General features: G+C 70.5%; 48 protein-coding genes (1 of these 48 running past the window's edge). 18 read left to right on the top strand and 30 right to left on the bottom strand.

The annotated features are described in order from the left end of the window. Window positions 1-1210 carry the 5' portion of a CaiB/BaiF CoA transferase family protein gene (locus J8J14_RS13415; protein WP_209380035.1) on the bottom strand. The gene continues 11 nt to the left of window position 1, outside the view, so 1210 of the gene's 1221 nt are visible here — the first part of the coding sequence; its start codon is at window positions 1208-1210; its stop codon lies beyond the left edge, outside the window. Next, on the bottom strand, window positions 1207-2634 hold the full coding sequence (locus J8J14_RS13410; RefSeq protein WP_209380034.1) for a malonyl-CoA decarboxylase: 1428 nt from the start codon (window positions 2632-2634) through the stop codon (window positions 1207-1209). The genes J8J14_RS13415 and J8J14_RS13410 overlap by 4 nt, the downstream gene beginning before the upstream one ends. Window positions 2635-2846: 212 nt before the next feature. Here J8J14_RS13410 and J8J14_RS13405 point away from each other — a divergent pair, with 212 nt between their 5' ends. Further along, the gene (locus tag J8J14_RS13405) at window positions 2847-4358 is read left to right on the top strand and encodes an aldehyde dehydrogenase family protein (RefSeq protein ID WP_209380033.1); all 1512 of its coding nucleotides are present in this window, start codon (window positions 2847-2849) and stop codon (window positions 4356-4358) included. 3 nt (window positions 4359-4361) lie between these two features. Continuing rightward, on the top strand, window positions 4362-5144 hold the full coding sequence (locus J8J14_RS13400; RefSeq protein WP_209380032.1) for an enoyl-CoA hydratase/isomerase family protein: 783 nt from the start codon (window positions 4362-4364) through the stop codon (window positions 5142-5144). A 1-nt stretch (window position 5145) separates the two neighbouring features. Here J8J14_RS13400 and J8J14_RS13395 read toward each other — a convergent pair whose 3' ends face one another. From J8J14_RS13395 to J8J14_RS13365, 7 genes are all read right to left on the bottom strand, one after another. Beyond that, on the bottom strand, window positions 5146-6330 hold the full coding sequence (locus tag J8J14_RS13395) for an MFS transporter (RefSeq protein WP_209380031.1): 1185 nt from the start codon (window positions 6328-6330) through the stop codon (window positions 5146-5148). Next, window positions 6323-7084 (bottom strand): ABC transporter permease, encoded by a 762-nt coding sequence (locus J8J14_RS13390; RefSeq protein WP_209380030.1) that lies wholly within the window; start codon window positions 7082-7084, stop codon window positions 6323-6325. The genes J8J14_RS13395 and J8J14_RS13390 overlap by 8 nt, the downstream gene beginning before the upstream one ends. Before the next feature lie 218 nt (window positions 7085-7302). Beyond that, window positions 7303-8271, bottom strand: a complete 969-nt coding sequence (locus J8J14_RS13385; protein ID WP_209380029.1) for an ABC transporter substrate-binding protein — start codon at window positions 8269-8271, stop codon at window positions 7303-7305. 32 nt (window positions 8272-8303) lie between these two features. Continuing rightward, window positions 8304-9068, bottom strand: a complete 765-nt coding sequence (locus tag J8J14_RS13380) for an ABC transporter permease (protein WP_209380028.1) — start codon at window positions 9066-9068, stop codon at window positions 8304-8306. Next, window positions 9058-9843, bottom strand: coding sequence for an ABC transporter ATP-binding protein (locus tag J8J14_RS13375; RefSeq protein ID WP_209380027.1), 786 nt, complete (start codon window positions 9841-9843; stop codon window positions 9058-9060). Before J8J14_RS13375 ends, J8J14_RS13380 begins: the two co-directional genes overlap by 11 nt. Before the next feature lie 41 nt (window positions 9844-9884). Beyond that, window positions 9885-11318 carry a glutamine synthetase family protein gene (locus tag J8J14_RS13370; RefSeq protein WP_209380026.1) on the bottom strand — a complete coding sequence of 478 codons (1434 nt, stop codon included), beginning with the start codon at window positions 11316-11318 and terminating at the stop codon, window positions 9885-9887. Next, window positions 11315-12640 carry an aromatic ring-hydroxylating dioxygenase subunit alpha gene (locus J8J14_RS13365; RefSeq protein ID WP_209380025.1) on the bottom strand — a complete coding sequence of 442 codons (1326 nt, stop codon included), beginning with the start codon at window positions 12638-12640 and terminating at the stop codon, window positions 11315-11317. Before J8J14_RS13365 ends, J8J14_RS13370 begins: the two co-directional genes overlap by 4 nt. 116 nt (window positions 12641-12756) lie before the next feature. On the opposite strand from J8J14_RS13365, the gene J8J14_RS13360 reads away from it, so the two are divergent. The 4 genes from J8J14_RS13360 (at window position 12757) to J8J14_RS13345 (ending at window position 18858) form a co-directional block, all read left to right on the top strand. Then, window positions 12757-13557, top strand: a complete 801-nt coding sequence (locus J8J14_RS13360) for an IclR family transcriptional regulator domain-containing protein (RefSeq protein WP_209380024.1) — start codon at window positions 12757-12759, stop codon at window positions 13555-13557. A gap of 92 nt (window positions 13558-13649) precedes the next feature. Beyond that, window positions 13650-15572, top strand: coding sequence for an ATP-binding protein (locus tag J8J14_RS13355; protein ID WP_209380023.1), 1923 nt, complete (start codon window positions 13650-13652; stop codon window positions 15570-15572). 54 nt (window positions 15573-15626) lie between these two features. Then, window positions 15627-17987 (top strand): penicillin acylase family protein, encoded by a 2361-nt coding sequence (locus J8J14_RS13350; RefSeq protein WP_209380022.1) that lies wholly within the window; start codon window positions 15627-15629, stop codon window positions 17985-17987. Window positions 17988-18093: 106 nt separating this feature from the next. Continuing rightward, window positions 18094-18858 (top strand): arginyltransferase, encoded by a 765-nt coding sequence (locus J8J14_RS13345; protein WP_209380021.1) that lies wholly within the window; start codon window positions 18094-18096, stop codon window positions 18856-18858. Window positions 18859-18979: 121 nt separating this feature from the next. Here J8J14_RS13345 and parC read toward each other — a convergent pair whose 3' ends face one another. Beyond that, the gene (parC, locus tag J8J14_RS13340) at window positions 18980-21214 is read right to left on the bottom strand and encodes a DNA topoisomerase IV subunit A (protein WP_209380020.1); all 2235 of its coding nucleotides are present in this window, start codon (window positions 21212-21214) and stop codon (window positions 18980-18982) included. Window positions 21215-21356: 142 nt separating this feature from the next. Here parC and J8J14_RS13335 point away from each other — a divergent pair, with 142 nt between their 5' ends. Continuing rightward, window positions 21357-22946, top strand: coding sequence for a hypothetical protein (locus J8J14_RS13335; RefSeq protein WP_209380019.1), 1590 nt, complete (start codon window positions 21357-21359; stop codon window positions 22944-22946). 283 nt (window positions 22947-23229) lie between these two features. Here J8J14_RS13335 and recO read toward each other — a convergent pair whose 3' ends face one another. The 9 genes from recO to J8J14_RS13290 all read right to left on the bottom strand — a co-directional run bounded on the left by recO (window position 23230) and on the right by J8J14_RS13290 (window position 31054). After that, window positions 23230-23979 (bottom strand): DNA repair protein RecO, encoded by a 750-nt coding sequence (recO, locus tag J8J14_RS13330; RefSeq protein ID WP_209380018.1) that lies wholly within the window; start codon window positions 23977-23979, stop codon window positions 23230-23232. 32 nt (window positions 23980-24011) lie between these two features. Then, on the bottom strand, window positions 24012-24923 hold the full coding sequence (gene era / locus J8J14_RS13325; RefSeq protein WP_209380056.1) for a GTPase Era: 912 nt from the start codon (window positions 24921-24923) through the stop codon (window positions 24012-24014). Window positions 24924-24945: 22 nt separating this feature from the next. Then, entirely contained in the window at window positions 24946-25629 is a 684-nt protein-coding gene (rnc, locus tag J8J14_RS13320) for a ribonuclease III (protein WP_209380017.1), read from the bottom strand. 31 nt (window positions 25630-25660) lie between these two features. Then, window positions 25661-26413: a signal peptidase I gene (gene lepB, locus J8J14_RS13315; protein ID WP_209380016.1), complete on the bottom strand. Its 753-nt coding sequence runs from the start codon at window positions 26411-26413 to the stop codon at window positions 25661-25663. A 111-nt stretch (window positions 26414-26524) separates the two neighbouring features. Continuing rightward, complete coding sequence (acpS, locus tag J8J14_RS13310) at window positions 26525-26944, bottom strand: holo-ACP synthase (protein WP_209380015.1); 420 nt, start codon at window positions 26942-26944, stop codon at window positions 26525-26527. After that, window positions 26941-29301, bottom strand: a complete 2361-nt coding sequence (locus J8J14_RS13305) for a RelA/SpoT family protein (RefSeq protein WP_209380014.1) — start codon at window positions 29299-29301, stop codon at window positions 26941-26943. Before J8J14_RS13305 ends, acpS begins: the two co-directional genes overlap by 4 nt. 19 nt (window positions 29302-29320) lie before the next feature. After that, complete coding sequence (gene rpoZ / locus J8J14_RS13300) at window positions 29321-29719, bottom strand: DNA-directed RNA polymerase subunit omega (protein WP_209380013.1); 399 nt, start codon at window positions 29717-29719, stop codon at window positions 29321-29323. Between the two features lie 86 nt (window positions 29720-29805). Further along, window positions 29806-30336, bottom strand: a complete 531-nt coding sequence (gene folK, locus J8J14_RS13295) for a 2-amino-4-hydroxy-6-hydroxymethyldihydropteridine diphosphokinase (RefSeq protein ID WP_245215744.1) — start codon at window positions 30334-30336, stop codon at window positions 29806-29808. A gap of 4 nt (window positions 30337-30340) precedes the next feature. Then, window positions 30341-31054 carry a sulfite oxidase-like oxidoreductase gene (locus tag J8J14_RS13290; RefSeq protein ID WP_456307518.1) on the bottom strand — a complete coding sequence of 238 codons (714 nt, stop codon included), beginning with the start codon at window positions 31052-31054 and terminating at the stop codon, window positions 30341-30343. A gap of 249 nt (window positions 31055-31303) precedes the next feature. Between J8J14_RS13290 and J8J14_RS13285 the strand changes: the two genes are divergently transcribed. From J8J14_RS13285 to J8J14_RS13265, 5 genes are all read left to right on the top strand, one after another. After that, on the top strand, window positions 31304-32731 hold the full coding sequence (locus tag J8J14_RS13285; protein ID WP_209380012.1) for an efflux transporter outer membrane subunit: 1428 nt from the start codon (window positions 31304-31306) through the stop codon (window positions 32729-32731). Further along, window positions 32728-34023, top strand: a complete 1296-nt coding sequence (locus J8J14_RS13280; RefSeq protein WP_209380011.1) for an efflux RND transporter periplasmic adaptor subunit — start codon at window positions 32728-32730, stop codon at window positions 34021-34023. Before J8J14_RS13285 ends, J8J14_RS13280 begins: the two co-directional genes overlap by 4 nt. Further along, window positions 34020-37130 (top strand): efflux RND transporter permease subunit, encoded by a 3111-nt coding sequence (locus J8J14_RS13275; protein ID WP_209380010.1) that lies wholly within the window; start codon window positions 34020-34022, stop codon window positions 37128-37130. The genes J8J14_RS13280 and J8J14_RS13275 overlap by 4 nt, the downstream gene beginning before the upstream one ends. Continuing rightward, window positions 37127-40219 carry an efflux RND transporter permease subunit gene (locus J8J14_RS13270; RefSeq protein WP_209380009.1) on the top strand — a complete coding sequence of 1031 codons (3093 nt, stop codon included), beginning with the start codon at window positions 37127-37129 and terminating at the stop codon, window positions 40217-40219. The genes J8J14_RS13275 and J8J14_RS13270 overlap by 4 nt, the downstream gene beginning before the upstream one ends. Window positions 40220-40283: 64 nt before the next feature. Beyond that, window positions 40284-41042 (top strand): hypothetical protein, encoded by a 759-nt coding sequence (locus tag J8J14_RS13265; RefSeq protein ID WP_209380008.1) that lies wholly within the window; start codon window positions 40284-40286, stop codon window positions 41040-41042. Between the two features lie 48 nt (window positions 41043-41090). On the opposite strand, the gene smpB is transcribed toward J8J14_RS13265, so the two are convergent. Beyond that, window positions 41091-41576 (bottom strand): SsrA-binding protein SmpB, encoded by a 486-nt coding sequence (gene smpB, locus J8J14_RS13260; RefSeq protein WP_209380007.1) that lies wholly within the window; start codon window positions 41574-41576, stop codon window positions 41091-41093. Window positions 41577-41592: 16 nt separating this feature from the next. After that, window positions 41593-42471, bottom strand: a complete 879-nt coding sequence (gene dapA, locus J8J14_RS13255) for a 4-hydroxy-tetrahydrodipicolinate synthase (protein WP_209380006.1) — start codon at window positions 42469-42471, stop codon at window positions 41593-41595. Between the two features lie 180 nt (window positions 42472-42651). Here dapA and J8J14_RS13250 point away from each other — a divergent pair, with 180 nt between their 5' ends. The 6 genes from J8J14_RS13250 (at window position 42652) to J8J14_RS13225 (ending at window position 47540) form a co-directional block, all read left to right on the top strand. Beyond that, the gene (locus J8J14_RS13250; RefSeq protein ID WP_209380005.1) at window positions 42652-42936 is read left to right on the top strand and encodes a hypothetical protein; all 285 of its coding nucleotides are present in this window, start codon (window positions 42652-42654) and stop codon (window positions 42934-42936) included. Between the two features lie 107 nt (window positions 42937-43043). Then, window positions 43044-45035 (top strand): lytic transglycosylase domain-containing protein, encoded by a 1992-nt coding sequence (locus tag J8J14_RS13245; protein ID WP_245215743.1) that lies wholly within the window; start codon window positions 43044-43046, stop codon window positions 45033-45035. Beyond that, on the top strand, window positions 45032-45877 hold the full coding sequence (locus J8J14_RS13240; protein ID WP_209380004.1) for an alpha/beta fold hydrolase: 846 nt from the start codon (window positions 45032-45034) through the stop codon (window positions 45875-45877). The genes J8J14_RS13245 and J8J14_RS13240 overlap by 4 nt, the downstream gene beginning before the upstream one ends. Continuing rightward, the gene (locus J8J14_RS13235) at window positions 45877-46317 is read left to right on the top strand and encodes a phosphatidylglycerophosphatase A family protein (RefSeq protein ID WP_209380003.1); all 441 of its coding nucleotides are present in this window, start codon (window positions 45877-45879) and stop codon (window positions 46315-46317) included. Before J8J14_RS13240 ends, J8J14_RS13235 begins: the two co-directional genes overlap by 1 nt. Next, on the top strand, window positions 46317-46823 hold the full coding sequence (locus J8J14_RS13230) for a CinA family protein (protein WP_209380002.1): 507 nt from the start codon (window positions 46317-46319) through the stop codon (window positions 46821-46823). The genes J8J14_RS13235 and J8J14_RS13230 overlap by 1 nt, the downstream gene beginning before the upstream one ends. Before the next feature lie 192 nt (window positions 46824-47015). Beyond that, entirely contained in the window at window positions 47016-47540 is a 525-nt protein-coding gene (locus J8J14_RS13225; protein ID WP_209380001.1) for a GNAT family N-acetyltransferase, read from the top strand. Here J8J14_RS13225 and J8J14_RS13220 read toward each other — a convergent pair. From J8J14_RS13220 to J8J14_RS13180, 9 genes are all read right to left on the bottom strand, one after another. Next, window positions 47515-48579 (bottom strand): threonine aldolase family protein, encoded by a 1065-nt coding sequence (locus J8J14_RS13220; RefSeq protein ID WP_209380000.1) that lies wholly within the window; start codon window positions 48577-48579, stop codon window positions 47515-47517. The two genes, J8J14_RS13225 and J8J14_RS13220, sit on opposite strands and share 26 nt — an antisense overlap. A 61-nt stretch (window positions 48580-48640) precedes the next feature. After that, window positions 48641-49120: a type II toxin-antitoxin system RatA family toxin gene (locus tag J8J14_RS13215; RefSeq protein ID WP_209379999.1), complete on the bottom strand. Its 480-nt coding sequence runs from the start codon at window positions 49118-49120 to the stop codon at window positions 48641-48643. A gap of 10 nt (window positions 49121-49130) precedes the next feature. Further along, window positions 49131-50213 carry a lipoyl synthase gene (lipA, locus tag J8J14_RS13210; RefSeq protein ID WP_209379998.1) on the bottom strand — a complete coding sequence of 361 codons (1083 nt, stop codon included), beginning with the start codon at window positions 50211-50213 and terminating at the stop codon, window positions 49131-49133. A gap of 68 nt (window positions 50214-50281) precedes the next feature. Then, the gene (gene lpdA / locus J8J14_RS13205; RefSeq protein WP_209379997.1) at window positions 50282-51676 is read right to left on the bottom strand and encodes a dihydrolipoyl dehydrogenase; all 1395 of its coding nucleotides are present in this window, start codon (window positions 51674-51676) and stop codon (window positions 50282-50284) included. A gap of 82 nt (window positions 51677-51758) precedes the next feature. Then, window positions 51759-52247: a GNAT family N-acetyltransferase gene (locus J8J14_RS13200; RefSeq protein WP_209379996.1), complete on the bottom strand. Its 489-nt coding sequence runs from the start codon at window positions 52245-52247 to the stop codon at window positions 51759-51761. A gap of 10 nt (window positions 52248-52257) precedes the next feature. After that, window positions 52258-53646 (bottom strand): pyruvate dehydrogenase complex dihydrolipoamide acetyltransferase, encoded by a 1389-nt coding sequence (locus J8J14_RS13195; protein ID WP_209379995.1) that lies wholly within the window; start codon window positions 53644-53646, stop codon window positions 52258-52260. 12 nt (window positions 53647-53658) lie between these two features. After that, window positions 53659-55113 (bottom strand): pyruvate dehydrogenase complex E1 component subunit beta, encoded by a 1455-nt coding sequence (locus tag J8J14_RS13190; RefSeq protein WP_209379994.1) that lies wholly within the window; start codon window positions 55111-55113, stop codon window positions 53659-53661. Between the two features lies 1 nt (window position 55114). Next, window positions 55115-56149, bottom strand: coding sequence for a pyruvate dehydrogenase (acetyl-transferring) E1 component subunit alpha (gene pdhA / locus J8J14_RS13185; RefSeq protein ID WP_209379993.1), 1035 nt, complete (start codon window positions 56147-56149; stop codon window positions 55115-55117). A 312-nt stretch (window positions 56150-56461) separates the two neighbouring features. Beyond that, window positions 56462-56773 carry an FtsB family cell division protein gene (locus J8J14_RS13180; protein ID WP_342452443.1) on the bottom strand — a complete coding sequence of 104 codons (312 nt, stop codon included), beginning with the start codon at window positions 56771-56773 and terminating at the stop codon, window positions 56462-56464. Window positions 56774-56879 lie beyond the last annotated feature (106 nt).

Raw genomic sequence — 56879 nt, 5'->3', positions numbered from 1 at the left:
CACCCTCGCGCAGCTTCGCCACCTCGTCGGCGCCCAGGCCCAGTTGCCCCAGCACCTCCTCCGTATGCTGGCCAAGGATGGGGGCCGCGCTGCGATAGCTCGGCGGCGTCGCGGAAAGCCGGACGGGGTTGGCGATGACCTGCACGCGCTCGCCGCTCGCATGGTCCATGTCCACGATCACTTCGCGGGCCTTCACATGCGGGTCCTCGAACACGTCCTTCAGCGTGTTGATCGGGCCGCAGCCGATCTTCGCCGCCTCCAGCGCCGCCACCCATTCCTTGGTGGTGCGGCTCCGCATCACCGGGGTCAGCGTGTCGGTGACGAGCTGGCGGTTCTGCACGCGCGCGGCATTGGTGGCGAAGCGCTCATCCTGCAGCAGCGCCTCCTGGCCGGTCAGCTTGCAGAAGCGCTCGAAGGTCGGGTCATTGCCGACGGAGAGCACGATGTAGCCGTCCTTGCTCGGGAAGACCTGGTAGGGGACGATGTTCGGGTGCTGGTTGCCGAGGCGCGGCGGGTTCTCGCCGGTGGCGATGAAGTTGGAGGCCTGGTTGGCCAGCCAGGCGACGCTGGTGTCCAGCATGCCGATATCGATGCGCTGCCCCTGCCCCGTCGCGTGGCGATGGTTCACCGCCGCCAGCACGCCGATACAGCCATAGAGGCCGGAGAAGAGATCCGCGACGGGAACGCCCACCTTCTGCGGCTCGCCCTCGATCTCGCCGGTCAGCGACATCACGCCACCCATGGCCTGGATCAGCGCGTCATAGCCCGGGCGCGGCGCATAGGGGCCGGTCTGCCCGAAGCCGGTGATGGAGCAGTAGATCAGCCGCGGGTACCGGTCCTTCAGGTCGTCCCAGCCCAGCCCGTACTTGGCCAGGGCGCCGACCTTGAAGTTCTCCACCAGGATGTCGCACTCGCCGAGCAGCCTGTGGATGATCGCCTGCCCCTCGGGCTTGGCGATGTCCAGCGTCACCGACTTCTTGTTGCGGTTCACGCCGACGAAATAGGCGCTCTCCCGCGTGTTCGGCACATAGGGCGGCGCGAAGCCGCGCGTGTCGTCGCCGGCGCCCGGGCGCTCGATCTTAATCACCTCGGCACCGAGATCACCGAGCATCTGCGTGCAGGTGGGACCAGCAAGGACGCGGGTGAGGTCGAGCACCTTCAGCCCGTTCAGCGCGCCCGCGGGAAGGGCGCCGGCAAGGGTCGCGCTCATGCGCCGGTGCCCTTCGTGCTGGCGCGCGGCTTCCTGCCCGGAGCGCCCTTCGGCGGGGTGAGCAGCGCGTCCACCGCGCCGGAGCGCACGACCGTGCCGCCACGCGCGAAGGCCTCGTGGTTCCGCTCGATCTCTTCGCGTTCGTACAGATAGTTGACCATCAGACCGTAGGATTCCTGCATGCCGCGGGGCGCGGTATTGCCCAGCCAGTTGATCCGCTCCAGCCGCGCGCCATTGCCCAGGTGGAAGCGCGCCACCGGATCCATCCGGTCGCCGGGATTGGTAAGGAATTCGGCGCAGAGTCGCAGCAGCGGCGTGCGTAGCGCGTCCGCCAGCGCGGGATCCTGCCACCAGTCCGGCCCGGAGAGCTGGGAGGCGAGCTCAGCCTCCGGCGAACCCTCCACGGCCATGCGCTTCTCCAGCCAGCGGCGGAAGCCGGGAATGGGCGAGAGGGTGGAGAAGCGGGTGAGCTGCGGCAGCTCCGCCTTCAGGTCCTCCACCACCTGCTTGATGAGGAAGTTGCCGAAGGAGATGCCGCGCAACCCATCCTGGCAGTTGGAGATGGAGTAGAAGATGGCCGTGTCGGCCTCGGCGGCGCGCTGCTCGGCGCCGGCCTCGTGCTCCGTGTCCAGCAATGGCTGGACCGAGGCGGCAAGGCCCGGCACCAGCGCCACCTCCACGAAGATCAGCGGCTCGTCCGGGAGGGCGGGGTGGAAGAAGCCGTAGCAGCGGCGGTCGGCGGCCAGGCGGCGCCGCAGGTCGTGCCAGCCGGCGATTTCATGCACCGCCTCGTAGCGGATGATCTTCTCCAGGACGGCGGCCGGGGTCTGCCAGTCGATGCGCCGCAGCTGGAGGAAGCCACGGTTGAACCAGGAGACGAAGAGATGGTGGAGGTCCGCCTCAAGCGGCTTCAGCGCCGGCTCGTCGCGCATCTCGTGCAGGAGCTGGCGGCGCAGCTCCACCAGCGCGGCCGTGCCGCCCGGCGACATGTTCATGCGCCGCAGCAGCTCCTGCCGCGGCGGCTCCGCGGCGCGGGCCAGGCGGGTGGCGTTCTTCGGGCTGGGATCGGCCAGATAGGCCTCGGCCGCCTCGCGCAGCGGCTCCGGCTTCGCGTCGAAGCTCGTGGCGAGGAAGAGGTGGAAGGCGGCCCGGTCCGCCGGGGCGAGGTCCCGCAGCGCCAACATCACCTCCCGCGCGACGGCGGCGCCGGAGGCCTCCCCGCGCTCGGTGAGCAGGGCCTCGGTGAGGCTCTTGGCGCGCTCCAGCGGCGGCGCGGAATCATTGGGGACCGAGGCGAAGAGGCGCCCGCGATCGGCGATGGACGACCAGAGGCGTTCGATCCAGGAGCGTGCGGCGGCCGGGGCGGGCTCCCGGGTCTCCTGATCCTCGGGGGTACGCTCGATGGTCGTCGCAGCCTCGGACATACAGTCCTCCGTTGGGCGCTGCCGGGCGCCAGGGGGGGCCGGCGCAAAGGCGCGCCGGGATGGCTCGGGCGCTCACGGGCGCCGGGGCTGCCAGATTGGCTTCCCGGCCCCGCGCGGGCAAGGCACGCTTCCGCCAGGACAGGCCCGCCTTGCGGCAAATCCCCGGCGGGGGCACTTTCCCGCCTTCCGCCGGAACGGATGAGGAAACTCCAATGCTCGACCGCCCCCACCCCACCCCCGAGGCGCCGACGACCGACCCCTTCGTCCTGGCCAAGGCCCTCTCGGGCCAGCATTTCATCGGGGGCCGCTACGTGCCCGCGCGCTCGGGCAAGAGCTTCGCCGTGGTGAACCCCGCGACCGGCGAGGAGGTGGCGCGCGCCGCCGAGGGTGACGCCGCCGATGTGGACGCCGCGGTGGAGGACGCCGCCCGTGCCCAGAAGGAATGGGCCCGGATGCCGGCGCGCAAGCGCGGTGCGCTGGTGGCCCAGTGCGCCGCCCTGATGCGCGCCCATGTGGAGGAGCTCGGCCGCCTGATCGCGCTGGAGACGGGCAAGGCGCTGCGGACGGAAAGCCGGGTGGAGGCGAACACCGTCGCCGACATCCTGGAATTCTTCGGCGGGCTGGGCGGCGAGCTGAAGGGCGAGACCGTGCCCTTCGCGCCGGATGTCCTGTCCGTGACGGTGCGCGAGCCGCTGGGCGTGGTGGGGGCCATCATCCCCTGGAACGTGCCCATGCTGCTGATGGCGCTGAAGGTGGCGCCCGCGCTGGTGGCCGGCAACGCGGTGGTGGTGAAGAGCGCGGAGGAGGCGCCGCTGGCGGTGCTGCGCATCTGCGAGCTGATGAACCGCATCCTGCCGGCGGGCGTGTTCAACATGGTTTCCGGCTTCGGCCCGGAATGCGGCGCGCCGCTGGTGGCGCACCCCAAGGTGCGAAAGGTGACCTTCACCGGTTCGGTCGAGACCGGGAAGATCGTGTACCGGACCGCGGCCGAGAAGTTGATCCCGGTGACGCTGGAACTGGGCGGCAAGTCCCCCATGATCGTCTTCGCGGATTGCGACTTCGACAAGACGCTGGCCGGCGCCCTCACCTCCATGCGCTTCACGCGCCAGGGCCAGAGCTGCACGGCGGCGAGCCGCATCTATGTCGAGCGCCCGATCTTCCAGAAGTTCGTGGATGCCATGGCCGAGCGCGTGGACCAGATGGTCATGGGCGACCCGCTGGACGAGAAGACGGATATCGGCACCATCATCTCGGACGGCCAGTTCGAGAAGGTCCGCGGCTTCATCGAGGAAGGCAGGGCGACGGCCGGCGCCAATGGCCGCGCCTGCTCCGCCATGCCTTCCGATCCCGCGCTGAGGAAGGGCCTGTTCATCCAGCCGCATATCTTCACCGGCCTGGGCAAGGACAGCCGCCTGGTGCGCGAGGAGATCTTTGGCCCGGTCACCTGCATCTTCCCCTTCGACGACCCCGAGGCGGTGCTGGAGGAGGCGAATGACAGCGAGTACGGGCTGGCCGCGAGCCTCTGGACCAATAACCTCAAGGTCGGGCTCAACCTGGCGCACAAGCTCGAGGCCGGGCTGGTGCAGATCAACCAGAACCTCGTCGTGCAGGCCAACCTCTCCTACGGCGGCGTGAAGTCCTCCGGCCTGGGGAAGGAGGCGTCGCTCGAGGCCATGCTGGAGCACTTCACCCATAAGAAGACCATCATGGTGAACATGGGCTGAGCGATGAGGGACGAGGTGGAGGCGACGGTGCCGGGGATTCCGACCCTCTCGATCGAGGGCATGGTCGCCACCATCCGGCTGAACCGGCCGGCGGTGCATAACCGCATCGAGCCGGACGACATCGTGGCGCTGGAAGGGCTGCTGGAAGCGATCGCGGCCGAGCCCTCGCTCCGCGTGGCGGTCCTCACGGCCACCGGGCGCTCCTTCAGCTCGGGCTTCCATATCGGCGAGCTCGGCTCCTCCGGCAGGCAGGATGAGTCGAGCTTCGGCAGGCTGGTGGACCGGCTGGAGAATCTGCGCGTCCCGACGATCTGCGCCCTGCAGGGCGGGGTCTATGGTGGCTCGACGGATCTCGCCCTGGCCTGCGACTTCCGGATCGGGGTCACGGGCATGGCGATGTTCATGCCGGCGGCGCGGCTGGGGCTGCACTACTATCCCAGCGGCATGCAGCGCTATGTCAGCCGCCTCGGCCTGAACGCCGCCAAGCGCCTTTTCCTCACGGCGGAGCGGCTGGAGGCTGAGGAGATGCTGCGCATCGGCTTCCTCACGGAACTGGTGGCGCCCGAGGCACTTCAGGACAGGGTTGCCGGGCTGGCCGCGGTCCTTGCGGCCAACGCCCCCCTGGCCGTGCAGGGAATGAAGCGGTCGCTGAACGACATCGCGCGCGGGAATCCCGATCTGGATGCGATCCTCACCACCATGCGGCAGGTGCGGGCATCCGAGGACTTGACCGAAGGCCGCACCGCCTGGATGGAGAAGCGCCCGCCCCGTTTCAGCGGGCGCTAGCTCACCCGATCCGCCGGAGCGGGCGGGCCAGAAGCAGAAGCGCGGCCCCGGCCGCCAGCAGCGGCAGCGCTGCCAGGGCCCAGTCGATCCGCGCCATGCTGGCGATGGCGAGCGGCGCCAGGACCGAGCCGATATTGTTGCACTGGACCACCAGCCCCAGCGCCGGGCCGGTCAACGCCGGGTCCGCCACGCTGCGCGGCGCCAGGGAGAAGAGCGAGGCCGGGATCACGCCCCCGATGCCCGAAGCCAGCAGCGCCGCCGCGACGGTGAGCGGCAGCGAGAAGGGCAAGGTGAAGGTTCCGGCCGAAAGCAAGGTCATGGCCGCCCCTGCCGCCATGACCAGGGCCGGAGCCTGCCAGCCACGCCGGAGCAATCGGCCCGCGGCAAGGTTCCCGGCGATGTTGAACAGCGCCGCCGCCGCGCCGGCCAGCCCGGCGAGCGGCAGGGAAAGCCCGAAGCCCTCGACCAGCCGCGCCGGAAGGAAGCCGGCGATGCCGAAATACACGACCGCATAGCCGGCAAAGGCCGTGGCCACGAAGAAGGGCAACCGCGCGCGCCAGAGGGCCGCCACGCGGACGCGGACCCCCGCCCCTCCCTCCGCCGGGCGGCCGGCGGAGGGGGGCAGCAGCACCCCAGCTGCCAGGGCGGCGGCCCAGGGCAGCAGTGCCATCACGGCCCAGGCGGCTCGCCAACCCAGCCCTTCCACCAGCGGCGCCATCAACATGCCCAGGGCGATCCCGCTGGGCATGAAGGCGCTCCACCAGGTCATGGCGAGCGAACGATCCGCCGCGGCGGCCCGCGCCGCCACCAGCGTCGGAGCCGAGACCACCACGGCGAGGAAGGCGGCACCTTCGGCGACACGGCAGGCATAGAGCAGCACCGGCCCGGGCGCGGCGGCGGCGGCGAGCCCAGCGGCGCCGAGGACCCACAGCCCGGCCAGCAGCACGCGGCGCACGCCGGCCCGCGCCGCCACGAGCCCGGCCGGCAGCCCGAACCCCGCCGCCATGAGCGCGAAGACGGAAAGCAGCCCCGCCGCGCCGCCCAGGCCGATGCCAAGATCCGCGCCGATCGCAAGGAGTGAGGGCGCGACCTTACCGAACTGAAGCGCCGCCGCCACCCCCGCCGCCACCAGCGCGCCGATCTCCGCCCAACGCGTCACCGCAGGCGGGATGGCCCGCTCAGCCATCCCGGCCCGTGGCGAAGAACCAGCCAATCAGTCGCCGCTCCAGCCAGAGGAAGCCGCGATTCAGCGCATAGCCCAGCAGGGCCAGCACCAGCACGGCCGCGTACATCTCCTCCGCCCGCCCGGCGAACTGCATCAGGACGAGGTAATGGCCCACGCCCTGCTCGCCCGCGATCATCTCGGCCACCACGGTGGTGACGAGCGCCAAAGCCAGCGCCACCCGCAGCCCGGCCATGACATAGGGCAGGATCGCCGGAAGGGTGACGAGGAAGAGGCGCCGCCAGGCCGGCACGCCGAAGGTGCGGGCCATGGCCAGCTGGTCTGCCTCAACCGCCCGCAGCCCCTGCGCCGTGTTGGTCAGCACGGGAAAGAAGGCGGTCACGGCGGCGATCGTGATCTTCATCCCGTTGTCGAGGCCGAGGAAGAGCACGAGCGGCGGGATGATGGCCGGAATCGGGATGGGGCGAACCAGTTCAACCGTCGGCCCGAGCACGCGCGTCGCCAGGCGGCTGGCCCCGAAGAGCAGCCCGACCGCCACGCCCACCACCGTACCCGCGGCCAGCCCCGCGAACATGCGTGCGAGTGTGGAGCCCACCAGAAGCGGGATCTCGCCCGAGAGCGTGTCCCGCGCCAGGGCGGCCAGCACCTGGGAGAAGGGTGGCCAGTTCGGACTGTCCACCATCCCCGTGCGGGCCGAAACCTCCCAGAGGAGGAAGAGCGCCAGGACAAGCCAGAAGCCAGAGGTCGGACGGCGCATCACACCCGTGCTGTTCGATCAATCGGCCCCGCGCCGGCCGGAGAGCGGCCGGTGAGCCCGTGGCGCAGCATGGCTCCGCGCGAAGCGGGGCAAGCTTTGGGGCGGGTCATGCGCAGGGTCTCCCGCACCGATGCGGCGGCGCCGGCAGCCCCGCCCGGTCCAGGAACGGGCCCGCCGGTGCGTGCATCCATGAGGAAAGACCGCGCGATCCCAATCCCTCAGGCCTTGGCGGTGCGGAAGATCAGCTGGTCGGGCGCAGGATAGCGCCCGCCCAGGCCAAATTTCGTCATGGTGGCGATCACCTCCGCGATCTCGGCCTCGGTGATCTGCTTCACATAGACGGTGAAGGCGCAATCTTTCAGCCGCGCCACCGGCACGCGGGAGAAACCGGAGATCAGCTCCAGCAACTCCGGCTGGCCCAGCCGCGCATTCACCCAGTCCGTGCCCTTCGCCAGGGCGCGGGCGAAGCGCTCGAAGATCTCCGGGTTGCGCTCGGCATCCTCCTTCATCGCCACGTAATGCGCGACGGAGGAGTTGGGCGCGGTTTCCTGGATGAACCAGCCGATGCGCTCCAGCTTGTCGCCATGGGTCTGCAGCGCGGCCGTGACGAAGGGCTCGCTGAACAGCCCGGCATCGATCTGCCCGCCCGCTAGCGCATCGGCCATCTGCGGGAAGGGCACCTCCACCGCGTTCACCTTCCTCCAGTCGCCACCGGTCTTCTCGATCCAGGCCATGCCGCGCAGCCAGACGATGTTGTTGCGCGTGTTGGAGGCCACGCGCTTGCCCTCCAGCCCCTTGCCGTTGGTGATGCCCGAACCCTTGCGGACAAGGATCGCCATCGTGTCCGGCGGGTTGGGCTGGGAGCGCACGGCGGCCGCGACGAAGCGGAAATCCAACCCCTCGCGCACGCCCAGAAGCGCGGAAACCGTGTTGGTGAAGGCGATACGGAACTGCCCTGCAACCACGCCGGGCAGGCCGGTCGCGCCGCCCGCCGTCGTGGAGGTGTCGATCTCCAGCCCTTCCTCGCGGAAATAGCCCTGGGCGATGGCCGCATGCAGCGGCGCCACGTCCAGCACGGGGATGACGCTGACACGCAGCCGGGTGAGGCCCTGCGCCTTCAGCGCCGGCGCGGCGAGCGGAAGGGCGAGGGTGGCGCCGAGCGCGGCGCGGCGGGTGATCTCGTTCATTCTCTCGATTTCCTCTCTTTCATGTTTCTGGTTCAGCCCCGCCGCTGCCAGTGCAGCGCCCTGCCCTCGGCCCAGGCGAAAACCGCGTTCAGCGCCAGCCCCACCAGCGCAAGGATGACCAGCCACGCATACATCTGCCGGATCAGGAAGCTGCGCTGCATGTCCAGGATCAGGAAGCCCAGCCCCCCCTGCCCCGTCAGCATCTCGGACAACACGGTGATGATGAGGGCGAGTCCGAGGCTGGTCTTCATCCCGGCCAGGATGAAGGGCAGCGCCGCGGGCAGCACCACATGGCGCAGCACGCGCGCCGTGCCCCATCCATGGGTGCGGGCGGAATCCAGCAGCACCCGGTCCACCCCCCGCACGCCCTGCAGCGTGTTCACCAGCACGGGAAAGGTGACGGCGAGCGAAACCGAGGTGATCTTCATCGTGTCGCCGAGGCCGAGGAACAGCATCAGCGGCGGAACCAGCGCGGCCTTCGGGATGGGCCGCAGCATTTCCACCAGCGGCTCCAGCAGCCGGTAGGCGGCGCCCCACCAGCCCATGGCCGTGCCAAGGGCGATTCCCACCGCCGAACCGATGGCAAAGCCGATGAAGACGAGGCGTAGCGTGGCGAAAAGCGGACCCAGCACCTCGCCGGAGGCGATGAGGTCGGACAGCACCTCCCATATGGCCGTGGGCGGCGGCATCAGGGCGCGGCGGACCAGCCCCGCATTCACGGCCCATTCCAGCCCGGCCAGCAGCAGCGCCAGGAAGCCGAGACCGGGAAGGAGAGCGGTCAGGCGCTCAATGCGCATGCCCACCCCGCGTCAGTAGGGCATCCAACAATTCATGCCGCAATTCGAGGAAGCGGGCGGTCTCGCGCACCTCCACGGCATCGCGCGGGCGGGGCAGCCCGGTCTCCACCACGCGGGCGATGGTGGAAGGACGCTTGGTGAGCAGCGCCACGCGGTCCGACAGCGCGACCGCCTCCTCCACGTCATGCGTCACCAGCACCACGGTCAGGCCGCGCTTCTCCCACAGTTCCAGCATCAGCCGATGCAGGTCCAGGCGCGTCAGCGCATCCACGGCGCTGAAGGGCTCGTCCATCAGCAGGATCTTCGGCTCGGCCGCCAATGCGCGCGCCAGGGCCACGCGCTGCTGCATGCCGCCCGAGAGCTGCCAGGGGAAATGGTCGCCGAATCCGGTCAGCCCCACGGAGGCCAGCTGCAGATCCGCCGTCTCGCGCGCCCGGGCGCGGGACATGCCGGGCCGGTGCTCCACGGCGAAGGCCACGTTGTCCCGCACGCTGCGCCAGGGCAGCAGGGAACGGCCATATTGCTGGAAGACATAGACCGCCTCGGGCGGCGGCCCCGTCACCGCCCGCCCGGCCACGCGCACCGTGCCGGCGGAAGGCGCCATCAGCCCGGCGGCGATCTGGAGGAGAGTGGACTTGCCGCAGCCAGAGGGGCCGAGGATGGAGAGGAACTCGCCTTCCCGCACGGAAAGGGAGATCCTGTCCATGGCCAGGGTCGGCGGGCCGCTCCGCGCGGGAAAGGATTTCTCCACCGCCTCCAGCTCCAGGATCGCCATCCAGCCCCCTCGCCTCGATATCCGCGCGGCCGGGCCGCGCTTCAGAACAGCTCGAAGTACTCCCGCTGCTCCCATTCCGAGACCTCCGCCTCGAAGCGGGCGATTTCGGCGCGCTTGATGCGCAGGAACCAGTCGATGAATCCTCCGCCGAAAGCCTCGCGCGCCGTTTCGTTCCTGTCCAGCGCATCCAGCGCCTCGCCGAGGTTGCGGGGCAGCGGCGTGGCCTCGGTTTCATAGGGCGTGTCGGCCGGCGGGCCGGGGTTCCGGCCCCGCTCGATCCCGTCCAGCCCGAAATGCAGCTGGGACGCCATGTAGAGATAGGGGTTGGCCGCGGGCTCCCCGACCCGGTTCTCCAGCCGGGTGGCGCGATCCCCGGGCTGGCCCAGGGCGCGCACCATCACCCCGCGATTGTCGATGCCCCAGACCGCCCGGTCCGGCGCCAGGGAAAGCGGCCGGTAGCGGCGATAGCCGTTGATCGTGGGCGTGGAGAAGGCCGCCGCCGCCCGCGCATGGTGCAGCAGCCCGCCGAGGAAATGCAGCGCCGTGCCCGAGAGCAGCGCGCCGCCTTCCCCGATGAAGGCGTTGCGGCCGGTGCCGCGCTCCGTCAGCGACTGGTGCAGGTGCCAGCCGGAGGACATGACATTCGGGATTCGCGGCCGGCACATGAAGGTCGCGTGGTAGCCATGCCGCCGCGCCACCTGCTTGACCGCGGAACGGAACAGGATGGCGGTATCGGCCGAGGCCATGGCGCCCTGAGCGTCGAAGGTGAACTCCACCTGGCTCGGGCCGTATTCCACCTCCATGGAGCGCAGCGGCAGGTCCAGGGACTCCACCGCGTGGCGCAGGGTTTCCAGCACGGGATCCAGCGCGTCGTAGCGGCTTTCCGTCAGGTAGTTGTAGCCCTGGGTCAGCAGCGCGACCTCGGGCGGCGTTCCCGGCTGGCCCGCATCCCCGGGCGCCAGCTTCGGATCCAGCAGGCGGAAGAGATGGAATTCCAGCTCGATCCCCGTGGTGTAGCCGAAGCCCATCCCCGCGGCCCGGTCCAGCGCCTGTCGCAGCTGCTGGCGCGGCGAGAGGGGAACGGGGCGCCCGTCCTGGAAATACGCGTCGCAGAGCAGCCAGCCCGTATGCGGCGCCCAGGGCAGCACGCGGAAGCTGGCCGGATCGGGCAGCAGCAGGAAATCGGCCGCGCCCTGCATCTCCTTCATCCCGATCCCGCCACCGGCGGTGAAGACGGGCCAGGCCGTGCGATGCGCGCTGTCCTTCAGCAGCATCGTCGTCGTCATGGCGATGCCGTCGCGCAGCGCGCGGGCGGCATCGGCGGCCACCACGGTCTTGCCGCGGAGGATGCCGTGCTGGTCGGGCCAGGAAAGGCGGAGCACACCGATCCCTTCGGCCTCAATCCGGCGCAGCAGCTCGGCCGCGCGTTCCCGGGCGGCGGCGTCCTGCAGCCCGTGCCGCTCGATGAAGCTCATTCGGCGGCGAGCGCCGGCGCGGACCATGGGGCGGCGGCGCGGCGGCGGGCCACGGCGGCGCGCCAATGCTCCTGCCAGCTTCCGGCGGGCGCCATGCCGTCGATGGTGGCAGGGCCGGTCATGCCGGCGGCCTGGTCGGGATCCAGGGCCATCAGCGGCGCCCTCCCCTCCTCCACCGCGGCCATGGCGCGCATCAGCAGGCGGCGGTTCGCGGCGATCGCCTTGTCGGTGGAGGCGAGGTGCTCGCGCGTGCGGTCCTGGATGGCGCCCTGGCTCTCCACGGCCCATTGGTCATGCGTGTTGATGTCGTGGCCCATGCCCGTATAGGTCTCGCTCGCCTGCTCGGCGGGGTCGTACCCGTATTCGTTCCGCGCGTTGCGGCGCGGCGTGTAGTCCGGCGGCGCATAGGTCTCCAGGCGCTGCGCACGCATGGTGGCATGGTCCACCGGGCCCGCGAAGCTGGTGAAGATCGCGATCCAGTAGCAGCGCGTGTCATCCACCGGCATGTGCCACTGGGTGATCGTCATGTCGGCGCTCATCGGAATGACGAAGGCCTGGGGGAAGTACAGGTTCGTCACGCGCACATGCGTGGTCTGGTCGTTGATCTTGCGAAGCGCGGTGACGCGCAGGCCGTAATCTGTGTTGTCCACCTCGATCTGCGGGCGCGGGAACTCGCGCAGCACATAGGTCATCGGCAGGTCCGAACCGTCCGAGGCGCCGCGGAACTGCTTGCCGTAGCTCTCCTTCGCGTCGCCATCCTCGAAGAAGCGGTGCAGGAAGGAGGCATGGGCGGGGTCGATCCCCACCTCCAGCGCCTGCAGCCAGTTGCACTCGATCAGCCCCTTGAAGGCGAAGGTGTGCGTCTCCGGCGCGACGAAGCAGTCGAAGGCGGGCAGCGCGGGCGCCTCGCCTTCCCCGAGGAAGGCGAAGACGATGCCGGAGCGCACCTGCACCGGATAGGAACGGGTGCGGATGCGCTGGCAGAGCGTGTTGCCCTCCGGCTCCGCCGGCGTCTCCAGGCAGCGTCCGTCGGTTGCGAAAAGCCACCCATGGAAGGGGCAGCGCAGCCCGCCATCCTCAAGTCGCCCATAGGCCAGGTCCACGCCGCGATGCGGGCAATCCCGGTCGATGAGGCCGATCTTCCCGGCCTCGTCCCGGAAGAGCACGAAATTCTGTCCCAGCGCGCGCACCGGCCGCACGGGGCGTGGCCCCTCCAGCTCATCCAGCAGGGCCACTGGCTGCCAGTACCGCCGGAGCAATGCCCCGCCGGGGGTTCCCGGCCCGACCTGCGTGAGACGCCGGTTCTGTTCCGCACTCATCATGGCCGAGCACTCCAGCAGATGTCCGATGACCGAACGCTTGTGCGATTGTAGAACCGCGTTTCCGGCGCATGCAACGGGCGCGTGCGACCACCGATCACGACAGGGCGGGAGAGAACATGCCGAAGCTCGGCGCCGAGGCGTCAAGGCAGCGGGCCGATGCGGCACTGGGGCCGGACCATTCCGAGGCACTCGCGCGCGGCATCGCCATCCTCTCCGCCTTCGGGCCGGACCGGCGGCAGATGACCCTCGCGGAAGCGGCGCGCGCGGTGGACCTGCCCCGCGCGACGGCACGGCGCGCCTTGCTCACCCTGACCCATCTCGGCTTCCTGGAAGTGGATGGGCGGCTGTTCCGGCTGACCCCGAAGGTGTTGCAGCTGGCCTCGGGCTATCTCGGCGCGAATGGTGTCTCGGCCCTGCTGCAGCCCCGTTGCGAGCGGATCGCGGCCACCACGGGCGCGGCCTGCTCGGTGGCCATGCTGGATGGGGCGGAGATCGTCTTCGTGGCCTATGGCCAGGCCTCGCGCCTCATGCCGGTGAACACCATGATCGGCGCGCGGCTCCCGGCGCATTGCACCGCGCTCGGCCGCGTTCTGCTTGCCGCCCTGCCGGATGCGGAACTGGAGGACATCCTTCGGGCACTCCGGCCGGAAGCCGTGACCCCGCGCACGGAGACGGACCCGGGTCGGATCCGGAAGGCGATCCTCGCGGCGCGCCAGGCCGGCCATGCACTGGTGGAAGAGGAGATGGAGCCGGGCTTCCGCTCCCTGGCCCTGCCCCTGCGCCGCTATGACGGGCGCGTGGTGGCGGCGCTGAACATCGGGGCGCCGATCGCGCAGCATCCGCCGGAGGCCATGCGGGATTATTTCCTTCCCTTGCTCCGCATGGAGGCCGAGGCGCTGGCCGCTGAGCTTGTCTGACGGTTCGTCGCGAACCTCTCCCCGCCTGGATCGTTTCTAACATACGTAAACGGGACGGAGGGGTTGTGGAGGGGCACGGGGCGACAGGGCGGATGCGCCTGCGGCCGGCGGCACCCAGCGGAACGGCCGAGGTCGAGTCGCTTCGTGCGGCCCTTGCCGAGGCGCGCGCGGAGTCCGGAAGCCTTTCGCGCCGCCTGCAGGAATCCGAGCGGCAGCTCGGTGCCTGGCGCGCCCTGGTTGGCGCGCGGCGCCGTGCCCTGGACGAGGATGATCCCGTCTTCGGCGCCGCCTTCGAGGATCTGTGGGCCGTGGCCGCCGAGCTGGAGGAGGCCAACGCCGCCTTCGGGCGGGAGGTGGCCCAGCGCCGCGCCGAACTGGCCGCGATCGATGCCGCCTTGCGGGAGAGCGAGGAGAGGGTGCGCCTGGCGCACCGCTATGCCGGCGCCGGGTCCTGGGAATGGATGGTTCCCGACGATTCCCTCAGCTGGTCGGAGGAATACCGGGACCTGCTCGGCATCCCGCCGCATGCCGCACCCTCCCGCGAAGCCTGGCTGGCGGGGATCCTGCCCGATGACCGGCCGGCGGCGGAGCGCGCGCTGCAAACCGTCCTCCAGCATGGCCATCCGGAATTCGAGGTGGAGTACCGCGTGCGCCATCCACAGCGCGGTATCCTCTGGCTTGCCTGTCGGGGTCGCCTGCAACGGGACCCGCAGGACCTTCCCTGGCGGCTGACCGGCCTCTGCATCGACATCACGGCCCGGAAAAGGGCCGAAATCGCCTTGCGTGACGCGAACGAGAACCTGCGCCGCGAGGTGGAGCGGGAGGTGGCGGCGCGCGAGGTCACCCAGTCCCAGGTCACACAGATGCTGAAGCTGGAGGCGCTGGGGCAGCTCACGGGCGGCGTGGCGCATGACTTCAACAATCTTCTCGCCGTCGTCTCGGCCGGCGCATCCCTGCTCGCCCGCACCGAGGACCCCGCGCGGCGCGAGCGGCTGATCTCCAGCATCGCCCAGGCGGCCAGCCGGGGCGCCGACCTCACCCGCCGCCTCCTCACTTTCGCCCGTCGCCAGGCCCTTCGGCCCGAACGCATCCCGCTCGTCCCGTGGATGGCGGATCTCGGCGTGCTGCTCTCCCGTTCCCTGCGCGCCGACATCGCCCTGCGCATCGAGGTGCCGGAGGATGTCTGGCCGGTCTTCGCCGACACATCCGAGATGGAGCTGGCCCTTACCAATCTCGCCCTGAACGCCCAGGACGCGATGCCCCGCGGCGGCACCCTCGCGATCCGCGCCGGGAATGCGCAGCTACAGGGCAAGGGAGACCCGGACGGGCTCCGTGGCGCCTTCATCCGGATCGAGGTGGAGGATAGCGGCATGGGCATGGCACCGGAGGTGCTGGCGCGCGCCTTCGAGCCGTTCTTCTCGACCAAGCCGGGCAGCGGCACGGGGCTGGGATTGGCACAGGTCTATGGCTTCGCACGGCAGAGCGGGGGAACCGCACGCGTGAGCAGCCGCACCGGGCATGGCACCTGCGTCACCCTGCTCCTTCCCCGCGCGGGCGCGGAGGAGCAGGCCCGGGCGGATCCGTCGGCCGCGCCACCGGCTGGGCGTGATGCAGGCGACCATGCGGGCGACCATGAGGGCAGCCATGCGGGGGAGCGCGCGCTGCGGATCCTGGTGGTGGAGGATGACGACGCCCTGGCCAGCCTTGTCCTCGACATGATGCGGCATCTCGGCCACGACGCCCGGCGTGCCACCGGCCCCAATGACGCGCTGGGCCAGCTGGAGGCGGGGCTCGAGGTGGACCTCATCTTCACCGATGTTCTCATGCCCGGCGGCATGGACGGGCTGGACCTGGCCTATGCGCTGCGCCAGTCCCGCCCCGGACTGCCGGTGCTGCTGACCAGCGGCTATGGCGGGGCGCCCGCCCGGGTGGCGGAAGCGGGGCTTCCCCTGCTCCGCAAGCCCTATGGCCTCCCCGAGTTACGGGAAGCCCTGGCCGCCGCCATCCGGGGCTGAGCTGTCACGCGCCGGCGCTTGGCCGGCATGAGCCGGCCGGGCCATATGGTGTGCATGCCTGTCACTCCCCGCCGCGCCCGTCCCGCCAGCCGCTCCCCCGGCCGCAGCGCCTGGCGCTGGGCGCGCCGGGCCCTGGTTCTCCTCGTCGCCCTGCCGCTCCTCCTGCTCGGCGTGCTGGCCGGGGCGGCGTGGTGGACGTTGCCGGGCGAGAAGGAGGCGCTTCGCCTCGCCGGGCTTTCCGCCCCGGTGGAGATCGGGTTTGACGACCGGGGCATCCCGCGCATCCGCGCCGCCAATGATCGGGACGCGGCCATGGCCATGGGCGTGATCCATGCGCGGGACCGCATGTTCCAGATGGAGATGACCCGGCGCGGCGGCGCGGGGCGGCTGAGCGAGCTGGCCGGCGCCTCCACCCTGCGCCTGGACCGCTTCGTCCGGACCCTCGGCCTTCGCCAGCGGGCCGAGACAGACCTTGCCACCCTGCCCGCGGATGCCCGCGACATGCTGGAAGCCTATGCCGCCGGCGTGAATGCCTGGATCCGGGCGCGCGGCCGCTTCGTGGCCCCCGAGTTCATCCTGCTCGGCGAGCCGGAGCCCTGGCACCCCTCGGACAGCCTGCTCTGGGGCAAGGTGATGGGCCTGTGGCTCTCCGGGAACTGGCGCATCGAGACGGAGCGGGCCCGCCTGGCCCGGGTGCTGTCGCCCGAGAGGATGGAGCAGCTCTGGCCATCCGATGACAGCCTCGGGCGTGCCGAGCTCGCCGCCCTGCCCGAACCCCGGCGACTGGCCGCGCTGCTGGGCGCGACCCCGCGCTGGGGTGAGGATGCGCCCCTGCCGCCCTCAGCCTCGAATGCCTGGGCGGTCGTGCCCGCCCGTTCCGCCACCGGGGGCGCCCTGCTGGCCTCGGACCCGCATCTTGCGTTGCAGGCGCCGGTCCTCTGGTATCTCGCGCGAATCGAGCTGCCCGGCGGACGCTTCCTGGCAGGCGCCACGGCACCGGGCGTGCCGCTGGTCGTGATCGGGCGGAACGAGCGGCTGGCCTGGGGTTTCACCACCACCCATTCCGACACGCAGGATGTCTTCGTCGAGCGCCTCTCCGGCCTCGACACCTATGAGACGCCGGAGGGGCCCCGGCCCTTCGAGACACGCGATGAGCGTATCCTGGTGCGCGGCCGGCCCGATGAGGTCCTGCGCGTTCGCGAAACACGGCATGGCCCGGTGATTTCCGACCTGGACGAGGAGCCGCCCGGGGACCGGGTGCTGGCGGTCGCCATGGCGAACCTCGCCCCGCGGGACACCCAGGCGGCGGGGCTCCTCGCCCTGAACCGCGCCCGCTCCATCGCCGAGGCGCGGGCGGCCGCCGCGCTCATCTCAAGCCCCGCGCAGAACCTGATGGTGGCGGATGCGGCGGGCGGCATCGCCATGTTCCTGACCGGCCGCACGCCCGTTCGTGCAGCGGGCGACGGCACCCTGCCCGCCCCGGGCTGGGATGGCTCGCATGACTGGACGGGCTGGGTGCCCTTCGATGCCATGCCGCATGTGGTCGCGCCGCCTTCGGGCGTGATCGCCAACGCCAACAACCGCGTCCAGCCCCTGGGCAGCCCGGTTTTCCTCGGCCGCGACTGGTATGGGGACTGGCGCTTCCGGCGGATCGGCGACCTGCTTCGGCAGCGCGAGCGCCACGGCCCCGGCGACTTCGCGGCCATGCAGGCGGATTCTGTCAGCCTGCTCGCGCAGGAGATGCTGCCGCTCCTTCTCTCCCCGCCCCGCCCGGCCGGCCTTGCCGGGGAAGCGCGCGACCTCCTTATCGGCTGGAACGGGGCCATGGAGCCGGGCCTGCCGCAGCCCCTGATCTTCAATGCCTGGATGCGCGAGATGGGGCGGCTCGCCCTGGAGGCCGGCGGGGTGCCGGAGGGCGCCTGGTCCGCCGGCCCCGAGTTCATCCGGCTTCTCGGCACGGCCGAAGGGGCCGCTTGGTGCGGGCCGGAGGGCTGCGGCCCCATGGCGATGCGGGCGCTGGAGGCCGCCGTGGCCTCGCTTCTTCCCGGCTTCGGGCCAGATCCCGCTGCCTGGCGCTGGGGAGAGGCGCATCGCGTGCGGCTGGAACACCCGCTTCTTCGCTTCGTCCCGCTGCTTGGGAACCTGATCCGCATTGAGGCGCCCACTCCCGGCGATGGGCAGACCGTGAACCGCGGCGGCATGGCGCGCGACTTCAGCCATGCCCATGGGCCGGGGCTGCGGATCGTGATGGACCTTGCCTCCCCCGACGGGGTGCTGGCCGCGATCGCCACGGGGCAGTCCGGCAACCCCTTCTCCCGCCACTGGGGCGACCGGAATGCCGGCTGGGCGGCGGGGAAGGTGGAGGCGCTACCGGCGCAGGCCCCCGCAAAAGCCCGGCTGCGGCTTGACCCTTGAAGAAGCATGCCACCGCGGGCCGCTGCCCTGCGTTGTGGCGATGGGGCGGCCCTCCTGCACGGAGACCATGGACGAAAGGGCCCGTTCCGCCGAAAATGGAGCCCTGATGCTGCACCGTGCCCAACGCCGACCGCAGTTCTTCTACACCACCGCTCCCTTGCCATGCCCTTACCTGGCCGGGCGGACGGAACGGAAGGTCGTGACCGAGCTCTCCGGGCCGGAGGGCGAGGCGCTGCATGACCGCCTCTCCCGTGCCGGCTTCCGGCGCAGCCACAACATCGCCTATGCGCCGGTCTGCCCGGGATGCCAGTCCTGCATCCCGATCCGCATCGTGGTGGAGGATTTCGCACCGGGCCGGACGCATCGGCGGATCCTGCGCAACAACGCGGAGGTGGTGGCGCAGGAGGTGCCGGCGCGCGCCACGGCCGAGCAATTCGCCCTGTTCCAGCGCTACCAGCGCGCCCGCCACCGGGACGGCGACATGGCGGCCATGGGCTTCTACGACTACCGCGCCATGGTGGAGGACACGCCGATCACCACCATGCTGATCGAGTTCCGCGAGGCGCCGGACCGGCTGATCGGCGCCTGCCTGACCGATTGGCTGAAGGACGGGCTCTCCGCCGTCTATTCCTTCTTCGAGCCCGAACATGCGGGCCGCTCGCTCGGCACCCTCTCCATCCTGCATCTGGTGGACCGGGCGCGCGCCCTGGGCCTGCCCTATGTCTATCTTGGCTACTGGGTGCCGCAGAGTGCCAAGATGGCCTACAAGGCGGGCTTCAGGCCGAGCGAGATCCTGACCAACGGCGCCTGGCACCCGCTGCGCGACAGCCTGCCGCCAGTCACGGCGCTGGTTCCGGAAAGCGCGGTGTAGCACCGCCCGAACCCGGACCGCGCGGCCTGAGCCGGATAACACCCGCTCCTGCCGCGAGGGACCGATGGCTTGCCGGACATCCGGCCCGGAGGCCGGGGCCGGGATATCCGGGCAGGCCGCCTCAGCCGTCGAAGCGGTTCGACTTCGGGAAGCCGTTCGGCGGCATCTTGCCCGCGCCACCGCGATTGCCGCGCCAGGGAGCCAGCGCCGTCTCGGTCCGGGTGCGGTCGCCCAGGCGCCAGGTCAGGCCTTCCCGGCGCGCATCGAACACCTTCACGTCGGACAGCCCGCCATCGCGATAGCCCTGCAGCGCCACGCCGCGGCCGCGCGTCATCTCCGGCACCTGCTCCATCGGGAAGACGAGGAGCTTCCGGTTCTCGCCGATCACCGCCACCGTGTCGCCCTCGGCCGGCACGCAGACGGCGAGCGTATCGGGCGCATCCACCACCAGCACCTGCTTGCCCGTGCGCTTCTCGGCTAGCAGATCCTCGCTCTTCACCACGAACCCGCGCCCCGCGCTGGAGGCGACGAGGAATTTCAGCCCCTCCTTCCACACAAAGGCGGTGAGGATGTTCTCCTCATTCCCGAGTTCCACCATCAGCCGCACCGGCTGGCCGTCGCCGCGCCCACGCGGCACGGCATCGGCCTTGATCGTGTAGGCGCGGCCATTGGAGGCAATGAGGCCGATCCGGTCCGTCGTCTCCGCATGGAGCATCAGGGCAAGGCTGTCGCCTTCCTTGAAGCGCAGCTCGGCGGTGGGCTCGAGATGCCCCTTCTGCGCGCGCAGCCAGCCCTTCTCGGAAAGGATGACGGTGATCGCCTCCTTCTCCACGAACTGGCTCTCGTCGAACGTCACCACCGCGGCCTCGGTCTGCACCGTGCGGCGGTCGCCCAGCGCGCCAGAGCCGAACTTGTCCCGCGCGGCCTCGATCTCCTCGCCGATCCGGGTCCACTGCGCCTTCTCGCTGGAGAGCAGCTTCTGCAGCCCCTTCAGCTCCTTCGTCAGGCGCTGGTGCTCGCGGCGGATCTCCATCTCCTCCAGCTTGCGGAGTGCCCGCAGCCGCATGTTGAGGACGGCCTCGGCCTGGTTGTCCGTCAGCTCGAAGGTCCGCATCAGGGCCTCCTTCGGGTGGTCCTCCTCACGGACGATGCGGATCACCTCGTCGAGGTTGAGATAGACGATGAGGTAGCCGTCGAGGATCTCCAGCCGCCGCTCGATCGCGGCAAGGCGATGGTTGGAGCGGCGCACCAGCACCACCTGCCGGTGATCCAGCCAGGAGCGCAGCACCTCCCGCAGCCCCATCACCCGCGGCGTGCGTTCGGCATCCAGCACGTTCATGTTGAGCGGGATGCGCGTCTCCAGCGGGGTCGCGCGGAAGAGGCTCTCCATCAGCATGGCCGGCTCGATGGTGCGGGACTTCGGCTCCAGGACGAGGCGGACCTTGTCCGTGCTCTCGTCCCGCACATCCGCCAGCAGGGGCAGCTTCTTCGCCTCCAGCAGCTCCGCGATCTGCTCGATCAGGCGGGACTTCTGGACCTGGTAGGGGATCTCGGTGACGACAACCTGCCAGGTGCCGTTCTTCAGCGCCTCCTTCTCCCAGCGCGCGCGCAGGCGGAACCCGCCGCGGCCGGTCTCATAGGCGTTCAGGATGCTGTCCGCGGGCTCCACCATCACGCCGCCGGTCGGAAAATCCGGGCCGGGCATATGCGCGAGCAGCTCGGCGGTGGTGGCATGCGGGTTGCGGATCAGCTCCAGCGCGGCGCTGCAGACCTCGCCCGCATTATGGGGCGGGATGGAGGTTGCCATGCCCACGGCGATGCCGTTCGCGCCATTGGCCAGCAGGTTCGGAAAGGCGGCCGGGAGGACGACCGGCTCCTGCTCCTCGCCGTCATAGGTCGGGCGGAAATCGACGGCATCCTCGTCGATCCCCTCCAGCAGCGCCTTGGCGACCTCGGTGAGCTTCGCCTCGGTGTAGCGCATGGCCGCGGCGTTATCGCCGTCGATATTGCCGAAATTGCCCTGGCCCTCCACCAGCGGGTAGCGGGCGGCGAAGTCCTGCGCGAGCCGCACCAGCGCCTCATAGACGCTGGCATCGCCATGCGGATGGTACTTGCCGATCACGTCGCCGACGACGCGGGCGCATTTCTTGAAGCCGCCTGCCGGGTCCAGCCGCAGCTGCTGCATCGCCCAGAGCAGGCGGCGATGGACCGGCTTCAGCCCGTCCCGCACATCCGGCAGCGAGCGCGCCATGATGGTGGACATGGCATAGGCGAGGTACCGCTCGGACAAGGCGCCGGCGAGCGGGGTTTCGTTGATCCGGCCGCCTTCCGGCAGCGTCTTGAGGTCGTCGGGCATGGTGGGCGGCCCCGTGTTCTGTCTTCGTTCAGGTTCTTCCGTTCTAGCAGGCCGGACGGGCCGGCGCCAGGGCACGGCTCTGTTGATGGACGGGCACGAGGCGCCGGGTCTAGCAGGATCGGGCGGTCACGGAGGATGCCAGATGGCACGGCAGGGATGGACCAGGGGCCGGGGGCTGCGGCCGGCGGGCCATGTGCTGGGCCTTGTCCTGGCGGTTGGCGCGGCGGCACCGGCCCTGGCGGCCGACCCCGTTCCGAGCGGGCTGCTCCTGCCGGTTCAGGCCGGGCCGCCGAAGAGCCCTGCCCCCTCACCCGCCAGTCCGCCGGCCTCCCGCGTCGCACTCAGCCCTGGCGATGCGGCCCAGGCGCCGCCGCTCCAGCCGGACCGCCCGGTCCAGGTCACGCTGCGGCGGGGACAGCAGGCCTTTTTCCGCATCGCACCGGAAGCCGGTGAGGCCTGGAGGGTGGAGACCCGCCGGCTGGCCCGCGGCACGGACACGGTGCTGGCCACGCTCGACGAGGCGGGTGACGTGCTGTCCGAGGATGATGACGGCGGCGGGGAGGAGCTTGCCTCCCGCCTGGAGGCGCAGCCGGGCGACGGCGTGCGCCTGATCCGTGCCGGCACGCTGGAGAACCAGGGCGGCCGGTTCGAGCTGGTGCTGACGCGGGAACAGCCCCTGCCACCACCGGATTTCGCGACAGACCAGGCTTCGGCGGCCGGGCGCCCGCCCCTCACCCTGGGGCAGCCCGTGCGCGTGCGGCTGCGCCGGGGCCAGCACGCCTTCTTCGCCCTGCCGGAGGAACGGACGGACCTGATCGCGGCGACGCGCGCGCTGTCGCGCGGGGCGGATACGGAACTAGCCCTCCTCGACGCCTCGGGGCAGGTGGTGGCCCGGAACGATGATGGGGGTGAAGGCCTCGCATCCCTCCTGCCGCTGATGCAGGGGAGCGGGCCGATGACCCTGCGCGCCAGCCTGGTGGATGGCGGCACCGGAAGCTTTGAGGTGGTGCTGGAGCGCGAGGCCCCGTCACCCGAACCAGACTACCCGACCTCGTTGGAGCAGGCCCGGTCGCGCGGCCCGCTGAACCCCGGGCAGACCCTGCGCATCGAGCTCGGGCGCGGCCGGCAGGCCGTGTTCGCCCTGCCCGAGGGACAGGCGCTGACTCTCTCCACGCGGGATCTCGGCGAGAATGTCGATACGGTGCTGGCCCTGCTGGATGACCAGGGGGAGGTGCTGCTCGAGGATGACGATGGCGGCGGCGGCCTCGCCTCACGCCTCCGCACCGCCGATGCCTCCGGAAGGGCAGCCTTCATCCGGGCCAGCCTGCTGGATGGCGGGCGCGGCAGCTTCGAGCTGGTCGTGCAGGGCGCGCAACAGACCACGACTGAGACAGGCCCCGCCGCGGAGCTGGAGGAGGCCAGGCGCCGGCCCACCCTCATCCTGGGCGAGGCCTTGCGGCTGCGCATGGATGCTGCGGAAGACCGCTACATCGCCCTGCCGCATGACGGGAGGCCGGCCCTGGCCATGACCTTCGGCCTGGCGCCCGAGGTGGATACCGAGCTGGCCCTGCTGGACGAGAACGGCACGGTACTGGCCGAGAACGACGACGCCGATGGCCTTGCCTCGCGGCTTGAGATCCCGCCGGCGCCGCGACCCGCCTTCCTGCGCATCCGCCTGCTGGAGGGTGCGGGCGGCGAGTTCAACCTGGTTCTGGTGCGGCCCGCGCCCTAGCCTAACCGTTGCGCCCCAGTATCGGTGCCCCCGGCGGGGCGCGCCGTCCGTTTGCAGCCGGAGGCCAGCTTGCTAGGGTCCGACGCTCCAGTTCACGAAGGGAATGTGCCGTCGTGCGTAACAGAACCAAACGCAGCCGAAAGACCGCCCGCAAGCGCCTCCGGATTCAGCGTAGACAGGCCAATAAGGGCTAATATTACCGGTGCTCTGACCCGCCAGGGCGTTGAGCACCTTTGGGGTGCGCGCCTGTCGTGCCAGCCAGGCCGGCGCCCGGGCGGCGGCCTCAGGCCTGGTTCGGCGCCGCCTCGGCCAGTAGCGCCACCCGGTCCGCCAGGGCCTGGCGCGCCGCCGGAATGGGCCGATGCCGTGCGCCGAAGGCATCACGGGCGAGGAAATGGCCGGTCAGCCGCAAGGCATCCGCCCAGTCCTTCGGGCCGCTGGGCAGGCTTGCCTTGCGCATGAAGGGAGGCAGGGGAAGCATCCGGTCGCCATAGGGCGCGGCAATATCGTCCCGCACCGCGCGGCCGGACTTGGGTGAGACATGGGTCAGCCGCGCCGTGTCCCCGGTCATGGCGCAGCGCGTCAGGTCCAGCCCATAGCCAAGATCGGCCAGGAGCTGCACCTCCCAGTGGATGTAGTCGGGAATCACCTCCCGCGCGCCGCGCTGCAGATGGGCGATGATCGGCAGCAGGCCCCGGAAGACCGCCGCATGCGGCTCCCGCTCCGGCAACGCCTCCGCTGCCACGGCGCAGGCGGAGGATAGCAGCGCGAGGGCCAGCGGGTCATCCATGGCCAGGGCTGCCGCCGGATGCACGAGATCGCCGCTCAGGAGCCCGAGCTGCTCGGCCAGCCGCGCGACCCAGCGTGCCTCGACAAGGTTGCCCGGCAGCCAGGTGGCCGCCTGCCCGCGCGAGGCGCCACCCTTCACCAGCCCGGCATGGCGCCCATGCTCCTCGGTGAGGACGGTGACCACCGCCCCACCCTCGCCGAGCGGGCGGGATTCGAGCACGATGGCGGGCGCGGTCCATTCCATGGCGGGAGGATGGGGCAAGCCGCGCGCGGCGGCTACTCCAGGTCCTCGAGGCCAAGGGCGCGCAGCCGCCCCCGCTCCTCATCCCAGCCCGGCCGGTCCTTCACGTTGAGGAACAGGTGGACGGGCCGCTCCAGCAGCTTCGTCAGCTCCGAACGCGCCCGCTGGCCGATCTCCCGGATCCGGCTGCCCTTGTCGCCGATGATGATCGCCTTCTGCGAGGCGCGGCCGACATAGATGGTGCAGTCGATCCGGACCGATCCGTCCTTCCGCTCCTGCCAGGATTCGGTTTCCACCGTGGCGTGGTGGGGCACCTCCTCATGGGTCTGGCGCAGGATCTGCTCGCGCACGATCTCGGCCGCGAGCATCCGGTCCGTCACGTCGGACAGCTCGTCCTCGGGGAAGAGCCAGGGCCCCGCGGGCATGGCCTCGCAGAGACGGGTGCGGAGCCTGTCCACCCCGTCGCCGGTCTCGGCCGAGATCATGAAGGTCTCGGCGAAGCTCAGCATGCCGTTCAGCTCCGCCGTCAGCGGGAGCAGCCGCTTGGTGTCGAACAGGTCGGTCTTGTTCAGCACCAGCCAGAGCGGCGGGGCTCCCTTGGCCAGCTTGGCGACGATGGCGCGCAAGGGTTCCGTCACCCCGGCGCGGGCATCCACCACCAGCATCGCGAGGTCCGCGTCCTGCGCACCGCCCCAGGCGGCGGCGACCATGGCGCGGTCCAGCCGGCGCCGGGGGGAGAAGATGCCGGGCGTGTCCGTCAGCACCACCTGGGAACGTCCCTCGGTGATGATCGCGCGGATGCGGAAGCGCGTGGTCTGCGGCTTGTTCGAGACGATGGAGACCTTTGCCCCGGCCAGCCGGTTCACCAGCGTGGACTTGCCGGCATTGGGGGCGCCCAGCACGGCGGCGAGGCCGGCGCGGGAGGGCCCCTCCTGCTCCTCGGGCATGCCGGGGATGTCGCCTGTTTCCTCAGCCACGGGAGAGCTCCGCCAGCAGGGCCTCGGCGGCCAGTTGCTCCGCTGCGCGCTTGCTGTCGCCACTCGCCTCGGCGGAGCGGCCACAGGCGCGGGCGGAGACGGTGAAGACCGGGGCGTGGGAGGGACCTTCGGTGCCCACCAGCACATATTCCGGCAAGCCTTGGCCACGGCCCAGCAGGTATTCCTGCAGCCGGCTCTTTGCGGACATGGGCGGGGTCGCATCGGCCCCCATCGCCTCTTCCCATTCGGCGCGGACGAAGGCGCGCGCGGCCGGCAGCCCACCATCGAGGTAAAGGGCGCCGATCAGGGCCTCGGTCGCGTCCGCCACCACATTCGCGCGCTGCCGCAGCCCCGTGCGCCCCTCGGCGGGGGGGATGCGCAGCGCGGCGGGCAGGCCGATCGCGTCCCCGACCTTGGCCAGCGTATCCGCGGCGACCAGCACGGCCAGCCGCTTGCCCAGCTCCCCTTCCCGCTCCTGCGGGAAGCGTTCGGCCAGCCATTCGGCCATGCACAGCGCGAGGACGCGGTCGCCCAGGAACTCCATCCGCTCGTTCGAATCGAGTTGGCGGCGCTTGGGATCGGCGGCGGAGCGGTGGGTGAGCGCCTGCTCCAGCAGCGCGGGGTCACGGAACACATGCCCCAGCCGCCCGGCCAGGGCGGCGACGGGGGGCTTCACTGCCTGCCCGCCTTCATCATGCGGCCGGCCATCACCGGACCGCCGAGAAGATGCGGGACCAGCGCACCGCGAAGGGCCATGCCCAGACCTCCCACCAGCGGGCCGAACCGTCCCAGGAGAAGAAGAGGAACTCGGCGCGCCCGACCAGGTTCTCAACCGGGATGAAGCCGACATAGCTGGTGGCCCGGCTGTCGAGCGAATTGTCGCGGTTGTCGCCCATGGCGAAGACGTGGTCGGGCGGAACCACGAATTCCTGCGTGTTGTCGTAGGGGCCGTCATCCGAGGCCTCCAGGATCTCATGCGTCCGGGGGGCGCTGCCGGCGCTGGCCGGCAGCGTCTCGCGGTAGAGGCGGACGGTCATGCGGGGCCCGTCCCCCTCGACCGTATAGGGGCCGGCGGCCACGCGCTGCACCTGCTGCCCGTTGATGCGCAGGATGCCCTGGCGAACCTGGACGCGGTCCCCCGGCAGGCCGACGATGCGCTTGATGTAGTCCGTGGTGCCGTCCCGCGGCAGCTTGAACACGGCCACATCCCCGCGCGCCGGCAGGCTGCCCAGGATCCGGCCGCTGAACAGGTTGGGGCTGAAGGGCAGCGAGGCCCGCGAATAGCCGTAGGAGTATTTGGACACGAACAGGTAGTCGCCCACCAGCAGGGTGGGGATCATGCTGCCCGAAGGGATGTTGAATGGCTCGAAGGCGATGGTGCGGATGCCGATGGCGATCAGGCCCGCATAGAGGATCGTCTTCAGGCTCTCCAGCCAGCCGCCGGAGGTCTTCTTGGTCATCGTATGCTTCTTCGCGGCCTCACCCGGCCGGCCGAACGCCCCCGGAGGCCCGAAAAGGGGGCACGGGTCGGGCCGCCGCGTGGCCGTGGGTGCGACAGTTGGGGCGGGCTGTCAAGGAAGGGCAGCCGGAAGGGGAATGGCGGAGATGATCACCACCGCCTCGGCATAGGGGTATTCGTCCGTCATGGTGAGGCTGACCTGGGCGGCGTGCCCCGGCGGCGTCATGGCCGCCAGCCGTTCCGCCGCCCCGCCCGTCATGCGCAGGGTGGGCTGGCCGGAGGGCAGGTTCACCACCCCCAGGTCGCGCCAGAACACCCCGGCACGGAAGCCCGTGCCCAATGCCTTGGAGGCCGCCTCCTTGGCCGCGAAGCGCTTGGCATAGGTGGCCACCCGCGTCCGCTCGCCCCGGCGCTCCGCCTTGGCGCGCTCCTGCTCGGTGAAGATGCGGGAAAGGAATCGGTCCCCGTGCCGCGCGATGGTGCGCTCGATCCGGCGGATATCCACCATGTCGTTGCCGAGGCCGAGGATCACGACTTCGCCCGCTCCACCTGCTCGATTCCCGGCAGCGCCCGGAGCGCCGCGATGACGCTGGAGAGGTGCCGCAGGTCCTTCACCTCCATGTCCACGTTCAGCTCCGCGAAATCCGGCGCGCGGTGCAGGAAGCGCAGGGACTGGATGCGCGCGTCCTGCTTGGCGATCGCCGTGGTCATGCCCGCGATGGCCGTGCTCTCGTTGGAGGTGATGACCGAGAGGCGGGCGATATGCTCGCCGGCCGCGCCGGGCTCGCTGTCCCAGTCCACGTCGATGAAGCGCTCCGGGGTCGCCGCGAAGGCGTCCAGCGTGTGGCAGCCCTGCTTGTGCACGGTCACGCCCCGTCCGGTGGAGACGATGCCCAGGATGCGGTCCCCGGGAACCGGGTGGCAGCAGCCGGCGAAGTTCACCTCCATGCCGGAGACGAGGCCGGTGATGCCATGGGCGACATCCCTCCCCCGCCCGCGCTGGGGCACGGTGGTGGAGCCGGGCTTCCCACGGGCCCGGGCAAGGGCCAGCGCCTCCAGCGGGCTGACGGCCGGGCGGGGCGGGCCGCGCAGTTCCGGCACGGCGGCGTGCAGCACGTCCCGCGCCGTGATGTTGCCGTTGCCAACGGCGATGCAGAGATCCTCGAAGCTGACCTGCTTCAGGGCCTTCACCGCCGGCTCGGCGATCTTCTCCGAGAAGTCCAGCCCTTCCCCGCGGAAGGCCCGGGCGATGGCCTGGCGACCATTCTCGCGGCTCTCCTCGCGCTGGCGGGCCAGCACGGTGCGCCGGATGCGGGCGCGCGCCTTGCCGGTGACGACGAAGCGTTCCCAGGCCGGGTTCGGCGTGCCGCCGCGCGCCGTGATGATCTCGACCTGGTCGCCATTCTCCAGCTGGTGGCGGAGCGGGACGATGCGGCCATTGATCTTCGCGCCAACGCAGGAATCGCCGATCTGCGAGTGCACGTGGTAGGCGAAGTCCACGGGGGTCGCGCCCCGCGGCAGCGCGATCAGGTCGCCCTTGGGGGTGAAGCAGAAGACCTGGTCCTGGTGGAGGGCGAGCTTCGTGTTCTCCAGGAAGTCCTGCGCCTCCCCGGCATTCTCCAGGATCTCCAGCAGGTCCTTCACCCAGGGAAAGCGCTTGCGGTCGCGGGATGCGTTGACCACCCCGTCCGGGCCCTGCTTGTAGATCCAGTGGGCGGCGACGCCGAACTCAGCCACCTCATGCATCTCCGGCGTGCGGATCTGCACCTCGATCTTTGCGTTCCGCCGCTCCGGCACCGTCACGCCGGTGTGGACGGACTGGTAGCCGTTCGGCTTGGGGGTGGAGATGTAGTCCTTGAAGCGGCCGGGGACGACGCGATAGGCGGAGTGGATGGCGCCCAGGGCGGCGTAGCAGTTCGCCTTGTCATCCGTGATGATGCGGAAGGCCATGATGTCCGAGAGCTGCTCGAACTCCACCTTCTTCGAGTGCATCTTCAGCCAGATGCCATAGGCCGATTTCTCGCGCCCCTGGATGTCGATCACCGGCACCTCGGCGTCCCGCAAGCGGCGGCGGATATCCGCCTTGATCTCCTCGATCAGGTCGGCGCCCTGTCCGCGAAGGTAGGCCAGGCGGGCATTGATGGTCTGGGAGGCATCGGGCTGGAGCTCGCGGAAGGCGCGGTCCTCCAGCTCATCCTTTACGGCCTGCATGCCGATGCGCTCGGCCAGCGGCGCGTAGATCTCCATCGTCTCCCGCGCCGTGCGCATGCGCCGGTGCTGCTGGGGGACGAAGTGAAGGGTCCGCATGTTGTGGGTGCGGTCCGCGAGCTTCACCAGGAGGACCCGGATGTCCTCGCTCATCGCCAGGACGAGCTTGCGGAAGTTCTCGGCCTGCTTGGTCCGCTCGGACTGCAGTTCCAGCCTTGTCAGCTTGGTGACGCCGTCCACGAGCTTCGCGATCTCCGGCCCGAAGTCGCGGGATAGATCCTGCAGCGTGAGCCCGGTATCCTCGACCGTGTCATGCAGCAGGGCGGTGGCGATGGTGGCAGCGTCCAGCCGGTAGCCGGCCAGGATCTGCGCGACGGCGACGGGATGCCCGATATAGGGATCGCCATTGTCGCGCTGCTGATTTCGATGCGCGTGTTCGGCGACGCGGTAGGCCCGGCTGATCATCGCGCCATCCGCCCGGGGGTCGTAGCCCGTGACGAGATCGGCCAATGCCTGGCCGGGATCCGGGCCCAGCCCGGCATCCCCCACCAGATCCTTGCCGGGCGCTGCCTCCTGGGCCGCGTCCAGCCTGCCGGGCGCGCTGCTGGCCACGCCCTCGGGCGCCCGGAAGGGGCCCGTGCCGGCACCGGGGAAGAATGGTATCCCGGTGCCGTCGGTCATCGGATGGTCTGTTTCGCGGTCAGCGGCGGCCGCCGAGCTCGGCCGCGATCGCGGCCTCGAGGTCGTCGCCGGACATGTCCTCGACCTGCATGCCGGCCTCGGCCGCGGTCTCCTCGTTCACGTCCATCACGCCGAAGATGTTCTCGTCCGTGGCGATGAGGTCGATGACCTCCTCCTCCACGGGCTCCGGCTCCGGGGCGCGCAGGAGGGACTTCACGATGTCCTCCTTCAGCCCGTTCAGCTCGACGGTCTGCTCGGCGATCTCGCGCAGGGCGATGACGGGGTTCTTGTCGTTGTCGCGGTCCACCGTCAGCTCATCGCCACGCGAGATGGCGCGGGCGCGCTGGGCGGCGAGCAGGACGAGGTCGAAGCGGTTGGGAACCTGGAGGATGCAGTCCTCGACCGTGACGCGGGCCATACCGGACTCCGAAATTGTGTGCGGGCGAATGGGTCAGATAGACAGCCGCACACCGAAACACAAGCCCGGAAGGCCGGGCTTCGGGGTCAAGCCTCCCCGGCCGCCCGCATGGGGGCGGGCGGCAGGCTGTCCAGGATGGCGCGGACGGTAAGCCCGCTCACCGGATGGGTCCAGCCCGGCCAGAGCTCAGCCAGGGGCACCAGCACGAAACGGCGCAGATGCGCCCGGGGATGGGGGATCACCGGATCGGGCCCGGCCCGGACCAGGCGGCCCATCGCGATGATGTCCAGGTCCAGGGTCCGGGGGGCGTTCGGATAGGGCCGCACGCGCCCCGCGGCGTTCTCGATCGCCTGCAGCGCGGCCAGGAGCCCGGCCGGGTCGGCCTCGCCCCGCAGCCGGGCCGCACCGTTCACATACCAGGGGCTTTCCGGGGCGGGCGGCTCCGGGGCGGTTTCCCACCAGGAGGAGGTCGCGACGAGGGAAAGGCCGCAAACCCCGTCCAGCGCCGCCGCGGCCGCCCGGCAGCTCGCCAGCGGCGCCGCGCCATCCGCCCCGGGCAGGTTGGCGCCAATGGCGATGATGGTGTCCCCCGCCGGGTCGCCCATGCCGTGCCTCATGGCATCAGGCGGAGTAGCGCTGCTCCAGCCAGGGATCGCCCCGGTCGTGATAGCCGCGCACCTCCCAGAAGCCCGGCCGGTCCTGCGCGATCAGGGAGATGCGCCGGATCCATTTCGGGCTCTTCCAGAAATAGAGATGGGGCACCACCAGCCGCAGCGGGCCGCCATGCTGGCGGGTCAGCGGCTTGCCCTCCCAATGGGTGGCCAGCAGGTTCTCCGGGCGGTCGAGATCGGCCAGGGGAAGGTTGGTCGTGTAGCCGTCATGCGACTCCATGGTCACAAAGGCGGCCTCGCGGCGCGGCCTGGCCTGGGCCAGCAGGGCGGTGATCGAGATGCCGCGCCAGTCATTGTCGTAGCGGGACCACTGGGTCACGCAATGGATGTCGTTCCGGCGCTCCTCCTGCGGCAGCGCCATCAGCTCCGCCCAGGAGAGGGAGAGCGGGTTCTCCACCAGCCCATCGATATCCAGCCGGGCCGCCGCCTCCGCGACGGCGGGCTGGATGCCAAGGTCCAGCACCGGCCAGTCCGTGACGAGGCGCTGCCCGGGTGGCAGCCGGTCCCGGTCGGGCGTGGAGGTCATGCCGGTGAGGAGCCTGCCCTCCCCCGCCCAGCGCTCCTTCGTCCGGACGAGCTTTTCCTTGATGCCCCCCTGGGCGGCTTCCTGGCTGGCCCCGGAGGTGGCCTCGGGGCCCATCCCGGTTTCGGTCGTGTCGGTCATGCGGGAGAGGTGCGCCCAGCCGGCGCCGGATGCAACGGGTTCCCGCGGCAGGGCTTCTTGCTGCATGCGCATAACGGACAACCTTGGCGGAGGGCCGGGCCCCCGGCCCGGGATCCTGGTGGGCCAGGGCCATCTTCCTGCCTCGCCGGCGCTCTATGGCTTTGGCGAACGGCGGGTGCCGAAGGGTAACAGGGAATGGGGCATGGCCAGGTTCACGCCTAAAATCATGCAGTGCATGAAGCGATTCCGATGACAGCCCCCGCCTTCACCACGCGCCGGGGCACGAGCAGGCTCATCCTGGGCGCCCTGGCCGGTGCCCTCCCCGCCGGCTGCGCCTTCCAGCCCGATGCGATCCCGGGCATCGCCGCCGGCCCCAACCGCTTCCGCGAAGCCGCGCCCGGCGCCCCGGTGCGCTGGCCGGACCCGAACTGGTGGCGCGGCTATGGCTCGGTGGAGCTGGAGCGGCTGATGCGCCGCATGGCCAGCGACAATCTGGACTTGGCCGCGGCCGCTGCCCGGGTGCGGCAGGCCGACGCCTCGGCCCGGATCGTCGGTTCCGCCCTGCTGCCCCTGGTGACGGCCGGGGGAAGCGCGCAGCGTAGCCAGAGTGGCGGCGGCGCCCGCGCCGTGACGAGCTACTCGGCCGATCTCGCCGCCTCCTACGAGGTGGATTTCTGGGGCCGCAATCGCAACAACGCCGAATCGGCGCGGCTCGCGGCAGTCGCCCGGCGCTTCGACCTGGGCACCGCGCTCATCACCGCCGAGGCATCGGTCGCCAACACCTATTTCGCCATCCTGGAGGCGCGGGAGGCGCTGCGCATCCAGCAGGCCAATCTCAGCGCGGCGCGCCGGGTGCTTTCCGTCATCCGCCAGCAGGTGGCGGCCGGGACGGCCACCGGCCTCGACCTCGCCCAGCAGGAGACGGTGGTGGCCCAGCAGGAGGCGGCGGTGCCGCCGCTGCGCCAGTCCATCGCGGAGAACACGGCCGCGCTTGCCGTGCTGCTCGGGCTCGCGCCTGTCGAGCTGGAGGTCACGGGCGAGGGCTTCCGGGGACTGGACGTGCCCTCCCCCACCCCCGGCCTGCCTTCCGCGCTGCTGGCCCGGCGGCCGGACGTGCTGGCGGCGGAAGCCACCCTCGCCTCGGCCAATGCGAATGTCGCGGCGGCGCGCGCAGCCCTCTTTCCCTCGGTGAACCTTTCGGCCCAGGGCGGATTCCAGTCGCTTCTCCTCGGCACGCTTCTCCGGCCGGAGGCCCAGTTCTACTCGATCGCGGCCAGCATCGCGCAGACCATCTTCGATGGCGGCGCGCTGCGGGGCCAGGTGGAGCTGGCCCGCGCCCAGCAGGCCGAGCTGCTGGTCCTCTATCGCCAGGCCATCCTCTCCGCCCTCTCCGATGTGGAAAGCGCGCTGGCGGCCCTGCGCGAAACGACGGATCAGGAGCGGCTCCTGCGGGAGGCCGAGGCCCGTGCCCAGCGCGCCTATTCCATCGCCGAGGAACAGCTGCGCGGCGGCATCATCAATCTCATCACGCTGCTGAACACCCAGTCCACGCTCTTCAGCGCGCGGCGAAACCTCTCCAGCGCGCGGCTCGCGCGGTTCCAGGCCTCTGTCGGCCTGTTCCGCGCCCTGGGCGGCGGTTGGGGTGCCGGCGTCGCTGTCCCGGAGGTCGCCCTATGAGGCGCGGTTTCGCCTGGATCGTCACCCTCGTCATCCTCGCGGGCGTGGGCGGGGCCGGATGGTGGTGGTGGCAGGGCCGCGAGGCCGGGCGGGACCCGAGCACGGCCCGCGACCAGGCCGAGGCCCAGGGCCCGCAGGGTTCCGCCCCGCCACAGGGGCCCGGCGCGGCACGCCAGGGCGGCGGGCCCGGCGGCGCGCGCCGTCGGCCCGGTGGCGGGATCGCCGTGCCGGTGACGGTGGCCGAGGCGACGCGGCGCGACCTGGCCCTGACAGTGGATGCGCTCGGCACGGTGGTGCCCCTCGCCAGTGTCGTGGTCCGCACGCAGCTCGACGGCCAGCTCATGGAGGTGAATTTCCGCGAGGGCCAGGAGGTGGAGGAGGGCGCGGTGCTGGCGCAGGTGGATGACCGCACCGTGCAGGCCTCGCTGCAGCAGGCCGAGGCCAAGAAGGCCTATGACCAGGCGCAGCTGGCCAATGCCCGGGTGGACCTGCAGCGCTACCAGAGCCTCGCCCGCGGCGCGGGCGTGACCCAGCAGCAGGTGGACACCCAGCGCGCCCAGGTGGCCATGCTGGAGGCGCAGGTCCGCCAGGACGACGCGGCGATCGCGCAGGCGCGGACTCAGCTGAGCTACGCCACCATCCGCTCCCCCATCGCGGGGCGGGTGGGCATCCGGCAGGTCGATCCCGGCAATGTCGTCCGCAGCTCCGATGCGAATGGCATCGTGACCGTGACGCAGATGTCGCCCATCGGCGTGACCTTCACCCTGCCGCAGCAGGAATTGCCCCGGCTGATGCGGGCGCTGGCCAGCGGCCCCGTGCCGGTGCAGACCCTGCCTGGCCCGGGCAATGCCCCCGTGCTCCACGGGACGGTGCTCACGGTGGACAACGCGGTGGAATCCACCACCGGCACCATCCGGGCCAAGGCCGTCTTCGAGAACGAGGACCGCGCGCTCTGGCCCGGCGCCTTCGTGAACCTGCGCCTGCGGATCGAGGTGCTGCCCCAGGCAACGGTGGTGCCGCTGGTGGCCATTCAGCGCGGGCCGGAGGGCAGCTATGCCTTCGTCGTCGGCGAGGACCGGCGGGTGGAGCAGCGCCCGGTCACCGTGGGCCAGACGACGCTGGCGGATGCGGTGGTGCAGAACGGCCTGCGCCCGGGCGAGCGGGTGGTGACCTCCGGTGGGCTGCGGCTGAGCGCGGGCACGACGGTGGCCGTGGCCGATGACGGTGCCCCCGCCCGCCCGCCAGGCAACCGCCCGCGCCGCACGGCGGATGCGCGGGAGATCCCGAATTGAACATCTCCGCCCCCTTCATCTCGCGGCCGGTGGCGACCACGCTGCTCTCCATCGCCGTGCTGCTGGTGGGGATCTGGGGCTATCTGCGCCTGCCCGTCTCATCGCTGCCGGAGGTGGAATTCCCGACCATCGAGGTTTCCACCCAGCTCCCCGGCGCCTCCCCGGACACGGTGGCGCTGCTGGTCACCGCCCCGCTCGAACGGCAGCTCGGCCAGATCGCCGGCATCAGCGTGATGACGTCTTCCTCCGGCCCGGGAACGAGCCGGATCGCGCTGCAATTCGCGCTGGACAAGAACATCGACGAGGCGGCGCAGGACGTGCAGTCGGCGCTGGATGCCGCGCGCGGCACCCTGCCCTCCACCCTGCCCTATCCGCCGACCTATGCGAAGGTGAACCCGGCGGACCCGCCGATCATCACCCTGGCCCTCACCTCCGACACGCTGCCCATCGCCCGCCTTTCCGACACGGCGGACACGCTGCTGGCGCAGAAGCTGGCGCAATCCGCCGGTGTCGGGCGCGTGACGGTGCAGGGGAACATGCGCCCGGCCATCCGGATCCGCATCGATCCCGCGCGCCTCGCCGCCTACGGGCTTTCCATGGCCGATGTCCGCACGGCGGTGACGGGCGCCAACGCCAACACGCCGAAAGGTTCGCTGGACGGGGCACGCCAGGCCTCCACCATCATGGCGAACGACCAGATCAACGCGCCTTCCGAATTCGCCGACATCATCGTGGCCTACCGCAACGAGGCACCCGTGCGGCTGCGCGACCTCGGCCAGGCGATCGAGGGGCTGGAGAACGACCGCAATGCCGCCTGGCTGAATGGCCGTCCCGCCGTCATCCTCGATGTGCAGCGCCAGCCCGGCGCGAATATCGTGGACACCGTCGCACGCATCCGTGCCCAGCTGCCGGATCTGGAACGCGGACTGCCCGCGGGGATCCGCATGTCCATCGTCTCGGACCGGACGGAAACGATCCGCGCCTCGGTGCATGAGGTGCAGCTGACCCTGGTGCTCTCCACCGTGCTGGTGGTGGCGGTGATCTGGCTCTTCCTGCATTCCGGGCGCGCGACCATCGTGCCCGCCGTCTCCCTGCCGCTCTCCATCATCGGCACCTTCGCCGTGATGGATTGGCTGGGCTTCTCGCTCGACAACCTTTCCCTCATGGCGCTGGTGATCGCGACGGGCTTCGTCGTGGACGACGCCATCGTGATGATCGAGAACATCGTCCGCCATATCGAGGAGGGGATGGAGCCCGTGGCAGCCGCCTATGAGGGCGCGCGGGGCATCGCCTTCACCATCATCTCCCTCACCGTCTCGCTCATCGCCGTCTTCATCCCGCTGCTGTTCATGGAAGGGGTTGTCGGGCGGCTGTTCCGGGAATTCGCGGAGACGCTGACGGCCACCGTGCTCGTCTCCATGGTCGTTTCCCTCACCCTCACCCCCATGATGTGCGCCCTGCTGCTGCGCCCGGCTTCCGGCAGGAAGGGATGGGTTGCCCGCGCTTCTGACTGGGTGTTCGACGGGATGCTGGCCGCCTATCGCCGCGCCCTGGTGGTGACGCTGCGGGCACAGGGCCTGACCCTCCTGGTGGCGCTGGGCACGGTGGTCCTGACCGGCTGGCTCTACGTGGTCATGCCCAAGGGCTTCCTGCCCGCCCAGGATACCGGCCTGATCCAGATCGCCACCGAGGCCCCGGGCGACGTCTCCTTCGCGCGCATGTCCGCGCTGCAACGCCAGGTCGCGGAGATCGTGCGTGCCGATCCGGCGGTGGAGGCCGTCACCTCCGTAGTGGGTGCCGGCACGGTGAACGCCACGCTGAATGGCGGGCGCGTCACGGCGGTGCTTCGCCCGCGGGACGAGCGGAGCGAGACCGCGCAGGAGGTCATCGCACGGCTGGCGCCCCGGCTGGCCGGCATCCCCGGCATCGTCTCCTATCCCCAGGCGGTGCAGGACATCCAGATCGGCGCCCGCGCCAGCACCACCCAATACCAGTACACCATCGTGAATGCCGACGCGGCGGAGCTGGCGGCCTGGTCCCCGCGCATCCTCGAAGCGCTGCGCGGCCTGCCCGCGCTGATCGACCTCTCCAGCGACCAGCAGCAGGAAGGGCTGCGCATCACGGTGGAGGTGGACCGCGCCCGGGCCGGCCGGCTGGGCGTGACCATGCAGGCCATCGACGACGCGCTCTACGACGCCTTCGGCCAGCGCCAGATCTCCACGATCTATGCCGCGAACAACCAGTACCGGGTGATCCTGGAGGCGAGCGAGGACTTCCTGGCGGACCCCACCAAGCTCGGCCTGCTTCGCGTGGCCGGCAGCACGGACGGTACCGCCGCCGTGGTTCCCCTTTCCGAAATCGCGCGCATCGGCCGGGGCAGCGGGCCGCTCCAGGTGACGCGGGAGAACCAGTTCCCCGCCGTGACCTATTCCTTCAACCTGGCCGAAGGCGTCTCGCTCGGCCATGCGGTGGAGGCGATCCAGGGGGCGATGCGCCAGCTCGGCGTCCCCTCCACCATCACCGGGCGCTTCGCCGGGGATGCGGCGGAATTCAGTGCCTCCCTCCGCAGCCAGCCCTGGCTGATCCTGGCGGCGGTCGTCGTGATCTACATCACCCTGGGCGTGCTGTATGAAAGCCTGGTCCATCCGCTGACCATCCTCTCCACCCTGCCCTCCGCCGGCATCGGGGCGTTGCTGGCGCTGGAGCTGTTCGGGCTCGACCTCTCGATCGTCGGGATCATCGGCATCCTTCTGCTCATGGGCATCGTGAAGAAAAACGCGATCATGATGATCGACTTCGCCCTGGACGCGCAGCGCGAGCGCGGGATGGCCCCGCGGGAGGCGATCTTCGAGGCGGCGATCCTCCGCTTCCGCCCGATCACCATGACCACCCTCGCCGCCCTTCTCGGCGCGCTGCCCCTCGTGCTCGGGCATGGCGCGGGGTCCGAGCTGCGCCTGCCACTCGGCGTGTCCATCGTGGGCGGGCTCATCCTGTCGCAGTTCGTCACGCTCTTCACCACGCCCTCGGTCTATCTCGCGCTCGAATGGGTGCGGGCGCGGCTGCAGCGGCCCCGCGCCGCGGCGGCGCCGGCGGCCCCGGCGGAATGAACCTCTCCGCCCCCTTCATCGCGCGGCCCATCGCCACCTCGCTGCTGGCGATCGGGCTGGCGCTGGTCGGGCTGGTGGCCCTGTTCCGCCTGCCCGTGGCTTCCATGCCCAGCGTGGACATCCCGACCATCGTCGTGAGCGCGAGCCAGCCCGGCGCGAGCCCGGAGACCATGGCCAGCACCGTGGCCGCGCCCCTGGAGCGCCGGCTGGGCACCATCCCCGGGGTGACGGAGATGACCTCCTACTCCTCCCTGGGCAGCACGCGGATCATCATCCAGTTCGACCTCGCCCGCACGCAGCGGGAGGCGGCGCAGGACGTGCAGGCGGCGGTGAACGGGGCGCGGCAGGACCTGCCCTCGGGCCTGCCCAACCCACCCACGATCCGCAAGATCAACCCGGCCGACGCGCCGATCATGATCCTGGCCATGACATCGGAGACCCAGTCCGGCCCCGCGGTCTATGACATCGCGGACAGCCTGGTGGCGCAGCGCCTCGCCCAGGTGCCGGGCGTGGCGCAGGTGGAGGTCAGCGGCGGCGACCAGCCGGCGGTGCGCGTGGCGGTGGATCCCTCCGCCATCGCCTCCGCCGGCATTTCCATGGAGCAGGTGCGCCTCGCCATCACGCGCGCCAACGTCACCCAGGCCACGGGCTTCATCGAAGGGCCGGAGCAATCGGCCGCCATCCGCACCAATGACCGGATCGACGGCGCCGATGCCTACAGGGAGATCGTGCTGAAGGCCGAAGGGGGCGCCATTGTCCGCCTGGCCGACATCGCGCGCGTGGAGGATGGCACGCGGAGCCGCCGCCAGGCCGGCTGGTTCAACGGCAGGCCTGCCATCCTGCTGATGGTGCGCAAGCAGGCCGAGGCGAATGTGATTGACGTGCTGGACGGCATCCGCGCCATGATCCCGCAGGTTGAATCCTGGGTTCCGGCCGGCGTGCGGCTGGAGGTGCTGAGCGATCGCTCCACCACGATCCGCGCCTCGGTGGAGGAGGTACGCTTCACCCTCATCATCACCATCGCCCTGGTGGTGGCGGTGGTGGCCGTGTTCCTGCGGCGCTGGGCGCCCATCCTCGCCGCCAGCGCCGCCGTGCCGCTCTCCCTGCTCGGCACCGTCGCGGTGATGTGGTGGATCGGCTACTCATTCAACAATCTATCCCTGATGGCGCTGACGATCTGCGTGGGCTTCGTCGTGGACGACGCCATCGTGATGATCGAGAACATGGCGCGCCACCGCGAGCGCGGCCTGGGGCCGATCGAGGCCGCGACGGTCGGGGCGCGGGAAATCGGCTTCACCGTCCTCTCCATCACCATCTCGCTCATCGCGGTCTTCATCCCGCTCCTCGCCATGGGCGGCATCATCGGGCGCATCTTCCGGGAGTTCTCCGTCACCCTGGCCGTGGCCGTCGCCATCTCCGGCATCGTCTCCCTTACCCTCACGCCCATGATGGCGGGCTGGATGGAGCGGACGGGGCCGGAGAAGCCCCCCGGTCTTCTCGCGCGCTGGTTCGAAGGCGAGCTGGCCGCCACCGCGCGCGGCTACATCCGCAGCCTGGCCTTCCTCCTGCGCTTCCGCTGGCTGATGCTGCTGGCCACCTTCGGGCTGATGGCGCTGACGGTCTGGCTCTACATGATCGTGCCCAAGGGCTTCCTGCCGACCCAGGACACCGGCCTTCTCTCCGGCAGCACCCAGGCCGCGCCCGATACCTCCTTCGCGACGATGGAGGCCCTGCAGCGCCGGGTGGTGGAGATCATCACGGCCGATCCGGCGGTGGACACGGTGGGCGCCACCGTGGGCAGCGGCGGCGGCCAGGGCGCCTCGAACCGCGGCAGCATCTACATCACCCTCAAGCCGCGCGAGCAACGGGACGTCTCCTCCGAGCAGGTGATCGCACGCCTGCGCGCGCCGCTGAACCGCATCGCCGGCGCCGCCGTCTTCCTGCGGAGCAACGAGGACATCCGCATCGGCGGGCGGTCGGATGCGGGTCGCTTCTCCTATGTGCTCCTGGGCAACAGCATCGAGGAGCTGCGCGAATGGACGCAGACCCTGGTGCAGGCATTGCGTCAGGTGCCCGGCATCAACGATGTGAGCAGCGACCAGGACCGCTCCGGCCTGGTCACGCGGGTGGAGGTGGACCGCGCGGCCGCGGCGCGGCTGGGCGTGGCGCAGAGCGAGATCAACGCGACGTTGAACAACGCCTTTTCCCAGCGACAGGTCTCGACCATCTACCGCGCCCGCAACCAGTACCGCGCGGTGCTGGAGATCGATCCCGAGCTGCAGCAGGGTCCGCCCGACCTCTCCCGCATCTTCCTGCCCGGCGCGGGCGACATCCAGGTTCCCCTTTCCGCCATCGCGCGAGTGGTGCCGGCCTCCGCTCCCCTGGCGGTGACCCATCAGGGCGGCTTCCCCGCAGCCTCCATCTCCTTCAACCCTGAGGAGGGAATGACCGTGGCGGAGATCCAGACGCTGATCGAGGACGTGCAGCGCCAGGTGCGCATGCCCAGCACCATCCGCGCCCAGTTCGGCGGCAATGCCGCGGCCGCCCAGTCCTTCACCCGGGACATGCCGCTGCTCATCCTCGGGGCCTTCCTGGCCATCTATGTCGTGCTCGGCGTTTTGTATGAGAGCTTCATCCACCCGGTCACCATCATCTCCACCCTGCCCACGGCCGGGCTGGGAGCGCTGCTCGCGCTGCTCGCGACGAACACCCCGCTCACCGTGGTGGCGCTGATCGGCGTGATCCTGCTGCTGGGCATCGTGAAGAAGAACGCCATCATGATGGTGGACTTCGCCCTGGAGCATGAGCGCACCGTGGGCGGCAGCAGCGAGGAAGCCATCCTCGCCGCCTGCCGGGAACGCTTCCGGCCCATTCTGATGACCACGCTGGCCGCCCTGCTCGGCGCCGTGCCCCTGTCGCTCGGCACCGGCACGGGTTCGGAGCTGCGCTCGCCGCTCGGCATCGCCATCATCGGTGGGCTGGTCGTCTCCCAGGTGCTGACGCTCTACACCACTCCGGTGGTCTACCTGGCGCTGGACCGGCTGCGCTGGCGCGACCGTCCCGTCGCGCTGCCTGCCCCGGCGGAATAGGCGGGGCTTGCCGGGCGGCCGGATCGCGGGCCTCCTGCGGCCCCGTCCCATTCGGAGCATTGCCTTGGACAAGATCAGCGCCGCCGCGGAACGCCTCGCCCGGGCCCGTGGCGGGCCACCGCTGGCGGAGCTCGACCCGGCCCTCCGCCCCGCGTCGCTGGCCGAGGCGGAGGCCATACAGAACGCGACCTTCCATGCCCTGGGCGAGAGCCCCGGCGGCTGGAAGCTGGGCCGGCAGGGCGAGCACCTGTTCTCCGCCCCGATCCCTGACTCCCGAATCCTCGTGGAGCCGGGCGAGCAGCCCATCCCCATGCCGCCGGTGCGCTTCATCGAGCTGGAGCTTGCCCTCTCCTTCCCCGGAGCCATGGCGCCCGCCGGGGCCGCCGCGCTGACCGTGGAGTCCCTGCCCCGCCTCGCGCGGCTCGCAGTGCTCCTCGAACTCGTGCAGCCGCGCTTTGAGCCGGATCTGGAAACCGGGCCGCTGGACCGGATCGCCGAGTGCCTGGGCAATCATGGCGCTGTCATCCGGACAAGCCGGGCACCCTGGTCGCTGGACATGCTCGACGCCCCGCCCCCCGTCCGCCTGTCCCAGGATGGCGTGGTGATCGCCACGCGCGAGGGCCCGCATGTGGCCGCCCCGCTGCGGCCCCTCCTGGAGGAATGGCTCGGCCGCATCCGCCGCGAGGGCCGCGGCATAGGCGCCGGGGAGGTGGTGACGCTGGGCAGCCTGACAGGAATGCCGGCCATCCCCGCAGGCGGCGCACGCTATCTCGGGGAGATCGAGGGGCTGGAGCCGCTGGCCTGCGTGGTGGCGCCAGCCTGATAGCTGCGGGCGATTGGGGCGGGCGACCAGGGGGGCGATTGAGGCGCGCTAGCCCCGGTCGCGCATCACCCGCGCCTTGTCCCGCTTCCAGTCGCGCTCGGCGATGGCTTGGCGCTTATCCGCCTTCGACTTGCCCTCGGCCAATCCGAGGGTGAGCTTGGCCACGCCGCGATCGTTGAAATGGATGTCCAGCGGCACCAGCGTCGCGCCCTCGCGCGAGACGGCGCCGGCCAGGGTGGCGACCTGGTTCTTGTGGAGCAGCAGCTTGCGCGGCCGGCGCGGCTCGAACTTCGCCACCACCGACCCGGCCTGCCATTCGGGGATGTAGAGGTTGAAGATCCACATCTCCCCGTCCCGCTCGCCCGCCCAGGCCTCGGTCAGGGTCGCGCGCCCGGCGCGGAGGCTCTTCACCTCCGGGCCGACGAGGACGATCCCGGCCTCATAGGTCTCGTTGATCTTGTAGTCGAAGCGGGCCTTGCGGTTCTGCGCGGCGACGCCGTGGCTGATCAGGGCTTTCTTGCGGGGTTCGGCCATCGTTTCCGTCTTGGGGTCAGTTCAGCAGCCCCGCGCCCGTCAGGGCGGCGCGCACGCGGTCCTTCGAGGACTGGGCGATCGGGGCCATGGGCAGGCGGCAGAATTCGCTGCCCTTGCCGAGCAGGCTCGCGGCAAACTTCACCGGGCCCGGGGAGGTTTCACAGAACATGGCGTCATGCACCGGCAGCAGCCGGTCCTGGATGGCCATGGCATCCTGCACACGTCCATCGGCCCAGGCATCATGCATGTCCCGGCACTGGCGCGGGGCGATGTTGGCGGTCACGCTGATGCAGCCCGCCCCGCCGACGGCCAGGAAGGCGAGCGCCGTATGGTCCTCGCCCGAGAGCTGGCAGAAATCCGGGCCGCAGGCGGCGCGGGTGTGCAGCGGGCGGGTGAGGTTCGCCGTCGCGTCCTTCACGCCCACGATGTTCGGGTGCCGCGCCAGCCGCGCCATGGTCTCGACGCTCATGTCGATCACGCTGCGCGGGGGGATGTTGTAAATGACCACGGGAATGTCCGCGGCATCCGCCACCGCCTTGAAGTGCAGGTACATGCCCTCCTGGGTGGGCTTGTTGTAATAGGGGGTCACGACCAGCACCCCATCCGCGCCGGCCTGCTTCGCATGGCGGGTCAGCGCCACCGCCTCGGCCGTGCTGTTGGAGCCGGCCCCGGCGATCACGGGCACGCGCCCCGCCGCGGCCTCCACGCAGAGTTCCACCACGCGCTGGTGCTCCTCATGCGAGAGCGTCGGGCTTTCGCCGGTGGTGCCGACGGGGATCAGGCCCTGGGTGCCTTCGGCGATCTGCCATTCCACTAGCTCCTGGAAGGCGCGCTCGTCCAGCCGGCCGTCCTGGGCCATCGGCGTGATGAGGGCGACGAGCGAACCCTTGAACATGCGGGGCGTTTCCTGCGGGCGGGAGGCGGATATGGGATGCCGGCGCCCGTCGCGCCAGCCGGACCGGATTACGCGCCACGCCGGGCCGGAACAAGGGCGCAGCCCTCCTGGGGCCGAAACAGGGCGGTTTTCACCCGCTGGAGCCATCCGGACCCGCCATCCCGACGCATGAGGAACAGCATGAACGACGAGACGACCCGCCGCGGCCTCGCCCTCCTTGGCCTCGCCCTCGCTGTCGCCCCCGCTATCGCGCCCGCCCCTGCCCGGGCGGATGACGACGACGATGATGATCGCGGCCGCCGCCGGCTGAGCCCCCTCGGTGCCCGGCGCCGCGACGGTGACGACGATGAGGATGACCGGCGCGGCTACCGCACCACCCGCCGTGGCGACGACGACGACGATGACCGGCGCCGGCGCGGCCTGCTGCCCCGGAGGGGCCGCGAGCGGGACGATGACGACGACTGAACGGGCGGCCTGCCACCAGGGCCGATGCATCCGGGGCTGACGCATCGTGGGTCTTGCCAGCGCGGCAGCGGCGCCCGAGTTTGCGCCGCCACCGCCGGAACCTGCCCATGCCCCTGATGGCCCCTCGCCGCCCCCGCGCCGTGCCGCGGCTCGCGCTGCTGCTCGGGTTCGGGCTTGCTGCCACATCGCTGCCTTCCGCCCAGGCCCAGCCCTGGGCGAGCGAGGCGCAGCGTGCCGCCGGGCGCGCTGCGCTGGGGCTCGCCAACGGGTCCCGCCATGCCGCCGCTGCCGAAACCGCGGCACAGGCGGACCCCGTGGTGCGGAAGATCACTGCCTGGCTGCGGCTGTTGCAGCGCGGGCAGGCCACTCCGGGGGAGCTGGTCGCCTGGGTGGCGGCCAATCCCGACTGGCCCCTGCCCCAGACGATGAACCGGCGGGTCGAAGACGCGCTGGCCGCCGATCCCGACGACGCCCTCGCCCTGGCTCATTTCCGCCGCAACCCGCCCCTGACCCTCGGGGGCGCGCAACGCTACGCGGATGCTCTGGCGCGCTCGGGCGACGACACCCGCGCGCGTGAGGTGATCCGCACCGCCTGGGCGGGTGGGTTGGAGGATGCCGGCGTGGAGACCGCCTTCGCCGAGCGTCACGCGGCCATCCTCACGCCGGAGGACCGCTGGCGGCGCTTCGACCGGTTCTTCCTGTCCCGCGACCTCGGGGACGCTGCGCGGGCCGCCGCCTGGGTCGATCCCGGGCGGCGCGGCCTGGCCGATGCGCGGCTCGCGATCGCCACGGAGCGGGCGGCGCCCGTAACGGCGGGGGATGATCTCGGCCTGCTGGCCGCCAGCGCCCGGGTGCTGCGGCGGCAGGACCGGGATGCCGAGGCCGCTGCCGCCTGGGCCGCCGCCGCCCCGTTGCAGCGCGACCTGCCGCCTGAAGCGGCGAAGGCCATCTGGAACGAACGGCATGTCCTCGCGCGCAAGCTGGTCCGGCTCGGGCAGGACCGGCCTGCGTACCAGGTCGCCTCCCAGCACGGCCAGGCCGAGGGAGAGGGAAGGCTGGACGCCGAGTTCCTCGCGGGCTGGATCGCCCTGCGGCGGCTGAACGAGCCGGCCCTGGCGGCCCGCCACTTCGTCACGCTCGGCGAAAACAGTGCCAGCGTGATCACCCGCGCCCGCTCCGCCTATTGGGAAGGCCGGGCGCTGGCGGCGAGCGACCCCGCCCGCGCCCGGGGCCGCTTCGGTGAAGCCGCCCAGCTCGGCACGGCGTTCTACGGGCAGCTCGCCGCCCTCGCGCTGGGAGAGGACGAGGCGCAGCTCTCCGCCCGGATCCGCGCCATCGCGCCGCCCCAGCCCACGGAGGAGGCCCGGCGGCTCTTCCTCGGGCGGGAGCTGGCGTCGGCGGCGGCGGCACTCGCCGATCTCGGGGACCACCGCCGCGCACGCCTCTTCCTGCTTCGCATGGAGGAGCTGGCGGCCGATCCTGCGGACCGCGTGCTGATCGCGCAGCTGGGCATGAGCCTGGGGCGGCCCGATCACGCCGTGTGGATCGCCCGGCGCGCCGGCGCGGACGGGGTGATGCTGCTGCCGGAGGGCTGGCCTACCCCCTACGCCACCCCCTCCGCCGTGCTGGAGCCGGCGCTGGTGAATGCGATCGCGCGGCAGGAGAGCAACTTCGACACCGAGGCCGTGTCCTCGGCCAATGCGCGGGGGCTGATGCAGCTTCTGCCCGCGACGGCCGCGGCGGTGGCGCGGAAGCTGGGCATCCCGCACCAGACGGGCTGGCTGACCAGCGACCCCGTCCACAACATGCGGCTCGGCTCGCAATACCTGGCCGACCAGATGGCGCGCTTCGAAGGCAACCTCGCCCTGGCCGCCGCCGCTTACAACGCCGGCCCGGGGCGGGTCCGGGAATGGCTGGGCACCTATGGCATGCCCGGCGAAGGCGGGGTGGACGTGATCGACTGGATCGAGATGATCCCCTTCTCAGAGACGCGCAACTACGTGCAGCGCGTGGTGGAGAACGCGGTGGTCTACCGGGCGAGGGAGGCCGGGACAGCCGGCCAGCCCCATCCGCTGAAGCCCTGGATGGCCGGCCCGTGACGCCCGCCACCCGCCGGGTGACGGCCCGGGACGGGCTGGCGCTGCATGCGCTGGACTGGCCTGGGGACGAGCATCGCACGCCCCTTCTCTGTCTTCCGGGAATCTGCCGCACCGCGCGGGATTTCGAGCTGTTCGCGCGCCGCCATGCCGGCCGCCGGCGCGTGGTGGCGCTGGACTACATGGGCCATGGCGAGAGCGGGCGCGCGGCCGACCTCTCCCGCTACCGCCCCGAACGCGCGGCGGGGGACATACTGGATGCCTGCGCGGCGCTGCACCTGCCGCGCGCCGTGGTGGTCGGCACCTCCTTCGGGGGGCTGATGACGATGGTGCTGTCCGTCCTGCGGCCCACCCTGCTGCGGGCGGCGGTGCTGAACGACATCGGCCCCGAAATCGATCCGCGCGGGCTTGAGCTGGTGGGCGGCTTCGCGGGGTATGATCCGGGCTTCCGCAGCATCGATGATGCCGTTGCCTATCTCCGCACCATCATGCCGCGCGTTCCCCTTCCCGATGATGAGGCCTGGCGACGCTTCGCCGCCCTTACCTACAAGCCGGGCGAGGATGGGCTGCTGCATCCGCGCTGGGACACGCGCATCCAGCAGGCGATGGAGGCCGGGGGCGGCGCCCCCGATCTCGGCCCGGCCTTCCGGGGCCTGCGCCCCATCCCGGTCATGCTGATCTGGGCGGAGGCGAGCGAGTTCCTCTCGGCCGCGACGGTGCGGACCATGGTGCGGGAGAAGCCGGACCTGGAGCTCGTCACCCTTCCCGGCGCCGGGCACGCGCCCACGCTGGAAGAACCGGAACTGGTGCAGCCCGTGGATGACTTCCTGGACCGCATTCCCTGATGCGCCTGCCGATGATGGTCGCGAGCCTGTGCGGCGTTGGCTTCCTGCGCCCGGCGCCGGGCACATGGGCCTCTGCCCTCGTGCTGCCAGTCGCGCTGCTCGGTCCGGGCTGGTGCCTTGCCTTCGGCATCGGCTTTTCCCTGGCCGGCCTCTGGGCCGTGTCGCGCCTTCCCGCCGCGCAACGGGATCCTTCCTGGGTGGTGGCGGATGAAGGAGCCGGGCAATGCCTGGCGCTCGCCGCCCTGCCGGTGGATGCCTCGGGCTGGTGGATCCTGGCGGCTTTTGCGCTGTTCCGCGCCGTTGATATCGTCAAGCCCGGTCCTGTCGGCTGGGCGGACCGGATGGGAGGGACGCTGAGCGTGATGCTGGACGACATCCTGGCCGGGCTGCTGGCCGGCGCGGCCCTGCTGCTGCCGCGCGCATTGGGGTTGCCGCACTGATGCTTCCCTCCTCCACGCTCGACTCCGCCGCGGCGTTGCTGGTCCTGCTGCGCGATCGGGGCCTGACCTTGGCCACGGCCGAATCCTGTACGGGCGGGCTGATCGCCGGCGCGCTGACCGCCATTCCCGGCTCCTCGGATGTCGTGCTGGGCGGGCTGGTCACCTACTCGAACGCGATGAAGACCCGGCTCCTCGGCGTGCCCGACGACATCCTCTCGGAGGCAGGGGCGGTTTCCGAACCCTGTGCCCGGCAGATGGCGCTCGGCACGCTTCCGGCGACCGGGGCGGACATCGCCGTCGCCGTCACCGGAATCGCCGGGCCAGGAGGCGGCAGCGCGGAGAAGCCGGTCGGCCTCGTCTATATCGGCGTGGCGCGCCGGAACGGCACGACCGAGGTCAGCCGGCATGTCTTTCCGGGAGACCGTTCAGAGGTGCGAGCGGAAACCGTGGCCGCGGCGCTTCAGGCGGTCATGCGGCTGGCCGAATCCGACAGCCGCGATCAATGATGCGCGGGGTGTGGCGCATTTGTCGGCAGGTGTTGCATTCATCCCAGCAAGGCTCCGCTATGGTTGCGCCGGAAGACCTTGGCGCATCGCAGCGGATTCCGGGGCGGCAGATCGTTGGAGATGGATAATGAACTTGTGCCACAGGGCGAAACAGGGGTGCAAGCGCGCACTCGCCCCCCGGACGCACCTGGCATGAATGTTTTCGTCCGGCCCGCCGGCCACTCTGATACCGAGGGTCTCGCGGCCCTCCTTGGCGAGATGCAGGCCCATTATGGCGCGCCGGTGTCGGATGCGGAGGCGCTGGAGACGGCGCGCCTGCTCTGCTCCTTGCCGCCGGAGGGCTTCAACCCCCGCACGCTGCTCGCGATCGAGGAGGACGTGGCCATCGGGTCCTGCGTGCTCAACGTGATGATCCCGGCCGCGGAGCTGCGGAGCTCCCTCTACATCCGTGATCTCTTCGTCTCCGCGCGGGCACGCCGGCGGGGAACCGGGCGGGCCCTGGTGAGCGAGGCGGCGCGACTCGTGCGCGATGGTGGCTTCTGCGCCCTGGACTGGACGACCGACGCGCAGAACATGCCGGCTCGCCGGCTCTATGACAGCGCGGGCGGCCGCGTGATCGGCCGGACCTACTACCGGATCGAGCGCGGCGCCCTCGGCGGATTGCTCGGCGAGGACACCACGCCCGCCGGCCTCAGGCGCGCAGCAGCCGGCGAATAGCGCCGAGCGCGTCCCCGATCATCGCGGCATCGACATCGAGATGGGTGCAGGCGCGCAGGCGCCCACCCAGCGCACTGACCGCGATACCCTCGGCGCGCAGCGCCGCCTGCATCCCGCTGGCGTCCATTCCTGCCCCGGCCGGGTCGAAATAGACCAGGTTCGTGTCCGGCTCCTGGACCACCATCCCGGGGATCTGGCTGAGGCCCGCGGCAAGCGCCCGGGCATTGGCGTGATCCTCCGCCAAGCGGTCGATGTTGTGGTCCAGCGCATAGAGGCAGGCGGCGGCGCAGATGCCGGCCTGGCGCATGGAACCGCCGAGGCGCTGCTTCCATCGCCAGGCCTGCCCGATGAACTCGCTGGACCCGGCGAGCACGGCGCCCAGGGGCGCGCCCAGCCCCTTGGTGAAATCCAGCCACACCGTATCGAAGCCCGCGCACATCTCGGTGGCGGGCACGCCGGCGGCGACGCAGGCATTCATCAGCCGCGCGCCGTCCATATGGGTCGTCCAGCCCTGCTCCCGCGCGATGCCTGTCAGCTCGTTCAGTGTTTCCACCGGCCAGACCGCGCCGCCGCCGATATTGGCGGTCTGCTCGATCTCCAGCACGGTCTGGGGCGGGGAATAGCGGCCGCGCCCGCGAATGGCCGCCCGCAGCGTGTCGGCATCGAACATGCCGCGCGGACCGCGCAGCGGGTGGATCTGCACGCCCGCGATGGCGGCGTGGCTGCCTCCCTCGCTGCTCAGGATATGGGCGCTCTCATGCGCCAGCACCTCGTCGCCCGGGCGGCAATGGGTGTTGATGGCGACCACGTTGCACATGGTGCCGGAGGGCAGGAACATCGCCGCCTCCTTGCCCAGCAGCGCTGCCATCCGGTCGCAGAGCAGATGCACGGTCGGGTCGTCCCCGTGCTGCTCGTCCCCGACCTCGGCCTCCATCATGGCGGCCTTCATCGCCGCGCTCGGGCGGGTCTGCGTGTCGGAGTAGAGGTTGATGCGGATGGGCGGCGCGTTCGGCGCCGGGCGTTCGGGGGCATGGACCATGTGGCTTCTCCGCAGCGATGCGCGGAGGTTCTGCCAGGGGCCAGCCCCGGCGGCCAGGGGGTCAGCCCTGGCCGGTGCTCGGCCGCGCGGTCAGCCCGCCATTCAGCCTTTCCCGCCCGTAAAGCACCATGGCCCGCCGCTCGAAGGCGCGGACCATCAGGCGCACGGCCTCGTTGAACACGGTGCCGATCACGGCCTGGAGCAGGCGGGACTTGAATTCGAAGTCGACGAAGAAATCCACCTCCGTGCCGCCCGGCATGGGGTGGAAGCGCCAGTGGTTGTTCAGGTAGCGGAAGGGGCCGGTGAGGTATTCCACATGCACGTGGTCCGGCCGCTCCAGCGTCACGCGGCTGCGGAAGGTCTCCCGGAACATCTTGAAACCGATGGTCAGGTCCGCGATCAGCTCGTTCTCGTTCTGGGAGATCACGCGGGCACCGACGCACCAGGGCAGGAACTCCGGGTAGCGGCGCACATCCGCCACCAGGTCGAACATCTGCTCCGGCGTGTAGGGAAGCCGCCTCTTTTCCGCATGGGTGGGCATTCCGCGGTCCTCAGGCGGCCGAAGGGGCGCGTCGGCCCAGCGCGGCTTCCCGGGCGGCGCGCAACTCCGCGAAATCCCGGTCCGCATGGTAGGAGGACCGGGTCAGCGGCGTGGCCGAGACCAGCAGGAACCCCTTGGCCCGCGCCATGCGGGCATAATCCTCGAACTCCGTGGGCTCAACGAAGCGGTCCACCGCGGCATGCTTCACGGTCGGCTGGAGATATTGGCCGATGGTGAGGAAATCGATCTCGGCCGAGCGCATGTCGTCCATTACCTGCAGCACCTCGGAGCGGGATTCGCCCAGGCCCACCATGACGCCGGACTTGGTGAAGATGCCGGGATCCAGCCGCTTCACCTGATCCAGCAGGCGCAGGGAGTGGTAATAACGCGCGCCCGGGCGGATGGACGGGTAGAGGCGCGGCACGGTCTCGAGATTGTGGTTGAACACATCCGGCCGCGCCGCGACCACCACCTCCAGCGCCCCCTCCTTGCGGAGGAAATCCGGGGTGAGGATCTCGATGGTGGTGCCGGGGGCGTCCTGGCGGATGGCGGCGATGGTGCGGGCGAAATGCTCCGCCCCCCCATCCCGCAGGTCGTCCCGGTCCACCGAGGTGATGACCACATGGCGCAGGCCGAGCTTGGCCACGGCATCGGCCACCCGGCGCGGCTCATCCGCATCCAGGGCGTGGGGCATACCGGTGGTGATGTTGCAGAAGGAGCAGGCCCGCGTGCAGATCCCGCCCATGATCATCATGGTCGCGTGGCGCTGGGACCAGCATTCCCCGATATTGGGGCAGGCCGCTTCCTCGCAGACCGTCACGAGCTTGTTGTCCCGCATGAGATTGCGGGTCTCGTGATAGGTCGGGTGGTTCGGGGCCTTGACCCGGATCCAGTCCGGCTTGCGCTTGATGGGGTTGTCCGGCCGGTTCGCCTTCTCCGGATGACGGAGCGGCGTGGCCGCGGTGCTGGGCACGATCCGGGCGATATGGTCGGGCAGACCGGCCGGCACCTCGGCCGAGGGTGCGGCGGCAGGAGGCGCGGAGGCAGCCTGGGCGCCGCCTGCGCGGTGATCCACCAGGATTCGGGTGGCCATGGGCTTCTTCCTTCGGCCGCGCCCCGCTTCAGGGCGGCGCGGCGACAGGGGTGGTGCGGGTCTTGCCCCTAGATGTGGATGACCCGGCCGAATGCATCAAGCACGGCCTCGTGCATCGTCTCGGAGACGGTGGGATGCGGGAAGACCGTGTGCATCAGCTCGGCCTCGGTGGTCTCCAGCGTCCGGGCGACGGTGTAGCCCTGGATCATCTCCGTCACCTCGGGACCGACCATATGGGCGCCCAGCAACTCCCCGGTCTTCGCATCGAACACCGTCTTCACCAGCCCCTCGGGCTCGCCGAGGGCGATGGCCTTGCCGTTGCCGATGAAGGGGAAGCGGCCGACGCGGACCTCGTGGCCCGCCTCCTTCGCCTTGGCCTCGGTCAGGCCGACGCTGGCCACCTGCGGGCGGCAATAGGTGCAGCCCGGGATGTTCAGCGCCTCCAGCGGATGCGGGTCCAGTCCTGCGATATGCTCCACGCAGATGATCGCCTCATGCGACGCCTTGTGGGCGAGCCAGGGCGCGCCGGCCACGTCGCCGATGGCGTAGAGCCCGGGCTCGCCGGTGCGGCACATCTCGTCGATGACGATATGGGTCCGCTCGACCTTCACCTTGGTGCTCTCCAGGCCGAGATCCTCGACATTGCCGACGATGCCCACCGCCGAGATCAGCCGGTCCGCGGTGATCTCCTGGGTCTTGCCGCCGGCCTCGACCGTCACCGTCACGCTGTCCGCGTTCTTCTTCACCGTGCCGATCTTGGCCGAGGTGAGGAGGTTCATCTTCTGCTTCGCGAAGGACTTCTGCACGAAGGCGCTGATCTCCGCGTCCTCCACAGGCAGGATGCGGTCCATCACCTCGATGAGCGTCACCTGGGCGCCCATATTCAGGTAGAAGCTGGCGAACTCGCTGCCGATGGCGCCCGACCCGATCACGATCAGCGACTTCGGCATGGCATCCGGCACCAGCGCCTCGCGATAGGACCAGATCAGCTTCCCATCCGGCTCCATCCCCGGCAGCACGCGAGCGCGGGCGCCGGTGGCGAGGATGATGTTCTTGGCCTGGAGCTCCGCCACCGCCTTTCCGTCCTTGAGGACGGAGAGCTTGCCCTGCCCGGCCAGCTTCGCGTGACCGTCATAGACGGTGACCTTGTTCTTCTTCATCAGCCCCTTCACGCCGGAAGAGAGCTGGCCCGCCACGGCGCGGGAGCGCTTCACCACCTTCTGGAAATCGAAGCGGATATTGTCCGCCGCGAAGCCATAGGCATCGAGGCTGTGCAGGAGATGGTTGATCTCGCTGGCCCGCAGCAGCGCCTTGGTGGGGATGCAGCCCCAGTTCAGGCAGATGCCCCCGAGGTTTTCGCGCTCCACCAGCGCGACCTTCATCTTGAGCTGCGAAGCCCGGATCGCGGCCACATAGCCGCCGGGCCCGCCGCCCACCACCACCAGGTCGAACTGATCGGCCATGCCGGCCTCCTCCGTCGCGGCGCGGGGCGCCGCATGATGTTGCCTCGGCGCGGCCGGTGGGCCGCCAGCCGCTCGCCCTCGCTCAGGCCGCGAGGCGCCGCAGCGCCTCGCCGCTCAGGCGCTGGTTGATCCATTGGTTGCCGGACTGGGCCCCGAGGCTCCGGTAGAAGGCGATGGAGGGGTCGTTCCAGTCCAGCACCTGCCAGTCCAGCCGCGTCCAGCCCTCCCGCACGGCCCTCTGGGCCAGGTAGCGGAAGAATGCCGTACCGATGCCCAGGCCGCGGGAAGTCGGCTCCACGAAGATGTCCTCGAGGTAGATGCCCGGCTTGCCCGTGAAGGTGCTGACATTGTTGAACCAGAGCGCCTGGCCCACCACCCGCCCGTCCAGCTCCGCCAGCACCGCGTGCAGCAGCGGCTTTTCGCCGAAGAGGAGGGCGCGGAAGTCTTCCACCGTGCCCACCGCCTCATGCAGCAGCTTCTCGTAATCCGCCAGCTCGCGGACCAGGCGCACCACCTCCGGCAGGTCGGCCGGGGTGGCGTCGCGCAGTGTGAACGGGGCGGCGTCCGTCACGGGCTGGGCCTCAGAGCATCAGGCTCAGCGGGTCCTCGACGATCGACTTGAAGGTCGAAACCCATTCCGCCGCCAGGGCGCCGTCGATCACGCGGTGATCGACCGAGAGGGTCACGGTCATCACCGTCGCGATGGCGATCTGGTCGCCCTTCACCACCGGCCGCTTCTCGCCCGCCGAAACCGCCAGGATGCCGGCCTGGGGCGGGTTGATGATGGCCGAGAACTCCTTCACCCCGAACATGCCCATGTTCGAGATGGAGAAGCCGCCGCCCTGGAACTCCTCGGGCTTCAGCTTCCCGGACTTCGCGCGGGCGGCCAGGTCCTTCATCTCGCTGGAGATGGTGGCCAGGCCCTTCTGGTCGGCCTTGCGGATGATCGGGGTGATCAGCCCGTCGGGGATGGAGACGGCGATGCTGATATCGACATCGTCGTAGATGACCATTCCCTCGTCGGTCCAGGAGGAGTTGGTCTGGGGCAGCTTCCGCAGCGTGGCGGCGGCGGCCTTGATGACGAGGTCGTTCACCGAAAGCTTGTAGGCGCCCGCGCCCTCCTTCGGGGAGCGCGCATTCAGGTCCGCGCGAAGCTTCATCAGCGCATCCAGCTCCACGTCGATGGAGACGTAGAAATGCGGGATGGTCTGCTTCGCCTCGGAAAGGCGGCGGGCGATGACCTTCCGCATGGAGGAATGCGGCACGAGCTTGTGCGGCGCCGTGATCACCGGAGCCGGGGCCTTGGGCGCCGCGGCCGGTGCCGGGGCCGCCGCGGGTTGGGCCGGGGCCGGCTTGGCCTGGGGCGCCGCGGCCGTCTTCGGCGAGGAAGCACCGGAAGACTGGGCCGCCTCGATGTCCGACTTCACGATGCGCCCGTTCGGGCCGGAGCCCTTCACCCCGCCCAGGTCAATGCCGGCCTGCTCCGCCATGCGGCGGGCGAGCGGCGAGGCGAAGATCCGCCCCCCCTGCCCGCCCGGCGATGGTGCCGCGGCCGGAGCCTGCGCCGCGGGCGCCGGTGCGGAAACCGGCTGCTCGGCCGCGCCTGCCACCTTGCCGCCAGAGGCCTGCACGGCCTCAAGCGCCGGGCTGCCCGAGGGTGACGGGGCAGGCCCCTTCTCCCCGGCCGTCGGCGCGCTCCCCGCGCCATCGCCGGAGGGCACGGCCTCGCCCTCATCCACCATGATTCCGATGGGCTGGTTGACCTTCACGCCCTCGGTGCCGTCCGGGACCAGGATCTTGCCGAGGATGCCCTCATCCACGGCCTCGAACTCCATCGTGGCCTTGTCCGTCTCGATCTCGGCGATGACATCGCCGGACTTGACCGTTTCGCCCTCCTTCTTGAGCCAGCGGGCGAGCGTCCCCTCCGTCATGGTCGGGGACAGGGCGGGCATCAGGATGTTGGTGGCCATGGAACCCGCCCCTTACTTGTAGGTGACTTTGCGCACCGCCTCGACCACCTGCGCCACCGTGGGCAGCGCGAGCTTCTCGAGGTTGGCGGCATAGGGCATCGGCACGTCGGCGCCGGCCACGCGCACGGGCGGCGCGTCGAGGTAGTCGAAGGCGCCTTCGATGACCTGCATCGCCACCTCGCCCCCGATATTGGCGAAGGCCCAGCCCTCCTCCAGCGTGACGAGGCGGTTGGTCTTGCGGACCGAGGCGAGCACCGTGTCGATATCCAGCGGGCGGATGGTGCGGAGGTTGATCACCTCGGCCGAGATGCCGGCCTTCTGCAGCTCCTCGGCCGCCTGCATCGCCATGCCCACCATGATGGAATAGGAGACGATGGTGACGTCCGTGCCCTCGCGCTCCACCTTCGCCTTGCCGATCGGCAGGACGAAATCATCCGAAACCGGGCAGTCGAAGGTCTGCCCGTAGAGGATCTCGTTCTCGAGGAAGATGATCGGGTTCGGATCGCGGATGGCGGCCCGCAGCAGGCCCTTCGCATCCGCCGCAGACCAGGGCGCAATCACCTTCAGCCCCGGCACATGCGCGTACCAGGAGGTGTAGTCCTGGCTGTGCTGCGCCGCCACGCGGGCCGCCGCGCCGTTCGGCCCGCGGAAGACGATCGGGCAGCCCAGCTGGCCGCCGGACATGTAGAGCGTCTTCGCCGCCGAGTTGATGATGTGGTCGATGGCCTGCATCGAGAAGTTGAAGGTCATGAACTCGACGATCGGCCTCAGGCCGGTCAGCGCCGCGCCCACCGCCATGCCGGTGAAGCCGTGTTCGGTGATCGGCATGTCGAGCACGCGCTTCGGGCCGAACTCGTCCAGCAGGCCCTGCGAGATCTTGTAGGCGCCCTGGTACTGGGCGACTTCCTCGCCCATCAGGAACACGTCCTTGTCGGCCCGCATCTCCAGCGCCATCGCGTCGCGCAGCGCCTCGCGCACCGTGATGGGCTTGGTCTCGCCCCAGTCCTTTTCCGGCTGGGCCGTGGACTTCGGCTCGGCGGCAACGCCCTCGCGGCGCTCCGCGCCACGGGCGGAAACCGCGCCGTAATCCTCGGCCGTCTTGGCGACCTTGCCGACATCGCCACCATGCTGGGTCGCGTTGGATTCCGGCTGCTGCGGCGTGGCGGCCTTGCCGCCCTGCTCCGCGGCCGGGGTGGAGGCATCGCCGGCCGGCGCCGCGCTGCCATCCCCACCGTCCAGCTCGGCGATGGCGGCATTCACCTGGACGCCCTCGGTCCCCTCGGGGACGAGGAGCTTCGTGATGGTACCCTCATCCACGGCCTCCACTTCCATGGTGGCCTTGTCGGTCTCGATCTCGGCGAGCACGTCGCCGGACTTCACCGTGTCGCCTTCCTTCTTCAGCCAGCGGCTGAGCTTGCCCTCCGTCATCGTCGGAGAGAGGGCGGGCATCAGAATGGTCGCGCCCATGTCAGCGGCTCTCCACCAGAACGTCGGTCCAGAGTTCGGATTCGTCGGGCTCGGGGCTGGACTGCGCGAAATCGGCGCTGTCCTGCACGATAGCCTTCACCTCGTCGTCAACGGCCTTCAGCTCGGCCTCGCTCGTGCCGCCCTCGATCAGCATCTTGCGGACCAGTTCGATGCAGTCGCTCTGGTCGCGCATCTTCTGCACCTCCTCCCGCGTCCGGTACTTCGCGGGGTCGGACATGGAGTGGCCACGATAGCGGTAGGTCTGCATCTCCAGCAGATACGGGCCCTTGCCCTCGCGGCAGTGCGCCACGGCACGCTCGCCGGCGGCCTTCACCGCGAGCACATCCATGCCGTTCACCTGCTCGCCCGGGATGCCCCAGGGCGCACCGTTCTGCGAAAGGTTCTTTGAGGCCGAGGCACGCTCGACCGAGGTGCCCATGCCGTAGCGATTGTTCTCGATGATGAAGACGCAGGGCAGCTTCAGCAGCGCGGCGAGATTGAAGCTTTCATAGACCTGGCCCTGGTTGGAGGCGCCTTCGCCGAAATAGGCCAGCGCGACCTTGCCGTCCTCGCGGTACCAGTTGGCGAAGGCCAGGCCGATCCCGATGGAAACCTGCGCGCCGACGATGCCGTGGCCTCCATAGAAGCCCTTCTCGCGCGAGAACATGTGCATGCTCCCGCCCTTGCCCTTGGAATAGCCGCCGATGCGGCCCGTCAGCTCGGCCATCACGCCGCGGGCTTCCATGCCGCAGGCCAGCATGTGGCCGTGGTCGCGGTAGGAGGTGATGACCTCGTCACCTTCCTCCAGCGTCATCTGCATGCCGACGACGACGGCTTCCTGCCCGATATAGAGGTGGCAGAAGCCGCCGATGAGCCCCATGCCATAGAGCTGGCCCGCCTTCTCCTCGAAGCGGCGGATCAGGAGCATGTCCCGGTAGGCCTTGCCCAGCGTGTCCTGGTTATGGCCGGTGCCTGGGGGGGAGTCCTTGCCGCGTCCGTTGCGGCGCTTCGCCGCGTTATCCGTCCCGAGGGCCATGGGGATGCTCCTGCGTATCAGTGGGCCGAGGGGTGGCCTTGATTTGCCAGATACGGTCGCCCCAGGGGATGAGCAAGTTACAAGACTCGCCTAAGTGCTTGATGTTGCATTGCAACATGGCGATTAACCAATTTACGGTTAACATGCTTGGTGGCGCGCAGCGACGGGCCGGCGCAGGTACCGCCCGCCATCCGACCCGGATGATTTTACCCTTAACGACCGGACACCCCGCCGGCTTCGGCACCCATGAACGAAAACGGCGCGGCGGTCTCCCGCCACGCCGCCTCCGGTACAAAGTCCCTGCGCCCCGCCTCAGAAGAGGCGGCGGTTCGGCGCATAGGGAATGATGATCTCGTCTTTCGCCACGACGTTCAGCAGGGCGCGTGCGCGCTCCTCCAGCATGTCGCGGTCCAGGTGCTCGGCACGCAGGCCGGCCACCTTGCGTTCCATGGCGTCACGCTCCGCCTCGGCCTCCGCAAGCACGATGCGTGCTGCGACGATCTCGGCATTGCGCGCGTCGCGGGCCAGCAGCCCGCGAGAGCCATGCGTGGCGTGATGCGCAAAGTAGGCGCACAGGCCAAAGAAAATGACTGGAAGCACCAGGCCCTGCAGCCGGCGCTTCACCCCCCTTAAGAAAGCCAACTGCCCCTCCCCCGAAGAGCGTACGGCCGATCGGAATGATCCCCTGGGAGGGAGTAAAATCGTCGCTGCGCTGCGGCGCAAGGCGTTT

It is taken from the genome of Pararoseomonas baculiformis (assembly GCF_017813395.1).
Taxonomy (GTDB): domain Bacteria; phylum Pseudomonadota; class Alphaproteobacteria; order Acetobacterales; family Acetobacteraceae; genus Roseomonas; species Roseomonas baculiformis.
This window is presented reverse-complemented; position numbering and strand designations above follow the sequence as displayed.

Coding starts and splice junctions, on each gene's coding strand:
- J8J14_RS13410 (WP_209380034.1), bottom strand. CDS start 2,634: ATGTCCGAGGCTGCGACGACCATCGAGCGTACCCCCGAGGATCAGGAG.
- J8J14_RS13405 (WP_209380033.1), top strand. CDS start 2,847: ATGCTCGACCGCCCCCACCCCACCCCCGAGGCGCCGACGACCGACCCC.
- J8J14_RS13400 (WP_209380032.1), top strand. CDS start 4,362: ATGAGGGACGAGGTGGAGGCGACGGTGCCGGGGATTCCGACCCTCTCG.
- J8J14_RS13395 (WP_209380031.1), bottom strand. CDS start 6,330: ATGGCTGAGCGGGCCATCCCGCCTGCGGTGACGCGTTGGGCGGAGATC.
- J8J14_RS13390 (WP_209380030.1), bottom strand. CDS start 7,084: ATGCGCCGTCCGACCTCTGGCTTCTGGCTTGTCCTGGCGCTCTTCCTC.
- J8J14_RS13385 (WP_209380029.1), bottom strand. CDS start 8,271: ATGAACGAGATCACCCGCCGCGCCGCGCTCGGCGCCACCCTCGCCCTT.
- J8J14_RS13380 (WP_209380028.1), bottom strand. CDS start 9,068: ATGCGCATTGAGCGCCTGACCGCTCTCCTTCCCGGTCTCGGCTTCCTG.
- J8J14_RS13375 (WP_209380027.1), bottom strand. CDS start 9,843: ATGGCGATCCTGGAGCTGGAGGCGGTGGAGAAATCCTTTCCCGCGCGG.
- J8J14_RS13370 (WP_209380026.1), bottom strand. CDS start 11,318: ATGAGCTTCATCGAGCGGCACGGGCTGCAGGACGCCGCCGCCCGGGAA.
- J8J14_RS13365 (WP_209380025.1), bottom strand. CDS start 12,640: ATGATGAGTGCGGAACAGAACCGGCGTCTCACGCAGGTCGGGCCGGGA.
- J8J14_RS13360 (WP_209380024.1), top strand. CDS start 12,757: ATGCCGAAGCTCGGCGCCGAGGCGTCAAGGCAGCGGGCCGATGCGGCA.
- J8J14_RS13355 (WP_209380023.1), top strand. CDS start 13,650: ATGCGCCTGCGGCCGGCGGCACCCAGCGGAACGGCCGAGGTCGAGTCG.
- J8J14_RS13350 (WP_209380022.1), top strand. CDS start 15,627: ATGCCTGTCACTCCCCGCCGCGCCCGTCCCGCCAGCCGCTCCCCCGGC.
- J8J14_RS13345 (WP_209380021.1), top strand. CDS start 18,094: ATGCTGCACCGTGCCCAACGCCGACCGCAGTTCTTCTACACCACCGCT.
- parC (WP_209380020.1), bottom strand. CDS start 21,214: ATGCCCGACGACCTCAAGACGCTGCCGGAAGGCGGCCGGATCAACGAA.
- J8J14_RS13335 (WP_209380019.1), top strand. CDS start 21,357: ATGGCACGGCAGGGATGGACCAGGGGCCGGGGGCTGCGGCCGGCGGGC.
- recO (WP_209380018.1), bottom strand. CDS start 23,979: ATGGAATGGACCGCGCCCGCCATCGTGCTCGAATCCCGCCCGCTCGGC.
- era (WP_209380056.1), bottom strand. CDS start 24,923: ATGCCCGAGGAGCAGGAGGGGCCCTCCCGCGCCGGCCTCGCCGCCGTG.
- lepB (WP_209380016.1), bottom strand. CDS start 26,413: ATGACCAAGAAGACCTCCGGCGGCTGGCTGGAGAGCCTGAAGACGATC.
- J8J14_RS13305 (WP_209380014.1), bottom strand. CDS start 29,301: ATGACCGACGGCACCGGGATACCATTCTTCCCCGGTGCCGGCACGGGC.
- rpoZ (WP_209380013.1), bottom strand. CDS start 29,719: ATGGCCCGCGTCACGGTCGAGGACTGCATCCTCCAGGTTCCCAACCGC.
- folK (WP_245215744.1), bottom strand. CDS start 30,336: ATGAGGCACGGCATGGGCGACCCGGCGGGGGACACCATCATCGCCATT.
- J8J14_RS13290 (WP_456307518.1), bottom strand. CDS start 31,054: ATGACCGACACGACCGAAACCGGGATGGGCCCCGAGGCCACCTCCGGG.
- J8J14_RS13285 (WP_209380012.1), top strand. CDS start 31,304: ATGACAGCCCCCGCCTTCACCACGCGCCGGGGCACGAGCAGGCTCATC.
- J8J14_RS13280 (WP_209380011.1), top strand. CDS start 32,728: ATGAGGCGCGGTTTCGCCTGGATCGTCACCCTCGTCATCCTCGCGGGC.
- J8J14_RS13270 (WP_209380009.1), top strand. CDS start 37,127: ATGAACCTCTCCGCCCCCTTCATCGCGCGGCCCATCGCCACCTCGCTG.
- smpB (WP_209380007.1), bottom strand. CDS start 41,576: ATGGCCGAACCCCGCAAGAAAGCCCTGATCAGCCACGGCGTCGCCGCG.
- dapA (WP_209380006.1), bottom strand. CDS start 42,471: ATGTTCAAGGGTTCGCTCGTCGCCCTCATCACGCCGATGGCCCAGGAC.
- J8J14_RS13250 (WP_209380005.1), top strand. CDS start 42,652: ATGAACGACGAGACGACCCGCCGCGGCCTCGCCCTCCTTGGCCTCGCC.
- J8J14_RS13245 (WP_245215743.1), top strand. CDS start 43,044: ATGCCCCTGATGGCCCCTCGCCGCCCCCGCGCCGTGCCGCGGCTCGCG.
- J8J14_RS13235 (WP_209380003.1), top strand. CDS start 45,877: ATGCGCCTGCCGATGATGGTCGCGAGCCTGTGCGGCGTTGGCTTCCTG.
- J8J14_RS13230 (WP_209380002.1), top strand. CDS start 46,317: ATGCTTCCCTCCTCCACGCTCGACTCCGCCGCGGCGTTGCTGGTCCTG.
- J8J14_RS13225 (WP_209380001.1), top strand. CDS start 47,016: ATGAATGTTTTCGTCCGGCCCGCCGGCCACTCTGATACCGAGGGTCTC.
- J8J14_RS13220 (WP_209380000.1), bottom strand. CDS start 48,579: ATGGTCCATGCCCCCGAACGCCCGGCGCCGAACGCGCCGCCCATCCGC.
- J8J14_RS13215 (WP_209379999.1), bottom strand. CDS start 49,120: ATGCCCACCCATGCGGAAAAGAGGCGGCTTCCCTACACGCCGGAGCAG.
- lipA (WP_209379998.1), bottom strand. CDS start 50,213: ATGGCCACCCGAATCCTGGTGGATCACCGCGCAGGCGGCGCCCAGGCT.
- lpdA (WP_209379997.1), bottom strand. CDS start 51,676: ATGGCCGATCAGTTCGACCTGGTGGTGGTGGGCGGCGGGCCCGGCGGC.
- J8J14_RS13195 (WP_209379995.1), bottom strand. CDS start 53,646: ATGGCCACCAACATCCTGATGCCCGCCCTGTCCCCGACCATGACGGAG.
- J8J14_RS13190 (WP_209379994.1), bottom strand. CDS start 55,113: ATGGGCGCGACCATTCTGATGCCCGCCCTCTCTCCGACGATGACGGAG.
- pdhA (WP_209379993.1), bottom strand. CDS start 56,149: ATGGCCCTCGGGACGGATAACGCGGCGAAGCGCCGCAACGGACGCGGC.